The sequence below is a fragment of the Methanocaldococcus jannaschii DSM 2661 genome (assembly GCF_000091665.1).
In the GTDB taxonomy this organism is placed as follows: domain Archaea; phylum AGJL01; class Methanococci; order Methanococcales; family Methanocaldococcaceae; genus Methanocaldococcus; species Methanocaldococcus jannaschii.
This window is the reverse complement of sequence record NC_000909.1, coordinates 673,139-730,579: the sequence shown is the minus strand read 5'-3', so window position 1 is coordinate 730,579 and position 57,441 is coordinate 673,139. Positions and strand designations below refer to the sequence as shown.

The 57,441-nt window shown below is 30.4% G+C and carries 66 protein-coding genes and 4 pseudogenes (2 of these 70 only partly in view); 35 read left to right on the top strand and 35 right to left on the bottom strand.

The window, feature by feature from the left end; translation table 11 throughout:
• Positions 1–432, bottom strand: partial view of a chorismate--pyruvate lyase family protein gene (locus MJ_RS04315; RefSeq protein WP_064496632.1) — the 5' portion only. 93 nt of this gene lie to the left of the window's left edge; 432 of the gene's 525 nt are visible here — the first part of the coding sequence; it begins with the start codon at positions 430–432; its stop codon lies beyond the left edge, outside the window.
• Between the two features lie 135 nt (positions 433–567).
• Between MJ_RS04315 and MJ_RS04310 the strand changes: the two genes are divergently transcribed.
• Positions 568–1,587 (top strand): M24 family metallopeptidase, encoded by a 1,020-nt coding sequence (locus MJ_RS04310; protein ID WP_064496631.1) that lies wholly within the window; start codon positions 568–570, stop codon positions 1,585–1,587.
• On the opposite strand, the gene MJ_RS04305 is transcribed toward MJ_RS04310, so the two are convergent.
• The 17 genes from MJ_RS04305 to MJ_RS04225 form a co-directional block, all read right to left on the bottom strand.
• Positions 1,584–2,186, bottom strand: a complete 603-nt coding sequence (locus MJ_RS04305; RefSeq protein WP_064496630.1) for a DUF366 family protein — start codon at positions 2,184–2,186, stop codon at positions 1,584–1,586. The two genes, MJ_RS04310 and MJ_RS04305, sit on opposite strands and share 4 nt — an antisense overlap.
• 4 nt (positions 2,187–2,190) lie before the next feature.
• Positions 2,191–3,051 carry a radical SAM protein gene (locus tag MJ_RS04300; protein ID WP_010870314.1) on the bottom strand — a complete coding sequence of 287 codons (861 nt, stop codon included), beginning with the start codon at positions 3,049–3,051 and terminating at the stop codon, positions 2,191–2,193.
• A 27-nt stretch (positions 3,052–3,078) separates the two neighbouring features.
• The gene (locus MJ_RS04295) at positions 3,079–3,597 is read right to left on the bottom strand and encodes a DUF5673 domain-containing protein (RefSeq protein WP_010870313.1); all 519 of its coding nucleotides are present in this window, start codon (positions 3,595–3,597) and stop codon (positions 3,079–3,081) included.
• A gap of 19 nt (positions 3,598–3,616) precedes the next feature.
• Positions 3,617–4,183, bottom strand: a complete 567-nt coding sequence (locus MJ_RS04290; RefSeq protein WP_010870312.1) for a methanogenesis marker 17 protein — start codon at positions 4,181–4,183, stop codon at positions 3,617–3,619.
• A 221-nt stretch (positions 4,184–4,404) separates the two neighbouring features.
• Complete coding sequence (locus MJ_RS04285; RefSeq protein WP_010870311.1) at positions 4,405–5,544, bottom strand: ATP-binding protein; 1,140 nt, start codon at positions 5,542–5,544, stop codon at positions 4,405–4,407.
• A 24-nt stretch (positions 5,545–5,568) separates the two neighbouring features.
• Positions 5,569–6,807: a methanogenesis marker 15 protein gene (locus tag MJ_RS04280; RefSeq protein WP_064496629.1), complete on the bottom strand. Its 1,239-nt coding sequence runs from the start codon at positions 6,805–6,807 to the stop codon at positions 5,569–5,571.
• Between the two features lie 103 nt (positions 6,808–6,910).
• Positions 6,911–7,795, bottom strand: coding sequence for an AIR synthase related protein (locus MJ_RS04275; RefSeq protein WP_064496628.1), 885 nt, complete (start codon positions 7,793–7,795; stop codon positions 6,911–6,913).
• 2 nt (positions 7,796–7,797) lie between these two features.
• Positions 7,798–8,790 (bottom strand): tetratricopeptide repeat protein, encoded by a 993-nt coding sequence (locus tag MJ_RS04270; protein WP_244409510.1) that lies wholly within the window; start codon positions 8,788–8,790, stop codon positions 7,798–7,800.
• A gap of 28 nt (positions 8,791–8,818) precedes the next feature.
• On the bottom strand, positions 8,819–9,922 hold the full coding sequence (locus MJ_RS04265) for an ABC transporter permease (RefSeq protein ID WP_010870307.1): 1,104 nt from the start codon (positions 9,920–9,922) through the stop codon (positions 8,819–8,821).
• Positions 9,923–9,934: 12 nt separating this feature from the next.
• On the bottom strand, positions 9,935–10,345 hold the full coding sequence (locus MJ_RS04260; protein WP_064496627.1) for a hypothetical protein: 411 nt from the start codon (positions 10,343–10,345) through the stop codon (positions 9,935–9,937).
• A complete protein-coding gene (locus MJ_RS04255) occupies positions 10,335–11,042 on the bottom strand; it encodes an ABC transporter ATP-binding protein (protein WP_010870305.1) in 708 nt (235 codons plus the stop codon). Before MJ_RS04255 ends, MJ_RS04260 begins: the two co-directional genes overlap by 11 nt.
• Positions 11,043–11,061: 19 nt before the next feature.
• On the bottom strand, positions 11,062–11,574 hold the full coding sequence (locus tag MJ_RS04250; RefSeq protein ID WP_010870304.1) for a hypothetical protein: 513 nt from the start codon (positions 11,572–11,574) through the stop codon (positions 11,062–11,064).
• 4 nt (positions 11,575–11,578) lie between these two features.
• A complete protein-coding gene (locus tag MJ_RS04245; RefSeq protein ID WP_010870303.1) occupies positions 11,579–13,093 on the bottom strand; it encodes a COG1361 S-layer family protein in 1,515 nt (504 codons plus the stop codon).
• 79 nt (positions 13,094–13,172) lie between these two features.
• Positions 13,173–13,589, bottom strand: a complete 417-nt coding sequence (locus MJ_RS04240; protein ID WP_244409509.1) for a Yip1 family protein — start codon at positions 13,587–13,589, stop codon at positions 13,173–13,175.
• Positions 13,590–13,646: 57 nt separating this feature from the next.
• Positions 13,647–14,183 carry a stage II sporulation protein M gene (locus MJ_RS04235; RefSeq protein WP_010870301.1) on the bottom strand — a complete coding sequence of 179 codons (537 nt, stop codon included), beginning with the start codon at positions 14,181–14,183 and terminating at the stop codon, positions 13,647–13,649.
• A gap of 60 nt (positions 14,184–14,243) precedes the next feature.
• On the bottom strand, positions 14,244–14,732 hold the full coding sequence (locus MJ_RS04230) for a hypothetical protein (protein WP_010870300.1): 489 nt from the start codon (positions 14,730–14,732) through the stop codon (positions 14,244–14,246).
• 68 nt (positions 14,733–14,800) lie between these two features.
• Positions 14,801–15,070 (bottom strand): hypothetical protein, encoded by a 270-nt coding sequence (locus MJ_RS04225; RefSeq protein WP_010870299.1) that lies wholly within the window; start codon positions 15,068–15,070, stop codon positions 14,801–14,803.
• A 335-nt stretch (positions 15,071–15,405) separates the two neighbouring features.
• On the opposite strand from MJ_RS04225, the gene argH reads away from it, so the two are divergent.
• Positions 15,406–16,860: an argininosuccinate lyase gene (argH, locus tag MJ_RS04220; RefSeq protein WP_010870298.1), complete on the top strand. Its 1,455-nt coding sequence runs from the start codon at positions 15,406–15,408 to the stop codon at positions 16,858–16,860.
• Positions 16,861–16,881: 21 nt separating this feature from the next.
• Here the strand turns inward: argH and MJ_RS04215 are convergent, their stop codons facing one another.
• From MJ_RS04215 to MJ_RS04175, 9 genes are all read right to left on the bottom strand, one after another.
• Complete coding sequence (locus MJ_RS04215; RefSeq protein WP_010870297.1) at positions 16,882–17,571, bottom strand: metal-dependent hydrolase; 690 nt, start codon at positions 17,569–17,571, stop codon at positions 16,882–16,884.
• A gap of 34 nt (positions 17,572–17,605) precedes the next feature.
• Complete coding sequence (locus MJ_RS04210) at positions 17,606–17,956, bottom strand: DUF2283 domain-containing protein (protein WP_010870296.1); 351 nt, start codon at positions 17,954–17,956, stop codon at positions 17,606–17,608.
• Positions 17,957–18,038: 82 nt separating this feature from the next.
• A complete protein-coding gene (locus tag MJ_RS04205) occupies positions 18,039–18,266 on the bottom strand; it encodes a hypothetical protein (RefSeq protein WP_244409508.1) in 228 nt (75 codons plus the stop codon).
• A gap of 27 nt (positions 18,267–18,293) precedes the next feature.
• Complete coding sequence (gene hmdC, locus MJ_RS04200; protein ID WP_010870294.1) at positions 18,294–19,808, bottom strand: 5,10-methenyltetrahydromethanopterin hydrogenase cofactor biosynthesis protein HmdC; 1,515 nt, start codon at positions 19,806–19,808, stop codon at positions 18,294–18,296.
• Between the two features lie 149 nt (positions 19,809–19,957).
• Positions 19,958–20,503 carry a hypothetical protein gene (locus tag MJ_RS04195; RefSeq protein ID WP_064496626.1) on the bottom strand — a complete coding sequence of 182 codons (546 nt, stop codon included), beginning with the start codon at positions 20,501–20,503 and terminating at the stop codon, positions 19,958–19,960.
• 77 nt (positions 20,504–20,580) lie between these two features.
• Positions 20,581–21,126, bottom strand: coding sequence for a hypothetical protein (locus tag MJ_RS04190; protein ID WP_244409507.1), 546 nt, complete (start codon positions 21,124–21,126; stop codon positions 20,581–20,583).
• Between the two features lie 13 nt (positions 21,127–21,139).
• Positions 21,140–22,219, bottom strand: coding sequence for a 5,10-methenyltetrahydromethanopterin hydrogenase cofactor biosynthesis protein HmdB (gene hmdB / locus MJ_RS04185; RefSeq protein ID WP_064496625.1), 1,080 nt, complete (start codon positions 22,217–22,219; stop codon positions 21,140–21,142).
• Positions 22,220–22,488: 269 nt separating this feature from the next.
• A complete protein-coding gene (gene hmd / locus MJ_RS04180; protein ID WP_010870290.1) occupies positions 22,489–23,565 on the bottom strand; it encodes a 5,10-methenyltetrahydromethanopterin hydrogenase in 1,077 nt (358 codons plus the stop codon).
• 275 nt (positions 23,566–23,840) lie between these two features.
• A complete protein-coding gene (locus MJ_RS04175; RefSeq protein WP_010870289.1) occupies positions 23,841–24,401 on the bottom strand; it encodes a cyclase family protein in 561 nt (186 codons plus the stop codon).
• A gap of 140 nt (positions 24,402–24,541) precedes the next feature.
• Here MJ_RS04175 and MJ_RS04170 point away from each other — a divergent pair, with 140 nt between their 5' ends.
• From MJ_RS04170 to MJ_RS04150, 7 genes and pseudogenes are all read left to right on the top strand, one after another.
• Entirely contained in the window at positions 24,542–24,787 is a 246-nt protein-coding gene (locus MJ_RS04170) for a Gar1/Naf1 family protein (RefSeq protein ID WP_010870288.1), read from the top strand.
• Between the two features lie 18 nt (positions 24,788–24,805).
• Positions 24,806–25,096: pseudogene (locus tag MJ_RS09725) on the top strand (TFIIB-type zinc ribbon-containing protein); the annotation flags it as partial.
• Positions 25,082–26,089 (top strand): annotated as a pseudogene (locus MJ_RS09720) (transcription initiation factor IIB); the annotation flags it as partial. The pseudogenes MJ_RS09725 and MJ_RS09720, both read left to right, overlap by 15 nt.
• Positions 26,090–26,095: 6 nt before the next feature.
• A pseudogene (locus tag MJ_RS09715) lies at positions 26,096–26,815 on the top strand (transcription initiation factor IIB); the annotation flags it as partial.
• A gap of 106 nt (positions 26,816–26,921) precedes the next feature.
• Complete coding sequence (locus MJ_RS04160) at positions 26,922–29,021, top strand: intein-containing protein (protein WP_064496624.1); 2,100 nt, start codon at positions 26,922–26,924, stop codon at positions 29,019–29,021.
• 22 nt (positions 29,022–29,043) lie between these two features.
• Positions 29,044–30,051 carry a type II secretion system F family protein gene (locus tag MJ_RS04155; RefSeq protein WP_010870285.1) on the top strand — a complete coding sequence of 336 codons (1,008 nt, stop codon included), beginning with the start codon at positions 29,044–29,046 and terminating at the stop codon, positions 30,049–30,051.
• A 20-nt stretch (positions 30,052–30,071) separates the two neighbouring features.
• Positions 30,072–30,971, top strand: a complete 900-nt coding sequence (locus MJ_RS04150) for a type II secretion system F family protein (RefSeq protein ID WP_010870284.1) — start codon at positions 30,072–30,074, stop codon at positions 30,969–30,971.
• Between the two features lie 3 nt (positions 30,972–30,974).
• Here MJ_RS04150 and MJ_RS04145 read toward each other — a convergent pair whose 3' ends face one another.
• The 5 genes from MJ_RS04145 to MJ_RS04125 are packed head-to-tail and all read right to left on the bottom strand — an operon-like array spanning position 30,975 to position 35,353.
• Positions 30,975–31,484 (bottom strand): TIGR00295 family protein, encoded by a 510-nt coding sequence (locus tag MJ_RS04145; protein ID WP_010870283.1) that lies wholly within the window; start codon positions 31,482–31,484, stop codon positions 30,975–30,977.
• A gap of 47 nt (positions 31,485–31,531) precedes the next feature.
• Positions 31,532–32,089: a transcription factor E gene (gene tfe, locus MJ_RS04140; RefSeq protein ID WP_064496623.1), complete on the bottom strand. Its 558-nt coding sequence runs from the start codon at positions 32,087–32,089 to the stop codon at positions 31,532–31,534.
• Positions 32,055–33,152, bottom strand: coding sequence for an ATP-grasp domain-containing protein (locus MJ_RS04135; protein WP_244409505.1), 1,098 nt, complete (start codon positions 33,150–33,152; stop codon positions 32,055–32,057). The genes tfe and MJ_RS04135 overlap by 35 nt, the downstream gene beginning before the upstream one ends.
• 46 nt (positions 33,153–33,198) lie before the next feature.
• Positions 33,199–34,140 carry a GTP cyclohydrolase MptA gene (gene mptA, locus MJ_RS04130; RefSeq protein ID WP_064496622.1) on the bottom strand — a complete coding sequence of 314 codons (942 nt, stop codon included), beginning with the start codon at positions 34,138–34,140 and terminating at the stop codon, positions 33,199–33,201.
• Positions 34,124–35,353 (bottom strand): ArsR family transcriptional regulator, encoded by a 1,230-nt coding sequence (locus tag MJ_RS04125; protein ID WP_010870279.1) that lies wholly within the window; start codon positions 35,351–35,353, stop codon positions 34,124–34,126. The genes mptA and MJ_RS04125 overlap by 17 nt, the downstream gene beginning before the upstream one ends.
• A gap of 687 nt (positions 35,354–36,040) precedes the next feature.
• Between MJ_RS04125 and MJ_RS04120 the strand changes: the two genes are divergently transcribed.
• Positions 36,041–36,568, top strand: coding sequence for a hypothetical protein (locus tag MJ_RS04120; protein ID WP_010870278.1), 528 nt, complete (start codon positions 36,041–36,043; stop codon positions 36,566–36,568).
• 522 nt (positions 36,569–37,090) lie between these two features.
• Here the strand turns inward: MJ_RS04120 and MJ_RS04115 are convergent.
• Together MJ_RS04115 and cobI are read right to left on the bottom strand one after the other, a co-directional pair.
• Positions 37,091–38,152: a Fic family protein gene (locus MJ_RS04115; RefSeq protein WP_010870277.1), complete on the bottom strand. Its 1,062-nt coding sequence runs from the start codon at positions 38,150–38,152 to the stop codon at positions 37,091–37,093.
• Positions 38,149–38,841 carry a precorrin-2 C(20)-methyltransferase gene (gene cobI, locus MJ_RS04110; RefSeq protein ID WP_010870276.1) on the bottom strand — a complete coding sequence of 231 codons (693 nt, stop codon included), beginning with the start codon at positions 38,839–38,841 and terminating at the stop codon, positions 38,149–38,151. Before cobI ends, MJ_RS04115 begins: the two co-directional genes overlap by 4 nt.
• 91 nt (positions 38,842–38,932) lie before the next feature.
• Here cobI and MJ_RS04105 point away from each other — a divergent pair, with 91 nt between their 5' ends.
• Both MJ_RS04105 and MJ_RS04100 read left to right on the top strand, forming a co-directional pair.
• A complete protein-coding gene (locus MJ_RS04105) occupies positions 38,933–39,601 on the top strand; it encodes a tyrosine-type recombinase/integrase (RefSeq protein ID WP_244409499.1) in 669 nt (222 codons plus the stop codon).
• Positions 39,594–40,103: a helix-turn-helix domain-containing protein gene (locus MJ_RS04100; protein WP_010870274.1), complete on the top strand. Its 510-nt coding sequence runs from the start codon at positions 39,594–39,596 to the stop codon at positions 40,101–40,103. The genes MJ_RS04105 and MJ_RS04100 overlap by 8 nt, the downstream gene beginning before the upstream one ends.
• A gap of 139 nt (positions 40,104–40,242) precedes the next feature.
• Here the strand turns inward: MJ_RS04100 and MJ_RS04095 are convergent, their stop codons facing one another.
• Positions 40,243–40,992 (bottom strand): coenzyme F420-0:L-glutamate ligase, encoded by a 750-nt coding sequence (locus MJ_RS04095; RefSeq protein WP_010870273.1) that lies wholly within the window; start codon positions 40,990–40,992, stop codon positions 40,243–40,245.
• Between the two features lie 84 nt (positions 40,993–41,076).
• Between MJ_RS04095 and MJ_RS04090 the strand changes: the two genes are divergently transcribed.
• From MJ_RS04090 to MJ_RS03980, 23 genes and pseudogenes are all read left to right on the top strand, one after another.
• On the top strand, positions 41,077–41,484 hold the full coding sequence (locus MJ_RS04090) for a CopG family ribbon-helix-helix protein (protein WP_010870272.1): 408 nt from the start codon (positions 41,077–41,079) through the stop codon (positions 41,482–41,484).
• Between the two features lie 49 nt (positions 41,485–41,533).
• On the top strand, positions 41,534–41,641 hold the full coding sequence (locus MJ_RS09710) for a CGGC domain-containing protein (protein WP_244409495.1): 108 nt from the start codon (positions 41,534–41,536) through the stop codon (positions 41,639–41,641).
• Between the two features lie 13 nt (positions 41,642–41,654).
• Complete coding sequence (locus tag MJ_RS09705) at positions 41,655–41,855, top strand: CGGC domain-containing protein (RefSeq protein WP_010870271.1); 201 nt, start codon at positions 41,655–41,657, stop codon at positions 41,853–41,855.
• Between the two features lie 270 nt (positions 41,856–42,125).
• Positions 42,126–43,772, top strand: a complete 1,647-nt coding sequence (gene hcp / locus MJ_RS04080; protein ID WP_010870270.1) for a hydroxylamine reductase — start codon at positions 42,126–42,128, stop codon at positions 43,770–43,772.
• 197 nt (positions 43,773–43,969) lie between these two features.
• Positions 43,970–44,320, top strand: a complete 351-nt coding sequence (locus MJ_RS04075; RefSeq protein WP_010870269.1) for a cupin domain-containing protein — start codon at positions 43,970–43,972, stop codon at positions 44,318–44,320.
• A gap of 9 nt (positions 44,321–44,329) precedes the next feature.
• Positions 44,330–44,695, top strand: coding sequence for a hypothetical protein (locus MJ_RS04070; RefSeq protein ID WP_010870268.1), 366 nt, complete (start codon positions 44,330–44,332; stop codon positions 44,693–44,695).
• Between the two features lie 23 nt (positions 44,696–44,718).
• Positions 44,719–45,747: a TDT family transporter gene (gene tdt, locus MJ_RS04065; RefSeq protein WP_010870267.1), complete on the top strand. Its 1,029-nt coding sequence runs from the start codon at positions 44,719–44,721 to the stop codon at positions 45,745–45,747.
• Positions 45,748–45,756: 9 nt separating this feature from the next.
• Complete coding sequence (locus MJ_RS04060; protein ID WP_010870266.1) at positions 45,757–46,512, top strand: TatD family hydrolase; 756 nt, start codon at positions 45,757–45,759, stop codon at positions 46,510–46,512.
• Between the two features lie 206 nt (positions 46,513–46,718).
• Positions 46,719–47,537: a DsrE family protein gene (locus MJ_RS04055; RefSeq protein WP_064496620.1), complete on the top strand. Its 819-nt coding sequence runs from the start codon at positions 46,719–46,721 to the stop codon at positions 47,535–47,537.
• Between the two features lie 14 nt (positions 47,538–47,551).
• On the top strand, positions 47,552–47,884 hold the full coding sequence (locus MJ_RS04050; RefSeq protein ID WP_064496619.1) for a DUF5400 domain-containing protein: 333 nt from the start codon (positions 47,552–47,554) through the stop codon (positions 47,882–47,884).
• Positions 47,885–47,927: 43 nt separating this feature from the next.
• Positions 47,928–48,371 carry a hypothetical protein gene (locus MJ_RS04045; protein WP_064496618.1) on the top strand — a complete coding sequence of 148 codons (444 nt, stop codon included), beginning with the start codon at positions 47,928–47,930 and terminating at the stop codon, positions 48,369–48,371.
• A 54-nt stretch (positions 48,372–48,425) separates the two neighbouring features.
• On the top strand, positions 48,426–49,160 hold the full coding sequence (locus tag MJ_RS04040) for a DUF166 domain-containing protein (protein ID WP_064496617.1): 735 nt from the start codon (positions 48,426–48,428) through the stop codon (positions 49,158–49,160).
• Positions 49,161–49,284: 124 nt separating this feature from the next.
• Positions 49,285–49,695 carry a hypothetical protein gene (locus MJ_RS04035; RefSeq protein WP_010870261.1) on the top strand — a complete coding sequence of 137 codons (411 nt, stop codon included), beginning with the start codon at positions 49,285–49,287 and terminating at the stop codon, positions 49,693–49,695.
• A gap of 241 nt (positions 49,696–49,936) precedes the next feature.
• Complete coding sequence (locus MJ_RS04025; RefSeq protein WP_010870260.1) at positions 49,937–50,965, top strand: cell wall-binding repeat-containing protein; 1,029 nt, start codon at positions 49,937–49,939, stop codon at positions 50,963–50,965.
• 77 nt (positions 50,966–51,042) lie between these two features.
• On the top strand, positions 51,043–51,240 hold the full coding sequence (locus MJ_RS04020) for a hypothetical protein (protein ID WP_064496615.1): 198 nt from the start codon (positions 51,043–51,045) through the stop codon (positions 51,238–51,240).
• 11 nt (positions 51,241–51,251) lie between these two features.
• Positions 51,252–51,809, top strand: a complete 558-nt coding sequence (locus tag MJ_RS04015; RefSeq protein WP_010870259.1) for a DUF2202 domain-containing protein — start codon at positions 51,252–51,254, stop codon at positions 51,807–51,809.
• Between the two features lie 5 nt (positions 51,810–51,814).
• Entirely contained in the window at positions 51,815–52,438 is a 624-nt protein-coding gene (locus MJ_RS04010; RefSeq protein ID WP_064496614.1) for a hypothetical protein, read from the top strand.
• Positions 52,439–52,641: 203 nt separating this feature from the next.
• Entirely contained in the window at positions 52,642–52,869 is a 228-nt protein-coding gene (locus tag MJ_RS04005; RefSeq protein WP_162484750.1) for a hypothetical protein, read from the top strand.
• Positions 52,860–53,789 carry an RNA-guided endonuclease InsQ/TnpB family protein gene (locus MJ_RS04000; RefSeq protein ID WP_244409536.1) on the top strand — a complete coding sequence of 310 codons (930 nt, stop codon included), beginning with the start codon at positions 52,860–52,862 and terminating at the stop codon, positions 53,787–53,789. Before MJ_RS04005 ends, MJ_RS04000 begins: the two co-directional genes overlap by 10 nt.
• Before the next feature lie 81 nt (positions 53,790–53,870).
• A complete protein-coding gene (locus tag MJ_RS03995) occupies positions 53,871–54,587 on the top strand; it encodes a 4Fe-4S binding protein (protein ID WP_010870255.1) in 717 nt (238 codons plus the stop codon).
• 162 nt (positions 54,588–54,749) lie between these two features.
• Positions 54,750–55,433, top strand: coding sequence for a 4Fe-4S binding protein (locus tag MJ_RS03990; RefSeq protein WP_064496612.1), 684 nt, complete (start codon positions 54,750–54,752; stop codon positions 55,431–55,433).
• 222 nt (positions 55,434–55,655) lie between these two features.
• Positions 55,656–56,896, top strand: a pseudogene (locus MJ_RS03985) (FprA family A-type flavoprotein).
• 283 nt (positions 56,897–57,179) lie between these two features.
• Positions 57,180–57,441: the 5' portion of a hemerythrin family protein gene (locus tag MJ_RS03980; RefSeq protein ID WP_064496610.1), read on the top strand. The gene runs 182 nt beyond the window's last position; 262 of the gene's 444 nt are visible here — the first part of the coding sequence; it begins with the start codon at positions 57,180–57,182; the stop codon falls past the right edge of the window.

The following is a 57,441-nucleotide window of genomic DNA, read 5'->3' as shown; positions in this document are numbered from 1 at the left end:
ATATGTTCTTTTTGGTAATCTACTATAATTTGTTTTTAAAAGTGATTTTAAATAATCATCAATTTCAGCAATTCCTATATATTTAATCTCTCTCCTTGTTTCTAAGTTGTGTTTTCTTATAATTTTACCTATGGGAATATCTGCAGATAGTAAATCTCTCTTTATCTCCTCTCTAAGGTTCTCTTCCTCAATATTTTTAAATGGTGTTTTTGATACTGCATAAACTAAAGGTATATTATTGACTTTGAGAATAACCTCTCTATAGTTTGTGTTAGCAACAATTTTTTGGTTAATTGTCTCTACTCTACACTCCCCTTCAAATAAAATTTCTAAGATGTTTGTTACACTTCCGTCAGTTCCTAAGAGTATCTTTTCCTCATTCAATAAAGGAAATGTTTTATTTAGCTTAGCTATTTCTTTATAAATAATCATAAATATCAACCTTAATTTAGTTTTTTGCAAAAGTTATTAAAATTCATAATGAAAAATTGAACGCCTTCCCAAAGGAAGGCGTTCATAAGTTCCTTATGTACTTCAAATGTTTTGCAAAAAACTATTGGTGATATTATGAACAATAGGATAGAGAGGTTTTTAAAGTATATGGAAAGTGAAGGTATAAAAAAGGCTGTGATTTTAAAGAAAGAGAATATAAACTACTTCTTAGGTAAATACTTTATGAGCTTTTCTGTTTTAGTTTTTGAAGAACAGCCATATTTATACGTTGGAAAGCTTGACAAAGATTATGCTGAAGAGCATTTTAATTTTTTAGAGATTAGAGAGTTTAAAAGCTGGGAAGAGATATTTAAAGGATGCGATGGAGTTGAAAAAGAATTATCAATTGGTTATTTAAAATACATTGATAAAGAGTATAAGATAATCTCTGACAAAATCAAAGAGATGAGGATGATTAAAGATAAAGAGGAGATAAAACTAATTAAAAAAGCTGCTGAGATTAGTGATAAAGCTATAAATTGGGTTTTAAATAATTTAGATGAAGTTAAAAATCTAACAGAGTATGAGTTGGTTGCTGAGATTGAATATATTATGAAAAAACATGGTTCAATAAAGCCGGCATTTGATTCTATCGTTGTTTCTGGTAAAAAAACTTCATTCCCTCACGCTTTACCTACAAAAGATAAGATTGCAGATATTTTATTAGTTGATATTGGAGCAGTTTATGAGGGCTACTGTTCAGACATAACAAGGACGTTTTTATTAAAAGACGATGAAGAGATGAAAAAAATTTATAACTTAGTCTATGAAGCAAAAAAAGTTGCTGAAGAGCATTTAAAGGAAGGAATTTCAGCTAAACAAATTGATAACATAGTTAGAGAGTTCTTCAATGATTATAAAGAGCTATTTATTCACTCTTTGGGGCATGGCGTTGGATTGGAGGTTCATGAAGAGCCAAGGCTATCAAACAAATTGAAAGATGATGAGGATATTATTTTAAAAGAGGGCATGGTTGTAACCATTGAGCCGGGCTTATATTTAAAAGACAAGTTTGGTGTGAGAATAGAAGATTTATATTTAGTTAAAAAGAATGGATTTGAAAAGTTAAGTAAAGCAGAGATTTCAGAATATTAAATTAACGGCAATGTCTTTCTCAAATCTCTCTCAATCTTGTCTATCTCCTTGGCATAATTAATAGCTATTTCTCTCATAACTTTATCTATATCTTTTATTCCTAAATCTTCCAATCCAATAATTTTAACATGCTCAGCCCCTTTTGATTTGACATTTATCCCCAAATGAATTTTTGCGGAAACAGTTCCTTTACATGCAATACAAACAGATAATTTTTTGTCCTCAAAGTATAAATCATCCCCATCTCTTTTTAGCTTTATATTATAGCTCTCAATCACTTCCTTAGCTATAAAAACCAGTAATCTCTGCCTTAAATATATTGTCTTTAAATCAATGACATCAAAATGCTCTACAACAAAATTTATGGCATCCTCTGATTTTATTGGGGTTTTAATATCTTTCTCTCTCTTAATATCTTTTAAATCCTTCATATTCTCTGTAGTAACTTCCATTCTACCTCTAAAAACAACTATGCTATCTTTTTGAATGTCAAAGGTTTTAAATGCCCATAATGGTTCTATCTCTTTTCCAGTGTAGTCTAATCTATCCTTAACAAAGATTATAGACATATATTCAGTATCATAAACTTCAAAATCCATAAAATCACCATGGTAAAGGCCTATGTTCTCTTTTAATATCTGGAACTTCCGAGAATACATCATAGGTTATATTGTTTAATATAAAACCATCCATTTCCTTTAATTGAACCAATAGGCATCCTTTAATGGTAACATTAATTTTAGGAGCGTTTTTTTGCATCTCATCAACTATTAGCAGTAAATCTCTAATTCTTCCCAAGTTATTCAAATCTATTCCAGCATTTTTTAAGAGATTTTCATTCTCTTTGTATGAGATGAGTTGATGAACCATAATCTCATCAGCGTAGTTGTTGAGTTCTTTAGCTAAATTTAAAAGCTCATTATCATTAAATCCTGGAATATAAATAGACCTAACAATTGTGTGTAAATACTTTGAGGCAATTTTTATATTATTTAAAACTCTATTAAAATAATCTTTTCCAGTTAATAGTTTATACTTCTCTCTACTAAAAGAGCTCAAACTAATCATTATTAAGTCTAATCCCAAATCTTTAAGCTCTTTAATAATCTCTTCATTTAACAAAGTTCCATTTGTCTGTAAATCAACTCTAAGCCCCAAATCTTTACAAAACTCTATAGCTTTTTTAACACCTTCTAAATCCAACAACGGCTCTCCATATTGGGATATAGTAACTGTCTCAGCCTCTTCTAAGTTTCCATAAATTCCTCTTTTTACAGTTTTTAGCCTTGAGTAGCAATATATACAGTTCAAATTGCATTTTTGTGTTAATTCTATTGAGGGATGATGTTGAGGATTTTCTATCTCTAAGTTTATGCCTTCACAGCCAATGCAATGTCTAACAAATTTTAAAATCTTAGCTATATTTTCCAATTTATCGCAAATCTCATTTCTTAAAACTATCATGCAAATCCCATTTTAGTTTTTATCAATCTAAATCTTTTTTAAATAGTTCTTTATTATATCCTCAAGTTCTTTGCTATATTTTAAATGCACTGGATAAGTAACTCCTTTCTTCCCAATGAGTATGATTTTGTTATTTTCTATCTTATAACCTTCAAAACCTTTCCATGTTATAAATCTAAATCCTACATATATCCCATTCTTGCAAACACGGATTTTGTATTTTACAAACAACAAACCAAAGATAAACAAAACGAAAAATGTTATGGCAAATGTTAAAGAAAATCTAAAACCTTCTGGCAGTTTTTCCCAGAATAAATACAGAAAACTTCCAATAAAAAATATAGGAAACCCAAAAGCTAAAAAAATCATTAAAGCATATTTTTTCCCAAATACGTTAAAGTTGTTATCCTTATAGACAAATAAAGCATCTTTTATTAAATTCTTTTCTGATTTTATTGCTAAATAAATCCCATAACACAAAATCCCAGCTAATGCAAGCTTGATTAACCCAACGTACGATATAAGAATTACTCCATAGGAGTTCATAAACTCCCCTTATCAGTGCTTAATAATAACCAGCAGTATTCATCTTCTCTAACTTATCCTTTAATTTTAATGCCTCTTCTATCTCCTCATCCTTCAATGGTCTTTCTGAAGCAATACAAACAATGGCTTTGTCTATATAGGTATTTTTAATCCTCATACCCTCTGGAAACACCCTACCCATAAAATCCATAACCTTATCTATGAAATCCTTACCTGCATCATAAACTTCCATATCTAAATCAATATCTGAATCTGTAACAACCTCAAACCTTGATGGCTGGTCTATGACGTGTATCTTTTTTAACAGATGTGGGAGATATGTCTCATCAGTGATTTTTAGCTTGTATATTATTTTACCACCTTCTTTTTTTTGCTCTACAATTTCAGCAAAATCTCTCAACTTAATAGCTCTTCTTGTATGTTTTGGTAAAACCCCTAATATAAAATAAGGTTCTTTCTCTTTAGCAATAAATTCAACCCTAATTATTGATTTTCCTAAAAGCAAATCTTCCAACGCTGTTTGTATGACCTTTGTATAAATCTCCTTCCCGGCTTTATCTTCACAATGGACAACTATTTCAGCCATGTTATCACCAATTATAACACTCTCTTTATAGCATTCGCAACCATAGGAGGAAACCTCCTATTGGTATACCTCCCGTCCATTAACCAATTATCAAAGCTAAATCATCTATTAAGGAACATTTAGAAGCCCAAAGGGTTCTATAAGTGCCATATTAATTTAAAAACTTTGATAATTGGTTATAAGTTGGGGGCTTTCAGCCCCAATTAATGTCCAATTTTTAATCATAATAACCTTTTTATAGCATTCCAAACTAAATAACTTTGAGGTTTTAAAATCCCTTCAATGGGATTTAAAAATAAGATATTCCTTTTAATCAGATAAGTATAAACTGGCACCGGGATATGTTTTTTACTAACCTCATACTCATCCTTAAATAACTTTAAAGCTTCAATAACATTATCTTTTTTAATCTCTATAACTTCATCACCAACATCTACCTTTGGTTTTGAATAATTCAGCATGTCCAAAAACATGTCCAATTTTTGAACTGCATCTTTTAGCATAAACTCTAAAATCTCTCTTAAATCCTTAAATTTGCTTTCTTCAACAACGTATTTTATGTCTTTTGGCTTTCCACCAACATAGCTATAGATAAGCTCTTTATCTTCGTTAGTTAGGTTAATATTATTCTCCACTGCTAAGAAATCCATAAACTTTAAGGCAGTTTCCTTGTCAAAATCATCCACTAATAGATATTTTGCCCTTCCCTCTAACTCTCCAGTGCTATAAACGTATTCAATAAATAAGCTATCTGAACTTAGACAAAAAACATGGCATAGATGTTGTTCTTTAGTTAGAGAGACTAAAAACTGAAACAACTCTTTTAATAAATACTTCTGCCCATTTCCGAAGCGAAGCGAAGGAAACGCTGAAAATCTTTGATTTTCAGTGTTCAATACAACATCTTTAATCATCTGAAGTTCATCAAAAATTAATATTGGCTTTTTCCCACTCTTTTTAACCTCTAACAATAAGCTGTTTAAGTATTGGAAGGCATCGTTTATCTTCTCCTCAAATAGTTTATCAAACTCTACCTCTGGTATTGGAATTCCAGTTAAAATCCTAACACCCTTGGTTATTAGATTCAAAACCTCATCCTTATCCTTAATCTTCTCAAAGAAATCATCTTTTTTAGTGGTAAAGATAGCTTCAATAAATTCCCTCTTTTCTGAAATTAAATAAGTCCTAAAATTAATATAAAAAACCTTATAATCATCACTTAGTTTGTTTTCAATGATGTGTTTTATTAAGGCAGTTTTACCACTATTTAAAGGGCCATAGATAAAATAAATATCATCTGGCTCTCTATTTAAAATATGGAGAATTTCATTAATCTCCCTCTCTCTATCAAAAAATTTCATAATTCCACCAAAAATTTAAAAAAATTATGCCTTCATCTTCTTGTATCTATATCCAGATGATAATAAAGCTGCTCCAACAGCTCCAATTAACTGGGAGTATCTTGGGACAATAATCTTTCTTCCTAAAACTTCTTCCATAGCTATAACTAAACCTTTCAACAAACTACTTCCTCCAACCAATATAACTGGGTCTCTAACATCAACCTCTTGTAATTGTTGCTCAAACACTTGTTCAGCTACTGAGTGAGCTGCTGCTGCAGCAACATCTTCAGCCTTAGCTCCTTCAGCTAATGCAGTAACTAAATCCTGAATACCAAAGACTATACAGTAGCTGTTCATCTTTATCTTTCTCCAATCTCCCTTAGCTGCCAATTCTCCAAGCTCTTGTAAAGAAACCCCCAATCTCCTTGCAGTAATCTCAAAGAACCTACCACTTGCCCCAGCACAGATTCCTCCCATTGTAAATCCATCTGGAATGGCATCGTATAGAGATATAGCTTTGTTGTCCATCCCCCCAATATCTATAACTGTTGCTTCTCCTTCTTGCTTATCAGCTAAATATGCTGCTCCTTTTGAATTGACTGTTAGCTCCTCTTGGATTAAATCAGCTTTAAAGTATTCTCCAACTGTATATCTACCATACCCAGTAGTTCCAATGGTTTCAACTTGGTCTAATGATATGCCAGCTTCTTTTAAAGCATTATTAACTGCTTCTTTAGCAGATTCAATAACATCCTTTGTATATATCCATCCAGTTCCAGCAACTTCATCATCTATCATAACAACTGCCTTTGTTGTTGTAGAACCGCTGTCAATACCTAAGCTTATTCCCTCCTGCTTTTTTCTTGCCAATAAAGATTTTCTTTCAACAATTGTGGTTAATGCCTCCATTCTTGTTAATAACTCAGATGCTTTTGTTCTCTCTGTGAATGAATACATAACTACTGGCAGATTTGTGTTTTGTTGTATAAGCTTTCTAACTTCATTTCTTACCAAAGCTCCTTCAGCACATCTAAAACATGTAGCTATAAACACTGCCTCAGCGTCTGTATTTCCTTCAATAATTGACATTGCCCTTGCAAACATCAATTTTAAGTTTGCTGAGCCAACTTTAAACCCTAATCTATCCTCAACTTCATCAATATATGATAAATCAACCTCTGGAAAAATGAGTTCTCCACCAACTTTTTGTGCCGCTTTTTCAATTTCGTGATAAACTCCGCTCCATTCAGCACCACATGTTAATAATGCAATCTTTACCATTAACTTCACCCAATTTAATATTTATATAGTAATGAAACTTTTCTTAGTTTCATCAAAATATATTGTTATCTGATTCTTGGTTTATTTATAAATATCTTCAACTCTAATATTTATATGGAAATTTTTTTATTAATTCTAACATTTTATTTTCAGATATATATTCCTTTGTGCCTATAATCAGCTTTGGTTTTTCTAATATTCTACCAAACAATACTACAGGGCATTTATTTTTTAAAGCAATATCTACTACTTTTTCATATTCTTCCTCTGGAACTGCTATTATATAAGTCCCTAAATATCTTGTAGCCCTTGGATATGGAAGGGACTTTATCTCAGCTCCTTTTTTTGCCTTAATTAACATTTCCAATAAATTCCCTAACCATCCTCCCCTTGATGCATCCTTACATGCGTTTATTTTTATCCCATTCTCTAAGATTTCTAAGTATGTGTCAAATTTTTTCTTTGCTTTATAAATTCTCTCTCCAACATCTCCCTCTACTGGGTCTCCAAGCATAATTAGTAAATCTCCATCTTTAGCTCCTCCATCTTTTATTATCAAATTTTCATCAATCAACTCCCCAAAAACAGCTACTGAAATACAGGATTTCAATTCTTCAACCGTTTGTGTATTTCCCCCAATTATTGGAATATTTAGTCCTATACTTTGTTTTCTTAAACCATCAACAGCCAACTTTATCTCATCTTCATTTTTTGCTTGAATGGCATTTAATGCAAATTTTGGCTCTGCCCCCATTGCTACAACATCACAGGCAGTGTGAATTAAAGCTGTTTTAGCCCCTAATTTTAAAGGATAGGGCCCTTCCATATTAATAACCATGTTTTTTATAACTACTGCATCATCTCCAGCTTTAATTCCACTTTTTAAATCATCAATTAAATCATCAAAGTGCCAAAATGCCTTTCTTGGATAGTTTGTTTCTAATATATGCTCTATAGCCATTTTTAGCTCGTATTCAAAATTTTCCATTTTCACACCAACTTTTTATAAAATTCTTTAGCTTTTTCAATATTTCCAACCTCTTCATAAGTTAAAGCAATAATTTCATATATTTCATAATGATAAAGGTTTATTTCCTTTAATTTTTCAAAACATTCTATTGCTTTCTCATCTTCTCCTAAATAAATGTATATTCTTCCCATAGATTCATAAATCTGTTCTAATTCAAACACATTTGGATTTAATTTTAAAGCTTTCTCAAAATATTTTAGTGCATGTTTATATTTCTTCAATTTGAAGTATGTAAAGGCAACTTTTAAAATTAAATCAATATCATCTGGTTTTAATTCTAAAGCTTTTTTAAAGTAGTTTATCGCTTTTTCACAATCTTCTTCATAATATAACTCTCCCAAATATTCCAATGCTTCTACATCATTTGGATTTAATTCTAAAACTTTTTCAAAGTATTTTATTGAATTTTTATTATCACTCATTAAATAATAGCTCTTTCCCAATCCAAAAAGTGCTTTATAGTTATTTCTATCTTTTTCCGATGCCTTTTCAAAATATTTTATTGCTAAATCTCTTTTATATAGTTTTAATAAAGCATAGCCCTTTTTACATAGAAGTTCTGTATTTTGATTTAACTCTAATGCTTTGTTGTAACAAAATAATGCTTCATAATAAGCTTTCCATAGATATGCTTTATCTCCAAGGTTTTTCCAAAGTTTCCAGTTTTTAATATCTTTATTGCTTAAACTTAAAATACACTCTATTTCACCCAATAATTTATCAATATCTTCATAAAGAGTTGATAACTTATTATATATCAACCTTAAATCATACAAACTCGAATTATTTGGACTATTTTTTGATATTTCTTCTGAAATTTCATTAGCAGTTTCTATTAGCTTATCAATCTCATCAATAAGCATTTCTGTAAGTTCTTTCCCAATCTTTAACCTATTTTTTAAAACATTATTTTTCAATAAGTTTAAAATTTCTAATGTGAAGTTTTTGTCCATTTTAATCGCCATAATTTATTATTATTTATTATTCATTTCTCAATGACTTTATTGGGTCTAATTTTGATGCTTTATATGCTGGATATAATGCTGAAATCAGAGATGTTAAAATTCCAAATATTATGCCAATTATCATATAGAAGATTGCATAATAAGACAGTGAAGTTTTTAACAGATAATGAACAATCAAATACCCAAAGAATAAACTCAAAAATGCCCCAATTAAAGAGCCAATAACTCCCAATATCAACGCTTCATAAAGGAATAAAATTATAATGTCCTTTTTTGATGCTCCAATGCTTCTCATAACTCCAATTTCCGTTGTTCTTTCAACAACACTCATCAACATAACATTTCCAATTCCAATACCAGCAACTAACAATGAAATAGCTCCAATACCCATTAAAAAGTAAGAAACCTTAGTTATAACTCCGTTAATCGCCTCCAATATAGAGTTTAAAGATATTATTATGCATTTTTTCTCTTTTCTGTTTAAAATTTTATCTGTTTCATTTTTTATTTTATCAATATCATTTATATTTTTAACATAGAGGATTATTCTTGAATAATTGTAATTATTTTCTCCATAAAACCTTCTGTATGTTTTTGCCGTTAAAATTAAAGAATTATCTGGGAATAAAAATGTGCTGTTATAAATCCCACATATCCTCAATGAGATATTTTTAATCTCCAATTGATTTCCAACATTAACATCATTAACATTAGAAAAGAACGTATCAACAGCAACAGAAGTGTCAGAAACCTTCACTTTCAAATTTAAGTATTTTATGTCATTTTTATCAATGCCGAAGATGTTTGCGTATGCTTTTCTATTCTTTCCTTTTATATAAACAAAATCAGAAGTAGCATAAACTGGAATAACTTTGCAATTTAAAACTCTCAGTTTTTCAATATCTCTTTTATCAAAAGAAGTATAACCATTTTGATAATTTGGAAAAACAATTATATAGTTAGATATGCTCCCCAAATTTTCCATAATTCCTTGTTTTAATCCTCCTCCTAATATTCCCAAAGAAGATATTGCCGCAACCCCTATTATAATCCCCAATAAAGCTAAAATACTTCTTAACAAATTTCTTTTTAAATTTCTCTTTGCTAATTCAAAATACATACTCTCACTTATTTAATTTGTTATTTTATCCAACTTCTTAAAAAGATTTAAAAGAAAGAAGAATAACATTAATGTCGTATAACCTCTCATGCTTGGGATGTGATTTTCAAAAAATGTTAAGCCCAAAAATAACGTGATTCCTAAAATAAAGGTAATTCCAAAGAATATAGTGAAAAATTTTGCAAAATCCTTAATAATATCTTTTGACGAAAAATATGTCGAAATTGATAAAGATAAGAGAAAACCAATAATATGGATAAAATCATAAAACTCTATAATATGATATTCATCACTCGGATAAGTTATATATTTTCCAATTAAAGAAGAAATGCTTCCATCTACAACCAAAATTATAAAAATATACAACAATATCGCTACTACAACTGCTCTAACTTTATCGAAGTTTGAGATGTTATCTATCATCAAATCCCCTCAATTTTTCTTCCCTCTCAACCTCTCCATCTTTTAAATAAATTATTCTCTCTCCAAATCTCGCAACATTTATATCATGGGTAACAACAACAACGGTTTTTCCATCCTCTTCATTTAATTTTTTTAATAATTGCATTATCTTTTCTCCTGTTTTGCTATCTAATGCTCCAGTTGGCTCATCCGCCAATATAATTGGTGGGTTGTTTGCCAAAGCCCTCGCTATAGCAACTCTCTGTTGTTGCCCTCCACTCAACTGATTTGGTTTGTGATTGGCAAATCTCTCCTCCAACTCTGCCATCTTTAAGCATTCTAAAGCTCTCTTCCTCCTCTCTTCTCCGCTCATTGCTCCCCTATATTTAAAAATCAGTGGAAGTTCAACATTTTCTAAGGCAGTTAATAAAGGAATTAAGTTGAATTGCTGAAAGACAAAACCAATTTTATCTCTTCTAATTTTTGTTAATTCATCATCATCTAAGTCATTGGTCTTTATATTATCAATATAAACCTCTCCCTCTGTTGGTTTGTCTAAACAGCCAATAATATTTAACATTGTTGATTTTCCACTGCCAGAAGGACCCATAATCGAAACAAACTCTCCCTCTTTTATATTCAGATTTACATTTTTTAGAGCATAAATAATTTCTTCTCCCATTTTGTATGTTTTTGTTACATTTTTGAGTTTAATCATAAATTCCCCCTAAGAATTTTTAAATTATTTCGTTAATTACTATTTTCTTAGGAATGCCTTTAATTTTTAATATTGTTTGATTTTTGTCCTTATTAGTTGTTTTTTCAATCTCTTCCCAGCTATAAAATGCAATACCCTCAATCAATATCCCTTTTTCGTAGATTCTTATCCTATAGGTTTTATAAAACTCAGAAATTGTAAATGCCACTATAAATATAAAAAATAAAACTGCACTGTTATAAAAAGTCCCAGAGAAGTATATAAATCCAGCATATCCTAAAACTAACATTAATCTTAAAATTTTATAAACTCTATTTCCAAATATTCTCTTAACTTCTTTTTTAAGCCGTCCTTTATCTATCTTTAATATTTTTCTTGAGATATAGATTAAAATTAAAGTAATTCCTACTAAACTTCCAAAAGCCAGCAGTATAAATAGCAGTATTGATTTAGTAATTAAAAGTATGGATACGATTGACGCGAGTATTAAAGCCATTCCAATATAAAAATAAAATGGATTTATTCCTTTCATAATATCACTTTTTCTTTACGAATCCCCTATAAATTAAATAAACTACTCCAACACAGAACAATATAGCTATTCCAACAACTAAATAATTAATTCCTCCATTATTATTAGTCTTTAAGGAAACCACTTCTTTACTGATTTTTACTGTTTTATATATGGTTATTAGGTTGTTATCTTCATCTCTATAGCTTATTTTAAGTGGAATTTCATTTACATTTCCATTAATTTGGCAGTGCAGTTCAAAACTACCATAATCATCTGGATTTAATGTTCCAACGAAGTAGTTTTCATACGGCTTTTTTGGAATGATGTTTTTTGTTTTTTCTATTGAGATTAAGACGCTCTTTGCCTTTCCAGTTCCAATGTTGTCAATATCTCCAGTTATCTTTATTTCGTTAAATGAACTTTCTATATCAATCCCACTTAAAACCAAATCTGCCTTTCCTACAACATTTATTGTTAGATTTTTCTCAATCTGATTGTTATCGAAATATATAACTATAGGAATTGAAGTAACTCCCTCTTTATCTACTTTTATTTGGAAAGTTAGATTTTTTGTCTCTCCTTTTTTGATGAATATAGATTTTTGGTTATTTCCAATAAAGTATTTACTTATTTGAACAACAAATAAAGAATCTTTATAATTATTTTTTATTGAAATTGTTAGATTTTCTATCTTTCCAACTGTAATAGTTGGGTTTTTTATATTTATTGAAATTAACTCATTTGGGAATACATTGAAGGTTAAAATTCCAGTTTCTTCAACTATGTTTTTATTTTGATACGTTAAGGTCTCTGTTTTTGAGTCCCCTTCTATTGTCTCTGATTTTTGGGTTAATTCCAACAAATTATAAGGGTTCTTGTAAGATATTTTGTAATTTATAGAATAAACTCCTTCTTTTTTGGCAAAGATAGTTAGTGGAATGTATGTAGATGTCTTTGAACCCAAGGCAGATATTGTGAAAGTATTATCTCCTAAAACCATTAAATTATTCGAGTTTTGAAATTCTATTTTTATATTTTCAGCAGTTCCTGTTCCTTTATTTGTCAATAGTAAGAGAATTTGATTATTACCAACTTTTAGTATATTATTAGTGGTTTCTATAACTAAGTTTGCCTTTCCTCTCACTGGAAGGGTAAAAATTCTATTTTCAGAATATTGCTGATTACCTTTTGTATAGTTGCAATAACCTGTTATCTTATAATCATAATTTGGTGCATTAGGATTTATTTTTATTATTAAGTGAGCTACACCATACTCATAAGGAAAAAGATGTCCAATCCATTGCTTTCCTCTAATAATCTCTATGTTTTCTTTGGATATTTGATTTGTTGGTTCTATATATACAACTGTATTATTGATTTCTTTGTCTGATTCTATTGTTATATATAAATCATAGGTTTTAGATGGCTCCAAGTATTGAGCGTTATAATCAATATTTTTGAAGGTTATATAGGCAGAAACCTGAGATAAAAGAAATAGGAAGATAAAGATGATAAATAAGTTTTTTAATCTCTTCATCTTTTTCCCTCATTTTATAGTAACTTTAATACACTGTATAGTTGATACAAACCAAATATAACTGTTGGAATTAGTGCAGTTATAAACGCATTTCTTGTTGTGAGATTTCTCGCATATAATAGGCAATAGGTATTGTTATTAAAGCTCCAACTATATTTGGAAGGAATCCATAGCCAGTAAAGGATAATGTTTTCTTAAAGCTTCCTTCTCCTTTGAATATCATTGAAATGAGATGCATAAATCCAGCTATAATTAACCATGCAACAATTCCACCAATAAATGTGGATATTAACGCAATAATCTTGGTAAATGCCAATACTTGCTGATACTGTGGAGGAAAGATTTTGTATATAATTGAAGTTGATATGTAGGCAGAAATTGCTATCAATATGGAAAAGATTAAAACAATTAAAAATGGTTCTTTTAGAGAGATTTCTTTTTGAGAGAGTTTTTTGAAGAAAGTGTCTGGATTTGTTAAAGCTTCTATTAAATTCATTAGTATCACCTATTAGATTTTTCAATGATTGTATTTGTTACTTCAACTATTTAAATCTTACGTTAGTAGATAAGTGGCTATCTTTGGAGTGATATAAACTTCAATAAAAGCGGCTATAACGATTAGAATTATTGAAATTAGAGATAATTTTAAAAAGTCCTTAATATCTTCTTCTGTAAGTGGTTTTTCTTTTTTATCTAATAAGTAGAGAGTTACTTTGTAAGGAATTTTAAAACCTGCTACTGCTGATATTAACATTGCTGAGATTTCGAATATTCCGTGTGGAAGAATTAAAGCGGTTATTAATTTTAACGGTTCGTTAGTTAGGGAAATAGAACCAATTAAGACACCAACATTAAAACCGTTGAATATTAGATTTATAAAAGTAGATAATCCAAAAGTTATAGAACCAGCCAACATTAGGAAGATAACTTTTAAGTTGTTTGTTAATATTGAAGGAAAGTTAAACTGTATATTGGGTATATAGTTGGATAAATCCTTATCGTTAATTTTTGATAAGTTGTTTATTGAGATAAATCCAAAAATAAAACCCAATGAGAAGAGCATTAGAGTTAAGATTATTGGTATTTTCATGGTTTCACAATTGTTAAAGTTATTATTTATTTTATCATCATTATTGTATAGTATAGTGTTCTAAGTAGTACCTCTTATTTTATGTAATAATATTGTCCTACATACTAATGAACCAAAGATAAATAAAGGTACAAAAATTGCACAGAATGTAAAGAAAATCTGAAATATAGCAGTAAAACCATAATATAATAATTGCTTATTTAATAATATAATCAGTAATAATAACGAATAGAATATCGAAACCATCACTTCGTATTGTGCAATTTTAAATATAGTTTTTAATCCATTATTCTCTAATATATCTCTTTTTAATTCTTCAGTAGATATCCTACATATTTTATTATAAAGAGCAAATGATGTAATAAACCCAGCAAATATAGATAAAACAATCAATTCTACTATCTGGCGATATACAAAATTCAAATTAAATTTATTAAATGTAAATGTAGTATCAAGTACAAGTATAAGCATGAAAGGCATAACCAAACATAAGACCAACGCTAAATAAGTGAAAGACAATATACCATTTAATTTCTTTTCAAAGTTCATGTATTATCACCCATTATATCACCTAAAAAATATCAAAAAATTATTAAAATTAAAAAAGAAAAACATTTTTAAGCTAATACCGTAGTACTAAACACAACAGTAAATACTCCAGAAGCCAATCCTGCAGGACCTAATGCAGCAGAAATAGCCGCTCCAGTAATAGCTGAATCCGCAGCTACAAGATAACACTGCTGAGCTGTATCAATATCTCCTACATAGTATTGATAATACAATCCAGCATCTCCCAAAGCTATTGGCTCAGCCACTAAAGCCCCTATCATACTTACTAAAATCACTGCCCCAAAAATCTTATATACTCCCTTCTCTAAAAATTTCATATTGCCACCTCTTAAGGTGGTTGTGTAGGCACTGGCTCAGCTCCATATAGGGAGCGTCATCGCCAACTATTCTTTAATTTTTTGTATGGTGCCCCTATTATTTTCCACATTTTTCACAAATGTAATAATACAAAACCTCTATATATATTATGATTTAAAGTTAAATAGTAAATTATATATGTTAAAATTTTTAACTTATTAGAATTTTTAATAATAAAACAATTATAACTTTAAAAAAGTAAATTATTTTTAACTATTTTATAATTTTATATCAAAAAATGAAATATAACATAATCAATATTATTTAAACACGATTAAAATGCATTGGTGAAATAATGAACATCTTAAGGAGAGGAAGATTAGGAAATTCAATAAAAGAAGATGTAGCAAAATACACAACAAGCTTAAGCTTTGATAAGGAGATTTTTGAAGCGGATATCTTATGCGACATAGCTCACGTAATAATGCTCTATGAACAAGGTATAATAAAAAAGGAAGACGCAAAAAAGATTATTGAAGGGTTAAAAGAGATTTATAAAAAAGGAATGGAAAATCTCAACTTAGACCCTTCCTTGGATGATATACACATGGTCATTGAAAGTGAGCTAATTAAAAAACTTGGTGAAGATGTAGCAGGAAGAATGCACACTGGAAGAAGTAGAAATGATGAAGTAGCAACAGATTTAAGAATTGCATTAAGAGAGAAGGTCTTAATAATAGCTAAATCTTTAATTAAGATGTTAAAAGATATTTTAGAATTAGCTGAGAAACATAAAGAGACATTAATCGTTGGATATACACATTTACAGCATGCTCAGCCAGTAACTTTTGCTCATCATTTGCTTAGCTACGTTTCAGCAATTGAAAGAGATATTTTAAGATTGTTAGATGCTTACAAAAGAATAAATATTTCTCCATTAGGTTGTGGAGCAATGGCAACAACTGGATTTAAGATAAACAGGGAGAGAACTAAAGAATTATTGGGCTTTGATGCTTTGATAGAGAATTCAATGGATGGTGTTTCAGCAAGGGACTTTATATTAGAGACAATGGCTGACTTAGCAATATTAGGAACAAACTTATCAAAAATCTGTGAAGAATTGATTTTATTCTCAACCTATGAATTTGGAACTATTGAGATTGCTAATGAGTTCTGCTCAACATCTTCAATAATGCCTCAAAAGAAAAACCCTGATGTGGCGGAGATAGCGAGAGCTAAGCTATCCAAATTAAATGGAAATTTGGTTACTGCATTAACAATATTAAAAGCTCTACCAAATACTTATAATAGAGATTTACAGGAAATAAGCCCACATTTATGGGATAGCGTTTATACAACAATAGACACAATAAAAATGGTTCATGGAATGCTAAAAACAATAAAAATTAATAAAGAGAGAATGGAAGAATTAGCTAAAGCAAACTACTCAACTGCAACAGAATTGGCAGATACTTTGGTTAGAGAGACAGGAATTCCATTTAGAACAGCACATGGCATTGTTGGAGAAGTTGTTAGAAGAAGTATAGAAGAAAAAAAGGATATGATTGAAGTTATCTATGAAGTTTTAGAAAAATACAATTTGAAAGTTGATGAGGAGAAGATAAAAAAGGCATTAGACCCTTATGAGAATGTTAAGATGAGAGATGTTATAGGGGGCCCTGCTCCAGAAGAAGTTGAAAAAAGGATAAAGGTATTTAGGGAGAGATTAGACAGATATGAAAAAGAGGTTGATGAGAAATTGCAGAAGATAAATAAAGTTAAGGAGATACTTTTATCCTATGAAATTTAATTTATTTTTATTTGCATTTTATCAAAGTAATGATAAAATCATATATTTCCAAACATAAACTGCCATTAAAGCCCATATTGCCACTAAAATATACCCTTCTTTTTTTCTTAATTTATAGTTAGATAGTGGATAAAAAGCCCTAACCCCAGCTGGTGTCATTGTATCTCCAACTAAATGAGATAAATATCCAAAAACAACTGGTAGTATATAGTATAAAGCTCCATTAACATTTATATTTGGATTTAAAATATCCAAAACAGCCCATGCAAACACAGCAAAAATCATAACTCTACCAAGTAAAACCTCATTGGTAACCATTAATAGAGATATCAGTCCAGCAAAAACTGATGAGATAAATGAGAGTTTGTAAGCTAAATATCCCAAAATAGAGGATACAAATAACAGAGACCAAAATGTATGTGTTAAACCTCTATGATCTGAAAAATATGGAATTAAGTATATTAGAAGAATTAAAACCCCCAAAATAAATAAATCAACATTAAATAGATGTTTATCAAAAAAATACAGTAAAATATTTATAAAAACAATCCCTCCAGATATTAAAAGCCCTCTTTTAACAATATCCTCCTTAACATCATGGTCTAAATCTGGATACAAGGCTCCAGCTAAAGCTAAAAATATCTGTTCTGGTGAGGAGATAAAAGGCAATCCAAAGATAATTCCTAAGATTGTATGTCCCTTCCAATTCATAAAAACCCCTTATATTTTTATTTTTTTATTTTATTTACCCAATTACAACCTCTCCCTCTTTTAATCCAATAGTATTTAGTCCTTTAACAACTGATTCTTTAATAATTTCTTTTTTCCTTCTTAATAGATATAGTTTTATGTTTAAAGTTATCAAATCCTTAGTAATTTTACCAACTGCCTCAAATTTAATAAGATTTTTAAGTAAATCATACTTATCAACGTTAAATAGTTTTGAAGCATTAAGAATTTCAATTCCTACAACATCACCATTTTCATCAAAATCGATTAAAATATCATCTAAATCCAAAGTTTTTTTAGATTTTGCCCCCTCTTTATAAACTAACAAATTATCATTTTCATAATCGTAATCTATTTTAACTTTCATTATTTTTCCCTCCTTTTTCTATCTTGTGGAAATATTGTAATTAAATTTATTTGCAATGGTTCAATTGACTTTATGCTCATAACTACAACAACATCATGTTTTTCATCAAACTCATAATATACCTTAAAAATTTATCATCCTTCTGCTTTAATATCCCAACTGGTTTATTTTTAGTTAAAATTTCAAATAGCTCTTCTTCATTTGGTATATTATCTTCTCTAAGTTCAATTCTAATTTCAAAGTGTTTGGTTTTCTTAAAATTTTCCTTTGTAGCATTAGATAGATAATTAAGAAATTCATCAATATCCATTAACTTCACCATCTCAAAATCAAAATTTTAAATCAAAAGCTCAACCTTACTATCTCTAAGCTTATTTAATATCTTCAAGGCAATATTTGGGATAAAGGTTGTTATATATGCTTTATCTGCCTCTAATACCTTCTTATCATCTCCATTGCATGGATAAGCATTGATTCCTGCCTCATTTAAAATTTTGATAGTGGCTTTCTCCACCCAACTATCAGTATCTGAAATATAAACCTCCTCTGCTTTTTCAGCAATTGCCCAACTTATATATCTCCCCCCAATCAATCCAACCTTTTCAGCTGAAATATCATCAATAGTTTTATTTATCTTCAATTTTTTGCATAAATTACTCTCCTTTATAGCCGCCCAGTGTGCATCTCCTAAATAAAACCCTCCAATGCTGTAAGGGTAAATATTCCCTTTCAAAAACCTATTTCCTAAGGCAATTGCTTTAACCATATCTTTATCAATAAATGTTGCATTGACATTTCCTGCTCTTATTTCCTCTTTAATTATTCTCATAACTCTTCTCAATCCAAAATTCCCTCTCTTTGCAGTTTTTGGGCTATAGCCGCACATATACCCATGATGATTTAATGGAAAGCCAGTTAATATTGTATTTAGCCCACTCCTTAAACCAACTCTGCATTCATCCTCATAAGCTCCATTTGTTGCCACAACTCCTCCTTTAACCAAAATCCTTGAGACAGCTATAGCCTTAGCAAAAGCCTTCAACCTATTCTTAGCCCTATTAAATGGAGCACCTTCAACAACAAACACATCAACATCTAAATCAATGCATGCTTTAATTCCAGTTATTAAATCATCATATCCATCTCCAATGTGGAAAATGCCTTCTAATCCCTTACCATACTTTTTAGCTGTCTCTGCAACAATCTTCATCTCTTCTAACGGAGCTGCATGCTCCTCTCCACCCTGCTCCTCAACAACATTTATACAGAGGGTTGATGCTAACTTTATCCAATCTTCAAATTCATCTGCATGCTCTTTCTCCTTCTCTATCAATCTCTTATGAATTCTATTTCTTGGACAACCTTTAAATGGTGGTCCTTTAAAGTAACAATCCCCATAACAGTGAGTTATCTCCTTTGGAAACCTCATAGGTCCATACATTCCAAAGTGGTCTATATCTATTGGCACATCAACATTTTCTAAAACCATTTTTAAAACTTCTATTGGCTTTAAACCCTCTTTTTCAGCAATATCTGCTACCGCATAACTGCATATATGAATTGGAAATCCCATATAATCGGTTAATATACAATTTTCAATAAACTGAATTAATGTTAATGATGATGAACACGGCCCCACAGCAATCTCAACCAAATCACACCCCATTGGGAATGTTCTTAAATTACTACCCAATTTTTGAATCTCTTCCAAGGATAAATCATCAACTGCATCAACAATCTCAATTATGTCGCTTTCTTTTAATTTTTTCTCATTTAGTTTTTTTATAATCAGTTTTCTTAGCTCTAATGCTGAATCTAAGCTATTAACTGCCTCTTTAATGAGTTCTCTCATAAAAATCCCTCAATTTATTTATAACAACCTTTTAAGAAAGGTTGATCAAAATGGATGCATTGCCTCGCTTTGCTCGGCAATCAGATGAAATTCCCTTGGAATTTCATTACTCATCTCGTTTCACTCGATGATGCCTCTTCCATTAGCATTTATTTATTGAGGTATTTCTGAATCGATTGTATAATTTGCAGATATCTATCTTCAATCCTCTCAACTAACCCTAAATCATAGTTGTGTGTTTTTAAGATTATAATGTTTTCTATATTTTTCCCATCAAACAAATAATCTGGAATTATTAAAATACCATTATCAGAGATTTCTAAGCCTAAATCTTCAACAACCTTTCTAATAAACTCTGTTTTTGGATTAACTTTTACATTCAAATCTTTAACCAATTTTTTTATTTCTTTTTCTTTATTTTTTAGGAATTCTATTGATTTATCTATTTTTCCTTCCTTTCCTATGCCTAATTTTTTTAATTCTTCTAAACTCTTAATTAAATCCATAAAAGTTGCTGATTTAACTTCAAAAATCTCCGATTCTGGATTTAGCTTTTTAACTCTCTCCTTATATCCCTTAGATATAATTAAAAAATCACAATCAACTTTGGTATTGTAGGGATTAACTATCTCATACTCTTCCAAACCTATCAAATCAGCAATCTCTTTATACATCTTTGTTATTCCAATTTTCATAGTTCCACGTATCAACTGTTTTATTCAAAACTATCTCTTTTTGATTTCTTTCAGCTATAAACCCCCAAAAAATTTATTTACCTCTTGCATTCTATCACCAACTTATCAATCTTTAAAATCAGCCTATCATTTAAATCCTCTTTACCAACCTCCCCCCATTTATAAAAGCCCAATGGATTAATAAAAACCCCATTTTCATAAAATTCTACAATAACATCTCCAACAACTATTGAAATAATTATAAAAAACGCAGAAATCGAATATAAAACAAATTTAGTATATGGATTTATGTTTAATGATACTAAGTTTCCAAAAAGATAAAAATTAATCCCAACAATAAACAATAAAACTTTCAAAATTTTATATTTTTTATTTAAAATCTTTAATTTTGTGTATTTTTTAATTAATTTTCCTTTATTTTTTCCAGCAATTGATTTAATAAATAATCTAATTAAAATAATGGAAATCGGCAATAAACATATCAAAATGACTCCCGAAGTTATGATTATTGTTTTTAGACCTAATCCGAATGTTAGATACACTAAGCCAAAAATAAAAAATTCAACAAATATTACACTACCTAAGATAAATGGATAGGCTAAATAAACACTTTCTCCCCTCATAGTTCCACACTTATTATTTTCCATAAATCTTCAAATAATTCTCATACCTTCTCCAATCCAACTTTGGCTTTAATCCCAAATCCATAATCATCTTAACAACTTCCTCCAAATTCCCAGTTTTTGGATTTCCAACTCCCTTTACGTTCATTGGATGATTTTTAGGAATAACCGTTGCTACATTACTCGCCCCTCCAAATAATGCAAACTGCACCAACTCAGCCCCTATAGTTGGTGTTGGTGATGTAATCCTTATATTTGGAAATATCAGCCTTGTTATAGCTATCGTCTTTGCCTGCTCCAAAGCAGAACATTTTGGATGATTCTCCATAGGAGTTCCTTTGTAAGGGTTGAAACCCATTATTGGAATTTCCCCAACATTTAACTCATTTTTTAAATAAAATAAATGCTCTACTCTATCCTCATAACTCTCCCCAATACCAATCAATAAGCCAGTAGATAACTCAATATCATATTTATTAACTAATTTACAAACCCTTATTCTATCTTCCAACTCCTCTCCCGGCTTAACCTTTTTAAAAAGATTCTCATTTATTGTTTCTAAATTACAACATATTGTATCAATTCCATATTTTTTAAGTTCTTTAATAGATTCCTCTGTTAAATCAGCCCCTGCATTAACTAAAACTTCCAAGTTTGTGTATTTTTTAACTATCTTTAAAGCTCTTATTACTTCTTTTCCTTGATAACCATGTGCAGAAGAGCAACTAACTCTTTTTATCCCACTCTCTTCAATGGCTATTGCTGATTTTTTTATCTCCTCATCTGTTAATCTAAACGGCTCATAATAGCCCTCTTTTGAAGTTCCGGCAGCAAAACCGCAATATAAGCATTTAGGATTCACATGGCAGATGTTGGTTATGTGAATTGTTGATGTGATCTCAATCTTCTTCTTAAAATAATCCCTAACCCTTGAGGCAATGTCAAATAGCTTTAAATAATCTCTCCAATTGTCTATTTTAAATAATTTTAATGCCTCATCTTCATCTATAAGCCCATTTTTTATAAATTCGTTATATTTTCTTCTACTTTCTAAAAATTCTTTAAACTCTTCTTCAATTTTTCCAAATACCATTAAATCACCAGATATTTTTACTTTACTTATTTTATAAGTATATTTCACACTTTTATATTTTATTTTGCATTAATATTAATAATAATTTTTAATATTTTCTGACTTTAATATTTTTAATGTATTTTTTTGCAAAAAAAGAAACAATTTTCCTGTAAATTTTTTAATGAATTTTTATAGAAAAAATGAAAAATTATCTTATAAAAAATAAAAAATTAGAAATTAAGTTAAATTACAATTTATTTTGATTTAAATTTTACCTATCCCTTTATTTATTCCTTTTGAGACATTATTTCACATTTTGTTTTTCCTTCTTCTTCAACTACTTTGTGTTTTTCTAAGACCTTTAAAGCAGTTGGTAAGATCTCTGCCAATGGACCAAAGCACATACTATCAGCGGTTCCCAATAAAGCAGCTGGGTCTAACGCCTCCTCCATGTTTGCTATTCCCTTCTCCTTCATTAAGTTGTGAATTTGTGTTAAAGCTTCATCAGCCATCATCTGAGCGAAGTCAGCTGGAGCTCCTAAGATCTTTGTAACTGCATCTCTGTATGCTAATAAACCAGCATAAACTGTTGCTGTAACTGCTGAACACATATCACAGACAGGACCAATCAAGTTAGCTGGCATTTTAAATGCTTTTCCTCTTGCAATTTTACCTATTTCATATAATTTATTAACTGCCTCTTCACTTGCATAACCTTCTGCGATATAAACTTGTCCCTTCATCTCTGGAACACATCCGGGGTGGTATGAGGTGATGTTTAAATCCTCTCTTCCCAAGTCTTTAAAGATTTTAGCAAACTTTGTTGTTGGGATTGTACATGCGTGGGTTACAATAGCTCCTTCTGGAATTGCATCTGCAAATTTCTTAATAATGTCTGGCTGTTTGTTTCCTTTTGGTAACCATGTAATTACAATATCTGCTCCCTCAACTGCCTCTCTATCATCTGATGTTACTTTTAAACCAACATCCTCTGGATGGACTAAGTGGATACATGCCTTTGGTGGTTTTGGCAACTCTTTTGCCTTTGCCTTAACAACTTCTCTAATCTTTGGCATTATGCTCTCTGGGTTTCCAGATAAGTGAGCTTCCATGACTTCTTTTGGGTCAAATTCATCAATAACAACTAATCCTGGTTCTTCAGCAAAGCATGGGTCTGAAACAATAACTTCTTTAACATCAGGAACTAAGTGTAAAAGCTCAGCTCCATAGGTTATAGAAGAGTGTGTTAAAGCAATTTCTGGTTTTCCTACTTCTTTAGCAACTTCACAAGCTCTCATAAAATTGGTTATTCCTGCTGCTGCGTGGGTTCTGTAACATCCAGCTCCTAAGATTGCTATTTTCATCCTCTCACCTTTTTGTTAATATTGTGAGTGACTTTGGTAATATTATTGTTATGTTTGGTAATATATAAAATTATCTATTTGGTTCTAAGTAGTAAATAGCCATAAATAAGTATTATCAATGATATTATATTTTTTAATAGCCAATATCAAAAATTAAATATAGGCTAAAAGAAATCCATAGTCATTTTAAAAAGTTCTGTATTAAAAGGCATTTATAAAAACCAAGGGGCTTTTATATCCATTCCTTAATAAATTGTGAATAGTTTTGAAAATGACTATAAAATAGCGATACATCTGATAGGTGAGGCATCAATGTCAAATATCTTCAAAGGTAGTCCTAAAAAATAAAAACTCTTACCAACTAAATTCTTCAGATTTTCATTTAGATTTTCAATAATTAAAATATTATTGGATAAGAGCCTTTTATGCTCCTCAAATCCACCAATTGTGCAAGCATCTATACCAACACATTTTATGTTGCTTTTAATAATATCATCTAAAAATGGTATTTCTGGAATTTTCTCAAAATATTCATCTCTACCCCAATATTTTGAAAATCCGGTATAGATTAACAAAATGTCACATGCGGGTAATTTATTTCTTTCAAAATCATCTAAAGATATGCAATACCCTTTTCCCTTAATAATTCCATCTTTAAATGGAATCCTATTTTCCAATCCAACATGTTTTGGATAATCTATGTGTGTGCAGAGATGAGAACCCATGATTATTTCTGATACTATAAACCCATCTATCTTTTTCTCAATAATTCTCAGTTCTGGGTCTCCAGGATACGGAAAATTGATTAGAGTTTGAGTTAAATCTAAGATTTCCATATTTTCACTTCAGTTTTATATATTTAAATGTATTTTCATTAAGTATATATACCTCTTCAATCCACATATATATAAAGTTTTCGAAAACTATATATAGTAGTTATGAATAAAGATAAATCAGCATATATAGRGGGAGCAATTTGAAAGTAGAGATACTTCACAAAACGCCAAAGGGTTTCTTAATAGCCAGAGGAAAGAGAGAGATAAAGATTGGTTCAGTAGTTATTTTTAAGAACAAAAAGATTGGTAAGGTAGTTGATATTTTTGGCCCAGTTGCTAAGCCCTATATAAAAATACTCCCTATTAACAAAGATATAGAAGTTTCTGGAACTGCATATATAAAAAACGATAAATCTAAATATAAAAATACTGAGAAGAAAAATTAAATTTAAATGGTGTGGCTTATGGAGGCTCTCAAAACCAAAGAAAATGAAACAACAAAAGAAAAAAAACTCACAACAAAAGTTGAAAAATCTGAAAAAAAAGAAGAAAATGTTAGAGAGGAAGAGATTGTTTGTCCAATTTGTGGTAGTAAAGAAGTTGTTAAAGATTATGAAAGGGCTGAAATAGTCTGTGCTAAATGTGGATGTGTTATCAAAGAAAAATTATTTGATATTGGACCAGAATGGAGGGCATTTGACCATGAGCAAAAGATTAAAAGATGTAGAGTTGGAGCTCCTATGACTTATAGTGTTGATTACAACGAACCAATAATCATTAAAGAGAATGGAGAAATAAAAGTTGTTAAAATTGGAGAACTTATAGATAAAATTATTGAAAACTCAGAGAATATTAGAAGAGAGGGCATCTTAGAGATAGCAAAATGTAAAGGTATTGAAGTTATTGCCTTTAACAGCAATTACAAATTTAAATTCATGCCTGTTTCGGAGGTTTCAAGGCATCCAGTTAGTGAGATGTTTGAAATAGTTGTTGAAGGGAATAAAAAGGTTAGAGTTACCAGAAGCCATAGTGTCTTTACCATAAGAGATAATGAGGTAGTTCCAATAAGAGTTGATGAGCTAAAAGTTGGAGATATATTAGTTTTAGCAAAAGAATTGCCGAATATTGAAGAAGATATTGAAATAGATAAAAAATTTAGTAAAATATTGGGTTACATAATTGCGGAAGGTTATTATGATGACAAAAAAATTGTATTATCTTATGATTACAATGAAAAAGAGTTTATAAATGAAACAATTGATTATTTCAAATCTTTGAATTCGGATATAACCATCTATAGTAAAGATTTAAATATTCAAATTGAAGTAAAGAATAAAAAAATTATCAATTTACTAAAAAAATTGAGAGTTAAGAATAAAAGAATTCCCTCTATAATCTTTAAATCTCCTTATGAAATAAAAAAATCATTCATAGATGGGATATTTAATGGTAAAGATGCAAAAGTATTTGTCTCAAAGGAGTTGGCTGAAGATGTTATATTCTTACTTTTACAAATAAAAGAAAACGCCACCATTAATAAAAAGAGTATAAATGATATTGAAGTTTATGAGGTAAGGAGAATAACAAATATATATACCAATAGAAAACTCGAAAAACTTATAAACTCTGATTTCATATTCTTAAAAATTAAAGAGATTAATAAGGTAGAGCCAACCAGTGGATATGCCTATGATTTAACTGTTCCAAATGCAGAAAACTTCGTTGCTGGATTTGGAGGATTTGTATTACACAACACCATCCACGATAAAGGTTTATCAACAGTTATTGATTGGAGAAACAAAGATAGTTATGGAAAGGATTTATCTGCAAATAAGAGAGCCCAACTCTACAGATTAAGAAAATGGCAGAGGAGAATTAGAGTCAGTGATGCTGCAGAGAGAAACTTAGCATTTGCCCTGTCAGAATTAGATAGAATTACATCAAAGCTCGGACTACCAAGACATGTAAGAGAGAATGCCGCTATAATTTATAGAGGGGCTGTTGAGAAAGGATTAATAAGAGGAAGAAGTATTGAAGGAGTTGTTGCAGCCGCTATATACGCTGCTTGCAGAAGATGTAGAGTTCCAAGAACTTTAGATGAAATTGCCGAAGCATCAAGGGTGGATAGGAAAGAAATTGGAAGAACTTACAGATTTTTAGCGAGAGAATTAAATATAAAATTAACCCCAACAAATCCAATTGATTATGTGCCAAGATTTGCATCTGAACTTGGATTGCCTGGGGAAGTTGAGTCCAAAGCTATACAGATATTGCAACAAGCGGCTGAAAAAGGATTAACAAGCGGTAGAGGCCCTACTGGTGTTGCTGCTGCAGCAATATATATAGCAAGCGTTCTTCTTGGCTGTAGAAGAACTCAGAGGGAAGTTGCTGAAGTTGCTGGAGTGACAGAAGTAACAATAAGAAATAGATACAAGGAACTAACCGAGCATTTGGATATTGATGTAACTCTGTAGATATTATAAATAGTTAGCTAACTTTTTGTGTAGTTAAACCTTGATAATTAAAAATCAGTTAATTTTTGTTAATTTTTACGTAATATTAATAATCTGGTGGTTTGTAATGGGGATATTAGACAAAATACAGAAAAAATCTGAAAAAATTGAAAAAGAAAAAAAATCTGAAACAGTGATTCCAAGTGATACTAAACTCAAACCTATAGAGCCCCATCCAACTATTAATAAAAAGGCAACAGTTGGAAATGATGAAACCATATTAGATACTTACAGTATAAAAATTGATGAAATAGAAATGGAAGTAGTAATTAAAAGAGAGGAGGGTTATATTTATTATTTAGTCCCTGAAATTGACAAAATTAATATGTCTCTCTCAAAACTTACAAAAGACCACTTAAATCATATAAAATCTCAAATCAGTGATTTGGGTCTAATAGAATATGACCAAATAAGAGAGTATTTAACAAATTTCTCCATGAGATATAATTTGGCTATTCCGTATATCGACTCATTAGCAAAATTCTTTTATTTAGTAATTGGAAGGCTTGGTTTATTAGAAGTTCCACTAAATGATGATAGATTAGAAGAGGTTATGGTTAATGGTTACAATGTTCCAGTTTTTGTATTTCATAGAAAACATCAGATGTGTGAAACAAATATCGTGTTAGATAGAAATGAAGTTGATAGGATTATTGAAAGTATTGCAAATTTAGTTAATAGACCAATAGATTCAAGAGTTCCAATGCTTGATGCTTTCCTACCAGATGGAAGTAGAGTGAATGCTACCACAGCAGATATAACTATGAACGGAGCTACATTAACAATAAGAAAATTCTCAAAAAATCCATTAACTGTCATCGATTTAATAAACTTTGGAACTTTGGATATCGACACTGCCGCTTTTTTATGGCAAGCTGTTGAGGGTTACTTTGGAGCAAAACCTGCAAACACTTTAATAGCTGGGGGAACTGGTTCTGGAAAAACAACTTTATTGAATGTCTTATCCCTATTCTCAATGTACAATGAAAGAATCATAACTATTGAAGACACCCCAGAGTTGCAGATTCCTCATAAGCATGTTATAAAGATGGTTACAAGACCTGCAAGACCTGGAATGCCAGAATATGAAGTTACAATGGATGATTTAATTAAGAACGCTCTAAGAATGAGACCTGATAGGATTTTTGTTGGAGAGGTTAGAGGAAAAGAAGCTCATTCATTGTTAGTTGCTATGAACACTGGACACGATGGGGCTTTAGCTTATGATGAACCTATTTATTTATCCGATGGGAATATAATAAACATTGGAGAGTTTGTGGATAAATTCTTTAAAAAATACAAAAACAGTATAAAAAAAGAAGATAATGGATTTGGGTGGATAGATATTGGAAACGAAAACATATATATCAAAAGTTTCAATAAATTATCATTAATTATTGAGGATAAAAGAATATTGAGAGTTTGGCGAAAAAAATATTCTGGAAAATTGATTAAAATAACTACCAAAAACAGGAGAGAGATTACACTAACCCACGACCATCCTGTTTATATATCAAAGACAGGAGAAGTTCTTGAAATAAATGCTGAAATGGTAAAGGTCGGAGATTATATTTACATTCCAAAAAATAACACTATAAATTTAGATGAAGTAATTAAAGTAGAAACCGTTGATTATAATGGACACATATATGACCTAACAGTTGAAGATAATCACACATATATCGCTGGAAAAAACGAAGGTTTTGCTGTCTCAAACTGTTCTGGAACATTACATGCTAATAGTGCAGATGAAGCCATTTTAAGATTAACAAGCCCACCAATGAATGTTCCAAAGATTATGTTAACAGCATTAAATTTTATTATAAATCAGCAAAGGATTAGAAGAGCTGGAAAAACGATTAGGAGGATTCTTGGAATTGTAGAGATTGTAAAAGGTGGTGGTGAAGGTCATGAATTTGCTAAAACTACCCTTTACGAATACAATGGTTTAAAAGATAGTTTAGAAAGAAGAGGAATTTGTATGTGGGAAGAAGAAGTTTGTGAAATAGCGGGGATTACTAAAGAGGAATTATTAAGAGACAGAGAAAATAGGAAAAAGGTTTTAAGTTACTTGTACAAAAATAATATTAGAAAACTTGAAAATGTCTCTGATTACATAATGAGGTACCAGGTAGATCCAGAAAAACTTCTGAGATCGATAAGATGATATTACCTACTTGGTGAATTAAATGAAAGGAATTTTTGAAAAACTAAAGAGAAGAATCGATATACTATTATATAAGTTGGGTATAAGACCACTTAGTATAGAAACTTTAAAAGAGTTGAAGGAATCAAGAAAAGAAAGAGAAGTTCTTGAATTCTATGATGTTTATATGGAACCAGAAGAGTTTGTTGATATAGAAAAATATGAATTTATACTATATGAAGGAGATATCGTTGGTAAAACAGCAGAATCATTGTCAAAAATATTTAAAGGTAATTTATTTCCATCAAGAAACGAACTTAGATATATGGGAGTTAAGGATGAAGTAGCCTACTTTAAAAAGGTAGTAATCTATATGATTATAACCTTTTTGGCATTACTTTTTATGGGACTTTTGGACAATAACCTACTTCAAGGATTTGTTAATGGACTGATAGGTGCTGGGATTATATTAGTACTATCGCTATTTTATCCAAAAATTAGATTAATATTATTTAAGGGAGAGATAAAGCTTCAAATCTTATTTACATTAATATATATGATATCAATACTTAGAGCAGGAGCGTCTCTACCAGAAGTTTTAGAATCTATTTCAAAAAGTAGAGAGTACGGAGTTGTAGCATTTGAAGCAAAGTCTATAATTAGGGATGTCAATATAGGAGGTTACAACTTAGTAGAGGCTCTTGAAAGAGCTAAAATGAGAACAAGAATTCCCATATTAAAAAAATTATACGACCAGATGATTGTAGGTTATAACAAAGGTAATCTACCATTACTTTTAGGAAAATTATATGAAGACATAGTTAGAGAGTCTATGGTTAAATTAGATTCATCAAAATTTATGATACAGAACTTAGGAAACTTAGCATTTGGTGTTGGATTGATACTTCCTTTTACTGGAATGATACTATCAACTATGATAGGTAATCAAGGATTTTCAGGAATACTGAGCACTATCAACCTACTACTGTTGAAAATTGGTCCATTATTAACACTAATATTTGGAATTTTTGTTAAACTAAAAATAGAATAAAAATGATTTAATGTGATAGCATGCCCAAATACCTGACAACTCTATATAAAAGAACAATAAAAAGGAATATTATACTCTTTAAAAAACTTGGTAAGGATTTTGACGAAAAAAAGTTTATATTATTGTTAATAATTATAGCTGCGATACCTCTCCTAATATCATATTATTTACACTTAACCCTAAAAAGTATGATTATATTTGTAGTTATATACGTGGGAGCTGCATTGTTCATTCCATCTATTTTATATGAAAATAAAATAGAAACTCTTGAGAATAACATTCCACAAGCTCTTTATATTATGATATTAGCCCTCGAATCTGGAAGGTCCATAAACGAAGCATTACTTGAAGTTGTTAAAAGTAATATAAAGGAAGTTAGCGATATATTTAGAAAAGTTTTATACTTAATGGAAAACCAAAAATTAAGTTTTGAAGAGTCTATGACAATTGTATCCAATTTATATGATTCTAAAGTATTAAGGATGTTAGCAAGAATTATGATTGAAAACAGGAAATACGGAGGAGATTTGTCAGATTCTCTAAAAATATTAGCTAAAACTCTTGAAGACTTTAAAATGTATAAGAGACAGTTATTGAGTGTTACAGCAAGTGGTTTAGCTATTGGTTTTATTATATTATGTGGAGTTATTCCAGCTGTTGCCGCATTATTGGGAGCTTATTTAATAGCAGTATCAGGCATGTTAAGTGGAGTAGCTCCAATACCCCCAGTTAAACCAGAAGATATATCAAAAGGATTTGAAATTGTGCAAATGGGAACGGCAATTATAGGAGCTTTATTTGCAATTCCAATATTTGGTTTAAAAATAGGGAGAATGTTCCTAATTTCTGCAGTAACTATGACAATCGGTGTTTTAGCATATTATACAATCTTAAAATTCGCTCCAGGAATATTCTCATAAATATTATTTTAAAAGATTGTTTATCTCATCATTTAGCAGAATAATTCTCTTAATTGAAGGATGATTTTTGCCCAATCTTTTTTCAAATTTTTTTATTACATCATCTATCTCAACCCTCTTAGTTCCAAATATCAAGTTATCAGCATGAGCTACAATTTTTTCCTCCAATGTTATTGGTAGATAATCCTTTGGAGGTAATCCAAGTTCTATTGCCTCCTCCTTTGTTATTCCTGCCCCAATATGCCTCTCAGCTATTAATGCAAGTTTTTCATCAAAACCCAACTCTCTCAAAATTTCAGCCCCTACAACACCATGTTCTATGCCATGAGTTCTACTCCTACCAATATCATGTAACAAACCTCCTAATCTAACAAGTTCAACATCAACCTCATAACCTTTATTTTTTATAGCCAAAGCTAATTCATAAGCATACTCTGAAACTGCTAAACAATGTTCCACCACATTCTCAGAGCATAAGTTTTTTAAAATAGAAAGGGCTTTTTCAAATTCCATAATCCCACTCCGCAGACGGGAATTTTTATATAATCACCATAAAAACATTATTTCAAAAAAGGATTGTTCTTTAATTCTTCCTTTAAAAATTTTATTTGCTCCTCTAAATCTTTAATTAATTCACTATTGTCAAATTCCTGCAACATGTTTCCACAACCTGGACACGAAAAGCCATAATCCATTGCCTCTTCAAATGTAAATCTCACATTACAATTTGGACAGAAGAAAAACATGTTGTTTTTCTCAAACTCCAACTTCTTCTCAAGGTCTTTAATTAACTCATTTATTTTCTTTTTTACAACATAAGGAAGTTTTTCAAGTGTTGGTAACCATGTGTAGGAATACCAATTGGTATCTTCATCTTTCCATCTCTTATAATCAACTAATCTTGCATCATACAACTTATAAAGCAGTTTTCTAACTACATTAAGTTTTACTCCAAGTTCTTTAGCAATCTCTTCTTCTGTTGTCTCGCCCTTCTCTAAAAGAACATCAATAACTTCAAATCCTTTCTCATCTCCTTCAAATATATTAAAAAGAACTTCCTGAACCAAAGGGTCGTTTAGCATCTCATATATTCTCTCTATCTTCTTTTCTTTTCTCATACTCTGCACACTCCTCATAAACACTGTTTATTATTGATTTAATGTTTTCTTTTGCAATTACTGTAGCTATAGGCTCTCCTTTCTCTATAACTGCATTTTTCTTTGGAATATCATGTATAAAGTCCCTTTTTGATATATTAGCGATAATTTTCTCTTTAGCAAACAATATTCTTTTTATATATACTTTTCTTGGTTTAATCTCCTTGGCATACTTATTATTTAGCAAAACCATTGCCAAATTTTGAGATGCACTCATCTCTATGGTCTCATAAGTTCCTAAAATGCGAGGATTTATATCAACAATATAAGGACCATTATCTTTAATCAAAAAATCAATGCCACTCATTCCTTTTAATTCAAAAGATTCTATAACCTCACCAAATATTTCAACAAACTTATTTGGTAAATTAATATATGGAGTTAAATTCCCAGCATACATTCCCTTAATTATAATTTGTTTGTTAAAGGTTATAAATGTATTGCCTATAAAGTTGGCACTAAAACTTTTCCCTCTAATATATTCCTGAGCAATAATTGGGAACTTAATTTCATTAATTATCTCATCATCAAAGTTATTTAATTCTATCTTTAAAATACTTCCTCCACTCCCGTAGATAGGCTTTAAAATGCAGGTTTTAAATTCTTCCAAAAATTTATATAATTGAGTCTTATTGTTTATTTTCTTAGTTTCTGGTATATTAAAACCAAGATTTTTTAATTTCTTATATGTTTTATATTTGTTACTGATTTCATTTATCTTTTTTGGCCCATTACCTATAACATTATCCCATCCTGGAATTTTCGAATTTTCGAATTCAAAAACACCTGAAGTTATAAAGATACAATCAACTTCATCAGCTAATTTATTAGCTATTTCAATTAATTTGTTTTCATCATAGTTTTCTTTTAATCTTCCATGAACTAAAGGATTTATCAAATAATATTTCTCATCAGCATTTAAATCTTCTGGGGCGTAGTAAGAGACTGAATATACATAAAATCCTAATTTTTTAAGAGAATTAACTACAGGCCTTGTGTTGATACCTAAAACCAAAGCTTTCAAATTACCACCTATAAAATATAAACAGCTAAATAAAAAGAGCGTGAAATTATTCATAGCTTAAAAGCTCTCTTCTTAATTCCCCCAATGTAGCAACCTTTTCAGCAAATGCGTCATGTCTATGAATACTCTCCATATTTATCTGCCTAATTAAAACCTTCGTCTCATCTGGTAAGTGTTTAAATTTCTCCACTACCCTTTTAGCCATCTCCCTAACACAATCCTCAACAAACTTAGGGTTTTTATGGCTTTGTTCAACAACATAAGCTTCATCAGCTCTCTTTAATATTCCATGAATCTCAGCACTCATGGATTTTTTAATTATTTCTATGATATCCATAATCTCAATATCATATCCGGTAGGAACTTCCAATATAATTCTACCAATTCCTCTCTGATTATGAGTGGCAAATATAACAGAATCCAATATTTTATCAATATCTTCATCAGAAAAGCCTTTTTCCTTTAAGTTTTTAATACATATCTCCTTTATTAAATTTTGAGCACATGGACAAGCAGTGATACCAACAACCTCGGCCCCAACAATCTTTGTTAATTCAATTTCATCATCCTTCTTTATTCCCTTAGCTCCACCCATGATTTTGTGAATCTCCTGGGAATACTTCCCAGATATAGGGCTTTTCTCCTTAGTCATGAAATCACTAACCATAAAAACCTCTGCCTCTGTGGCATATTCATGCTTCTCAAACAACCTCTTAACTATCTCCTCACAAATTGTCTCCATCTCATAACTCTCCAACTCTAAAGCCTCATCTATTATTCCCTCTATAACTTCAGGATTTCTTGACATGTGTATTCCTTTCTGAGAACTCGGCAAATTAACAAAAACCTCAAACGTAGATAACAATATTATTGGTCTTTTATTTGTTCTCTTTAATCTAACAAGTTTTTTTAGATTTGTAACTCCAACTCTTGTTAATGATATTTTAACATCTGGCTCAAAATTTTGAACATCACATCTCCAATTCATCATCTTCACCTATTAAGACATCCCTAAGTTCTTTAGATAGTTTATAATATACGTTGTTTCCTTCCCTTTCTTTATAAATATATCCCATCTCATAGATGTCAGAGAGATGAGTTCCAATAGTACTTGGTGATTTTTTTAAATATTCAGCTAATTGTGTTACCGTTGCTGAACCTCCAAGCTCAGCCATTGCCCTAACAATCTCTGATTGGGCAGGAGTTAAGTGGTTTAGAATTTGATGTCCTACACTAATGCCAAGAGAATGCATAGCCTCTTTAACAACCTTCTCATCTATTTTAGTTAAACCCTTTCTTATAGCTATTGATATTGATTCAGAGCATGTCATTATTATCTTTCTTGGAATTCCGTCACACTCTTCAACAATTTTATGAATAGCCTCTTCAGTAAACGGCTCAAACTCCTCTGCTCCATCAATATGAGCATCTTCCAATCTTCTTCTAATTAAATCATAGGACTCATCTTTTGATAAAGGAGGCATATTTATTATTTTTGGAATTCTATCCTTTATTGGTGGAGATATCTTTGTTAAATCATCCATCAATGTTGGAGAACCAGCCATAAACGTTAAAATTCCCTCTTCATACAAAAACGAGTGGAAAAATTGTAATAAACTTAAACAGCTCTTTTTTGCAAATTGGTCAGCTTCATCAATTAAAATTATACATAACTTATCAGGACTTTTAACTTCATTTATTAGATATTCCAAATCCCTCTCAATCCTCTCCCTTGGATAGTGGATAGGAACTTTATCCCCATAGTTGTTTAACTTCCTATACATATCTAAAATTCTACTTGAATGTTCCATGTAATCAGATTTTATCGTTCCACTCATGGTTATGATGTTTTCAGTTAATATATTGTATAAGAGCTGTATCAAAAACTGCCTTGGTGTTACCTGAGAGGCAGTCATCTCAACAACCCAATGTCCCTGCTTTTTTGTTGCATAGTATATGATGTTTAGCATTGAACTCTTCCCTATCCCCTTAGTTCCAACTATTGCAGCGTTAGCAACACTACCATGCAATGCAGAACCTAAAATTTCTCCAATTTCCCTTAACTCGCTAACTCTACCTACAAAAAACTTTGTATTTCCCCTTATTGGCTTTTCAGAAAATGGATTGTATTTTAATTTTAATTTATGCATGGTGCTTGCTATAGAGCTTGCAGATTTTTGTATAAACTCTATTGGGTCCATGTTTCCACCGCAATAAAATATAAATTAATTTATTTAAATTAATTATCTACTAATTATCTACAATATTTTCCATTGATTTCGAACTTTTGTCTTAAGAACGTTATATAGATTTCGAAAAATCGAAAGATAGATTGAATCAATTATTCTTAAATTTAAATGTTTTATTATAAAGTTTATTAAAAATCTCATGAATCAAACAATAAAATTAAAAAATCTAATGAATCAAACAATATTTCATATAGAATAAGTGATTATTATTTTCAGAAATAAACTTGAATGAAATTAAATATAATATATATATTATTCTAATGAAATAAAGTTAATTTTAATTCTTCTCATAGGAATTGCTTCAAAATATTAAAAATAAGATATCGTGAATCAAATAATATAACCAATAAAAAACTATGAATCAAAGATTATATGTAAATTAACAGTATATTAAATCTAAGAATTATTAGTAAAAAATAGCATATAACAACAAAATAATAGAAAGAGATAAATATTGGTACAATATAGAAACATACTCAAAGAGACGTTCTTAAAATGTTAGTATTACTACACCCAACACATAGGGGTTAAAACAATCCCATGAATCAAAAGTTTTATAAACGAGTATGTCAAATATAATTGAGTATCAACAAAACAAAATCACAACAATAATAGTTATTAGGAATACTGGGTGTAAATATGGAAAGATTGCCTTATGAAATAGTATCAACTATATTTAGAAAGGCGATTTTACATTATGTGTTAATACGTGGCACAACCTATCCACAATCACTCGCAGAAAATTTAAATATATCGAAAGGTCTTGCAAGCTCTTTTTTGAGGCTATGTTCGGCTCTAAATATAATGAAGAGAGAAAGAGCGGGACATAAAGTTTTATATTCATTTACATCAAAAGGATTGGCGATATTAAAAAGATTGGCTCCAGAAATATTCGATTTGAGTTTTTCGAGTGTTTTCGAACAATTACCTAAAAAGAAAATTGCCACTAAGTATTACCCAGTGGATAAAATAGGGTTTGAAATCAGCTGGAAAGAGGATAAACTTGGAGGAATAGTATTTTCATTCTTTGATTCCAATGGAGAGCATTTAGGTGATGTTTTTAGAAGCAATAAAGGCTATTGGTGGTGTGTTATCTGTCAGAGTGATACATGCAAACACATTGATTATTTGAAACGGCTCTATAAAACATTGAAAAATCAAGATTAACGAATTTCGAATTTTCGAGTTGCATGTATGTATATGACCAACAGAATGGACAACTTTTTCTGAAAAACGAATTATCGCAAAATTAGAGTAAAGGATATTATACACTATTTTGTATTATAAACGTATAACGTTAGAGTTTTAGAGCTAATTATGGTTTTTTTATTTTTATTTTTTTAAAATAACATTTTTTAACAATATTTATTGGAAATATTTTACAATAATTAATATTAAAATATAAAATAAAAAATTTTTACTATTTTAACTTATATTGTGAAAAAAAGTACAATAGTATAATAGTTGTGCTTGCGATATTCACAACCATTTTTTAAGTTAGGCGAAGATTTTCTGCATATACATACATGTAACTCGAAAATTCGAAAACCTTTTAAGAAATTTATATTTAAATTAAGTTTCTTAAAATATTAATTATATGCCAAAAAAGAAAACAAAGTTTTGTCATAACTTTACACAATCAATAAATATTAATACTGTCATTAAGTTGAGTATGAATACTATTAATTATTATATACTTTTCGAAAATTCGAAAATCTGTATATCCCAAGGTATGCTATCTAACAAGAAAATAGAGAACCAATGCAAATAGTTATTTTTAGATTTTTTGAGGAGAGTTAATAAAATATTTCTGTTCAATCTTATTTTAAATCTTACTTTGCCTTTATGTTTTATTTTTGTCAGTATTCCTAACTCAACCAACTCATCTAAATATCTGTATATGGTTGATAATTTGTAATTAACTTTATAAGTAATATCTTCAACTTTGAACTTTCTTAGTTCAATTATAACTTCAACCAATTTTCGATATTTCGAATCTACTATATATGGTAAAATCCTAAGCCATGGAATTTTTAGCTCTCTAAGATTTTTTATCTCTCTTTTTGAGTGTCTTAATATCAAATATATTGTTTCTAAGTTTCCATTGGTTATTTTTAGGAGATATTCAGCCACTCTATCGCTTATATAATAACCATGAACCTTTGCAAAGTATCTTATGGTTGCTTTTGTATTTAAAATGCCTTCTGGAAAAATCTCCCTAATCTCTTCATGACAGTCAATTGGATATCTTATTACAACACTTATACTATTTTTCCTTAATTCTTTAACAAAGTTTATAAAACTCTTCCTATAATGCCATTTTCTTATATCATGAACATCAAAGACAACTATTGGATTCAAAACCTTTAATAGTGAGATTATCTTTCCAACAACTTTTTCAAATTCCCATTTTCTTATATTTCTAAATAAATCCCCTATTCCTCTATACCATGCCTTTTTGGCTCTATAATATTTATCGAACTCTATCTTATTGTTCATATATTCTAAGAGATTTTTCAGCCAGTTTGCTTTTTTATGATTTTTAAATAAGTAGTATTTATCTTTAATTTGATAGACAATCTTGGCTATAGCCTTTTTTAAATTTGGTGTTGCTAAAACCCTAATTATGGCTATATTATTAACTACCTCAAAATTTCCGTTTTCATCTAATTCCAATAAATTCCCTCTGTCAGTTGGAATTAAATACAATCCATTTAAAAACTCTTCTGGAACTGCTTTTATTATTTTCATCTCTTAAACCTCTTTATTATAGCTAAGGAGAGATAGTCATTAAATTCATCAAAGTTGATTTCGTCTAACTTACCAATTACTACTTTTTCATCTTCAAAAGTTGCCCTCTTTACCAACCCAATTATATAATCATCTCTATTTTTTATAACTGATAGCTTCTCATTTAAATTCTTTGTCTTCATAATAATTATAGTGTCGAATTCATCAATATATTTTTCCAAATCCTTTCCTTGAGGTAAAATGCAGAGTTTTTCATCTCCTTCAACTAATGGAATATTTAAAGCAGCTGCAGAGGCAAATATTGATGAAATGCCATTAACTATCTCTACCTCAACCCCTCTTTCTTTTAAAAGTTTCCAGACATAGGAGAATGTGCTATACAATGTAGGGTCTCCAATGGTTATTATAGCTACTTCTCCATCTTCTTTTAAAACCTTCTCTAAAGCATTTTCCCAGTATTTTTTTAGCCTCTCTTTATCTTTAATCATGGGGAATAAAAGTTCTTCAATATTCTTCCCATCAACATAATCCTTTATAATTTCATAGGCAATAGATTTCTTCCCCTTTTTAGATACTGGGACAAAGATTTTATCTACTTTTTTTAAAACCTCTAATGCCTTTAATGTTAATAGCTTTTTGTCTCCAACACCTACACCAACACCATAAACCTTCTTTACCAATTTATTCACCTTACGATTTTATAAAATTACAATTAAAAACTTTTTTAGATAACTTACTATATAAATTTAGCTAAATTGACAATAAATTTTTGGTGACATGATGATATGGGATTGGAATCTATCGAAACCTTCTGAAAGTATTAAAAAACATAGCGGCACATGGGATAAAGGCATTGATTACAAACAAACCTATAAAATGTTTAAAGAAGATTTGCAGAAATTGAAAAACAAGGAATTACTTTATGAAGATGATTACAAGAGAATAGCTTATCTTATAACTTTTTTATTCCAATTAAGGAATGGTTGTAGGATTTGGGAGGCTATAGCTGGGATGATAAACATAGCCATCAATATAGACAATCTTAATTGGAATGAGAGGATAACTGTTAAAGTTAGGACTCAGAAGAGGAAGGATTGGGAGTTTAGAGAGCTGATTATACCAAAATGCATTAAAAAAGAGGATATTGAAATGGTTAGGGATGTTTTTTTAGACATTAAAAAGGAGATTGATGAAAAGCTAACAATGGATGAAAAGTTAAAAGCAAAGAAAAAGATTGTTAAGAGATTTGGAGCTTGGCTTTATAAAAATTATGGAATTAATACTCACTCCCTGAGGTATGCCTATGTTACTTACTTGGGAGAACATGGCATCCCAGCACAAGTCTTAGCAAAAATAACCAAGCATAAGAACATAAACTACATTGAAACTTACACTCAAAGCAGACTGGCAAAAGAGATTCTAAAAAATATTGGGGATTTAGATGATTGAGATAAAAATATCTAAGATTCCAAGATGGGATGAGATTAATAAGATTGTAAAACTGAGAGAAAAAGATTTGGTTTTGCTAAAACTTCCAAAGTCTGTTTATGAACATCCAAAAATGGCTTATAAACTGGAATATTTAAAGAAAAAAGGCATTTTTATAGAGGTTGAGAATGCAAAGAGAGGGAGGAAGAGAAAAGTTGATGATGAAACTGTTAAAAAGATTCATGAATTAATTATTGAGGGCTATTCTGTTAGAGAAATTGGTAATATTTTAGGCATAGGAAAATCTACCGTTTGGGATTATGCTAAGGATTGTATTAAAGAGTTAAAACTTGAGAGATTTAAAAAATTAGTTTGGGAGTATAGGGAGTATTTGATTAATAAGGGTAAGTATTCTCCAAGTCTGCAAGTTCTATTTTTGGAGTTGGAGGCAACTGTTGATTATGATTTGGAGAAGGCGAAGAAGATTTTGGAAGATATTATAAAACATGTTAAAGAATTCTAATAATACTATATTTTTAATATATTTATATTCATATCTTTAAGATAATCGATTTTATGTATTTTTGTCCGAAAATTTTTAACCAATGTTAGACTTTTGCACAAAAGTCCAACATTAAACTTAAAAAATAAAAATATATAAATTAATTTCTAAAAACATCTTCCTCCTTAGGTCTAATTAAATCTCTTCCCTTCCCATTACCAAAAGGCACATTAGCCCCCCTAATTATTACAACTGGAATGCCCTCATCAGCCTCTCCCATAACCACATTTGCCATACTTGCCAACTCATCAGCAATGGCAACTTCAGTTGTTTTTAACTCCCTACCAAACAAATCCTTTTCCCCCTTCCTATCCCATAATGCTAAGATTCCACTAACTCCTATTGCTATTCCAACAGCTCCCTTCCTGAAAGGTCTTCCAACACTATCTGATATTATTACTCCAACTCTCTTTCCAGTTAATTTTTCAATCTCTTTCCTAATCTTTTCAGCACTTTCATCTGGATTTTTTGGTAGAATTTTTATGCCTTTGTATATGTTACTTTCATCAACTCCACTGTTAGCACAAACAAATCCATGTTTGGTTTCTGTTATAATGAAGTTCTTTCCAACCTTAACTATTTCTTTAGCCTCATCTAATATAACTTGCACAACCTTCGGGTCTTTTCCAGTTTTTTTGGCTAATTCAATTGCTTCTTTTGAAGGGATTATTTTATCCCTATCTATAACTCCACCCTCTAATTTTGAGATTAATGTTTCTGCTATTACAATAATATCTCCATCTTCAATTGGGTATTGAGCTATCAACTCAGATAAATTTATTTGTTCTCCACCTTTAAAAATTGGGAGTTCTAAGCCAATAACCTCTACCTTTCTTTTTTCTTTAATCATTCTATCACATCCCTTTTTAAGAAATTATATATAATTACAATAAATGTTTTAAGTTAGAATAAAAATAGTTTTTTATGTGATAGTATGGTTAATGTTGAGAGAATCAGTATATCATTTCCAAAATTCCTTTTAAAAGAGATTGATGAAGTTGTTAAAAAGAAAGGTTATTCGAGTAGAAGTGAGTTAATTAGGGATGCTGTAAGAAAGTATGTGTTGGAAAACAATCCATTAAATAAGAATGAAACTGTTAGTGGGATTATAATAGTTGTTTATAATCCTACAAAGGAAGCATTGGAAAAGATGAGTAAGTTGTATTTTGAACATAATAAAGTTATAAAATCTTTGAATCAGGCTTATGTAACAACATCTTGCGGGAAAAATGCTAAAGTAGAGATTTTTGTTGTTGAAGGAAACTCTAAAGATATTTCAAAGTTTTATGAAGAAATTGAGAAAATCAATGGAAAGATTTATGACAAGGTTATTATTTTTTAGTTTTTTATCATAAATTATAAATTATAATTAAAAATTTGTTGGTGATATTGTGACAAAGGTAGTTATTTTAAGATGTGATAGTGCGGCAAAAACGTGTCCAGGCGTTGGATGCATAGCAGTAGCATTAAACAAAAAAAGATACATTCAAAGACTATGAGAATGTTGAGTTATTGTCAGTAATAACATGTGGGGGTTGCCCAGGAAGGTTAGGATTGAATCAGATAAAGCAGTTAATAGGGAAGAATGGGGCAGAGGTTGTTCATTTTGCAACATGCATGACTGCATTTAAACCAAAATGTAGATATGCTGAAAAGATGAAGGAAGAGATTGAAAAGATGGGAGCAAAGGTTGTTATGAGTTCTCACTTCTAAATTAATTTTTATTTTTATTTTTGCACTATATACTTATACATCTGAATATAAACCTATAAAAGATAATAATATTGTAGGTAATACAAAATCAGGATTTATCATAATAATTATATCAACTATCTTCAAAGTGAGTGATATTAATTACCCCTATCTCCAAAAGAAGAAGGTCAAAAATATATTTATACAATGAAAAAGAAAAGATTTTAATGTAAAGCATCTGTCAAATACATTGTAAATGTTTGCAGATATTAAAAGTCTTAGGGTGAAATAATGAAATTTGAACCAAGACCTACAAAAATGTTCTGCTTCCAATGTCAAGAGGCAGCAAAAAATGAAGGATGTACAATAAAAGGAGTCTGTGGAAAAGATGATGTTGTGGCAAACCTCCAAGATTTATTGATTTATACTATAAAAGGTTTATGCTATGTCTGTGATAAAGGCAATTACTTGGATGATGAAGTTATGGATTACATTCCAAAAGCATTATTTGTAACAATAACTAACGTCAATTTTGATGATAAAGATGTAATAAATTGGATAAAGAAAGGAGTCGCTTTAAGAGAAAAAATTATAGAAAAAAATAATTTAAATAAAGAAGAACTTCCATACTGTGCTACTTGGGCTTACGAAACTGATGAAGATCTAATAAATTTAGCCAATACAAAAGAAGTTAGCGTCTTAGCAGAGGATAATGAAGACATAAGATCATTAAAAGAGCTTATAACTTATGGAATTAAAGGAATAGGAGCTTATCTAAGCCATGCCATGCATCTCGGCTACAACAATGAGGACATTCATAAGTTTATAATTAAAGCATTCACTAAAATCGTTGATAGCAAAGATGCTGATGAGTTATTTAATTTAGCAATGGAGACAGGAAAGTATGCAGTAGAAACGTTAGCATTATTAGATAAAGCGAACACTGAAACCTATGGGCATCCAGAAATAACAGAGGTTAATTTGGGAGTTAGAGACAGACCAGGAATATTGATTAGTGGTCACGACTTAAAAGATTTAGAGCAATTATTAGAGCAAAGTAAGGATGCAGGAGTTGATATCTACACCCACTGTGAGATGTTGCCAGCCCACTACTACCCATTCTTTAAGAAATATGAGCACTTCGTTGGAAATTATGGAGGTTCATGGCCGTTCCAAAGAGAGGAATTTGAGAAATTCAACGGTCCAATAGTGATGACGACAAACTGTTTAGTTCCACCAAAGGACTCATATAAAGATAGGGTTTATGTAACCAACGAAGTTGGCTATCCTGGCTTAAAGAGAATCCCAGTAAAAGAGGATGGAACTAAGGACTTTTCAGAGGTTATAGAGCACGCTAAAAAATGCAAACCACCAACACCACTCGAAAATGGTAAGATTGTTGGAGGATTCGCTCATAACCAAGTTTTAGCACTGGCAGATAAAGTAATTGAAGCAGTTAAAAGTGGAAAAATAAGGAAATTCGTTGTAATGGCCGGATGTGATGGAAGGCATAAAACAAGAGAGTATTATACTGAATTTGCTAAAAAACTGCCTAAAGATACTGTTATATTAACATGTGGATGTGCAAAATATAGATTTATTAAATTAGATTTGGGAGACATTGATGGAATTCCAAGAGTTTTAGATGCTGGACAGTGTAATGATAGCTATTCGTTAGTTAAAATTGCACTGGCTTTAAAAGATGCATTTGGCTTAAACGATGTAAATGAACTTCCAATCGCTTATAACATCTCATGGTATGAGCAAAAGGCAGTTACTGTATTATTAGCTTTGCTTTACTTGGGAGTTAAGAATATAGTATTAGGCCCTACACTACCAGCGTTCTTATCACCAAATGTGACAAAAGTTTTAGTTGAGAAGTTTGGAATCTCAACGATCTCAACAGTTGATGAAGATATTAAAAGATTAGTTGGGTAAATATAATATAAAATCCAAAATAACCTTTAATTTTTAATTTTATCTTTTATTTTTTCATTTTTTTTATTTTATATATTATAATTAATTATAAGATTGTAAATCAGCAAAATTGATTAATTGAATTAGCAAATTAGGTTAAAATTCAGTTGCATTTATAAAAAATATTCTTTAAATATGTGTTTTATATGGGTGATTAAATGATAGAAAAGGTCTATGAGTTTAAAAGAGACGCTAAAACAAAGGTTGTTGAAAAACTTGTCAATACTGAACATGTCCAGATCAACCATATTGTCTTACCAAGAGGAGAGCAGATGCCAAAGCATTATTCAAACTCTTACGTTCATTTAATAATAATTAAAGGAGAGATGACACTAACATTAGAAGATCAAGAACCACATAATTACAAAGAAGGAAATATTGTGTATGTTCCGTTTAATGTAAAAATGCTTATCCAAAACATAAATTCTGATATTTTGGAATTTTTTGTTGTAAAAGCACCACATCCAAAGAAATTGAATGCACCAGAAGACCCAATTAAATGTGAATAGGGTGAAATTATGGATGAAATAAAAGAATATTTGGCTAAAATATTAGAAAATAAGATAAAAATATCAATGATTGCAAAATTTAAATCCGTTGAAGAATATGAGGGTAGAATTTTTAAGGATTTATTTGATGTTGAGATGAAGAACTTGGAGATTTTGTATGAGAAGTATCTCATCTATTTCAATGAAAAGCCAAACATAAAGGCAGAGGTTGATACAAACGCAGATGTTATAGAGATTCTAAAAGAAACCATTGAGTTGGAGAAATTTTTAGCTAAAAAGTTAGGAGTTAATTTTGGAGTTAGGCAGGCAGTTATCCATGCGTTATCTGATGATGAAAGGTTTCTGTATTTCCTAACTAAAAAGCCCTATTTTTAAAATTATTTTTAATTGGTGAAAATATGCAAAGCTATATAAAAAATTTTGAGTCGTCATGGTTTGCCGCTGTAATGGGAACTGGTGTTTTGGCAGTAACGAGTCTGTTTTATTCTGAATACTTACCAATATTAAAAGATATATCATTTTTATTGTTTTATTTTAATATACTGCTGTTTTTTGTATTTTTAATGTTGTGGATTTTGAGATGGGTAAAGTATCCAAAAAATATGATTGCAGAGTTGAAGCATCCAGTTTTAAGTTCATTTAGTCCTACTGTGGCTGTGGCTATGCTTGTTTTGGGTATTGATTTCATATTAATAAAAAATAACCTCTTTTTAGGGAAAATCTTCTGGGTTTTTGGTGCTATTGGCATGTTTTTATTCAGTTTGATAGTTCCGTTTTATATGTTTAAGTCTGAGAGTATAAAGTTAGACCATGTTAATCCGGGTTGGTATATTCCACCGGTTGGTTTGATAGTTATTCCAATTGCCGGGAGTTTGATAATGCCTCATTTAACTGGAGTTTGGCATGAATTAACGGTTCTTATTAATTACTTTGGTTGGGGTGCCGGGTTCTTCTTATATTTAGCTTTATTAGCAGTTGTGATTTATAGGTTTATACTGCATCATCCTCTACCTTCAGCAATGGCTCCAACCGTATGGATTAACTTGGGGCCAATAGGGGCTGGAATTGTTGCCTTAATAAACATGGTGAATAATTCCCCATTCATAACTATAAAAGAACCATTCTATATCTTCTCCTTCATATTCTGGGGCTTTGGATTATGGTGGAGTTTGATGGCTATAATCATGACTCTCTATTACGTTAAAAAGCTAAAACTACCCTACGCAATGTCATGGTGGGCATTCATCTTCCCATTAGGGGTTTATATTGCTTCAACACACTTGGTTTATAAAATCTTTGGGTTTGAGATAGTTGATTACATAGGCTTTGGGTTATATTGGTTGTTGTTCTTCTTTTGGATAGTAACTTTAATAAAAACGATAAACAAAGTTTATAGTGGAGAGTTATTCAAAGACAAAATAAATTAAGGTGATAGGATGATAGATGCCCACACTCACTTAGATGTTAGGAGCTTTGAAGATTTGGAAAAAATGGCATTGAGTGGAATTGAGACAATTATAACCTGTGCTCACGACCCATATAAAATGAGTACTCCAGAGGTTTATTTAGACCACTGGGATAGGTTGATTAATTTAGAGGTTAAGAGGGGAGAGATGGCTGGTGTTGAAGTTAAAGTAGCAGTTGGAGTTCATCCTATGGGGTATCCAAAGAATTGGGAGGTTTTAATAAAAAAACTTCCAGAGTTTTTAGATAATGAGAACGTTGTTGCTATTGGAGAAACTGGTTTGCATTATCTAACAGAGGATGAGAAGAACCTTTTGAGAGAGCAGTTATATTTAGCTAAAGATTATAATATGCCAATAATTATCCATACACCAGAAAAGAACAAAAAAGAGGCATTAATTGAAATTTTAAAGATTTTAGATGAAGTTAAAATAAAAGATAGCTTAGTTATGATTGACCATATAAATAAGGAGACAGTTGATTTAATCGATAGGGATGTTTATGTTGGTTTAACTGTCCAACCGTCAATGAAGCTAACCCACGAAGAAGCCGCAGAGATAATTAAAAATTACAACAAAAAATTCATTTTAAGTAGTGATTTGGGTAGTTTGAAGGCGGATATTTATGCACTACCAAGAACTAAGTTGTATATGAAAAATATTGGTGTTGATGAGGAAAAGATAATTGCCTCAGTTTATAAGAATGCGAAGGGGTTTTATAGATTATAAATAATTATATATTTAAATTTTGAAAGTATGATAACTTTTGTTTTTATTGTTTTTAGTAAAACCTCAATAATTTTAAAAACTTTTAATCGAAAGGTTTATATATTATGAGTGTTAATACTTGTTCATAGATATAACACAACCGTGAATTATTAATTTATAATTTTTTTATACAATCCTTGTGCATAATATTGACATAGGTGATAAGAATGATAAGAAAGTTTAAGGTTAAAGGATTGAGAAGTCCTTCATTATTAATAGATATGATTTTAAATGACACAGAGGAGGGGATTTTAGTTGTTGAAACTGACGGGGAGGAGCAGATAAAAGACATTGAGAAGTTATTAAAAAAATACAACCTAAAGTATGAAGTTGATGGAAATGTTGTTAAAATCTACGTTGGAGAGATTAAGGCAGATAAAACCATCAATGTTGTTGGAGCTACATGTCCAGGACCTATAATGATGGTCTCTGACATGTTATCAAAAATGAAGAATGGGGAGATTTTAGAAATCATCTGTGGAAAAAATTCCTTAACTGATTTAACTGAAGGATTGAAGGGAATGGGCAATGAGATAATAAAAGTTGAAGATAAAGGAGACGGAACTTACAGAATATTGGTTAAAAAGGGAGAGAAGAAAGAAGAAAAAGCAGCGGTAACAAAGATTGATGAACTCTTCATTATAAACACAACAGGAACAGGAAATGCTGAAAAGGCTTATGCAACATTCATGATGGCAGATGTTGCCTTAAAAATGAACTTAAAGCCAACAATATTCTTAATGATGGATGGGGCAAGTTTGGCTTTAAAAGGAGAATGTGATAGAGTTAAGCATCCAGCATTTCCAAAATTAGGAGATTTAGTTAGGGATATTTTGAGTAAAGGGGTTAAGATTTATGTTTGTGAGTTGAGTGCAGAGTTTAGAGGAATTAATGAGAAAAACTTAGAGGAAGGTTTTGAGATTGCTGGAGCACCAACATTTCTAAACTATCTATCAAAACCAAATGTTAGACCAGTTTGGTTATAAAAAAGGGTGAGATAATGAACGAGATAATAAGTTTAGTTTCTCTATCTGTAATATTTGGAGCAATGCTTTCAGGATTTGCCACATTTAGATTGACAGGAATGAGGTTAATGCCACACTTTGCATCTTTAATGATAGCTTTTATATTAACATTGGCGTCATTATTTATAAGCAATAATATAATAGGTTATTTAGCAATAGCATTTCAAGTAATAACTCCTTTAACAGTTTGCCCAACTATATGCAATATATTAAAGACCCAGTTTCAAAATACTGGAATATATTCAGCTCATTTAGCTTTAATGGGAATGATGTTTATATTGGCTTTAGGGAATGTTATTTTGTTTTAAAATATAATTGGTATGTAGTAGAGGTATTTTTGGGATTGATATCATGAACAAAAAAGGAATTGATAGTTTATTTGTCTCTGCTCTTTATTACAGCATAAATAAGGCAATATATGATGTTATGGGGGATGGAGGAAAGGTTTTAGGAAGGAGAGCATCTTATGAGATGATAAAACTACTTAAAGATTTGGGTTTTATAAAGGAAAACATGAGTAATGAGGAGATTAAAAATTTATTTGTGAATACTTTTGGGCTATCTGAGGATTTGAATATTGTTGAAGAAGATAAAAAAGTAATATTTGAAGTTATAAATCCCACATTAGACCTCTTCCTCAAAAAATTAATGGAAGAAAACTTAAAGCCATATGTATGTCCATTTATGTATTTGCTTTCAGAAATTTATAGTGTGAGTAATAACTGCAGATTGATGCTATCAGATGTAGTTCCAGAAACTGAAGAAAAAGTGAAGTTAATATTTAAGAAAGTTTAAAAATTTTTGGTATTAAACATCAATTCTTTTTATAAAAATTGTAGGGGAGAGTTTATGAGGGCAGTTTTTATTTACCACAAAAATAATCAAAGAATGGAGAAATTCTATAAAAACCTTTTGAATGAACCAGATTTTTGTAGAATTTGTGATGATTGTTACAATTGCAGAGGAAACTGGACTTTTAAGAATAATGTGAAAAATATCGTTATTGAGGAAGTTTATGAGGAGTTTGTTGATAACCCTTACGATTACCTTCCAGAACTCCCAGAGGGGGATATTTGTATAGCTCAACTACATGAAGATTTGTTGTATGAACTTCCTCTACTGTTAAAAGAAAAGGGATATAAAGCTTTAATTGTTCCTTCTGAAACACCACATGATTTGTCTTTGGCATTGAGGAGAGATTTAAAGAGAGTTTGCAGCAACTATAATATTGAGTTCGAAAACCCAAAACCCTTCTGTTCATTGGAGAAGAAAGAGGGTAATGAATATATAAATAAATTTATTGACTACTTTAAGATAGGAAAGCCAGAATTGGAGATAGAAGTTGAAAATGGCCTTATTAAAGATGTTAAGGTTAAAATCTCTGCTCCCTGTGGGGAAACCTATTATATAGCCAAAAGATTGAAAGGAAAGGCTATAGATGATTTAAAGGAAGAGATTGCAAATGCCCACCACAACTATCCATGTTTAGCCAGTATGGAGATGGATAAAGAGTTAGGAGACACTATTTTACATAAGGCTGGTTATATTGCATTTGAGGTAGTGGAAAAAGCCCTAAAAAAATAAATTTTTTATTTTCATGGTTGTGCAATAATTTTCACAACTTAGTAAAATTTATATATTTGTTTTCTTACACTACTATATGTAGTTAAAAAGATACATATACTATAACTACCCTTCAGGTGAAAAAATGAAAAAACTATTAATGGTAATATTGGGAATTGCATTGATAGGCATGGCTTATGCCTTTCCACCATGGATGGCATATCAAACTCAGACAACTGAAAATACAGATATAAATCCAGTTGATATTTTAAAAACTGCAGAGGTTGTTCAGCACACAACACCGTTTGGTTATAACCTCTCTCACTTGGAGATAGATGGGAAAATAGTTGGAGTTTTATGGAAAGATGTTGATTTAAGTAAATTAGAGGTTGGAGAGCCATTCAATACACCATTTGGTGAGAAGTATCCTCTATACTATGACAGAGAATTGGTTGGATTCATCTTTACGAATCATCCTGCCTCTCATTACGGATATGGGATGAGAGGAGGATATGGATGTCATTGCCATTGTGGATGTTGTTGCTGGCAACAATAATAACAAAAAAATAAAATATTTATGGTGTGACATATGCCAATATGTTGTTATCATCATGCTTTCTTTTCACCATTTCCATTTGCTTTTATTTGGATTTTCTGGATGATATTTTGGATAATTCTTTTAATTGGAGGAATCATTATAGTCCTACTAACACTTAAATGGTTATTAAAAAGTAATAACAAAAATAACAGTAAAGCTTATATTCCTTTTAAACAAAAATAATATTTGAGGTGAGAAAATGTGGAAAAAACTGATGTTGCTACTGCTAATGGCGATTCCGTTAGTTTCAGCGGTAGCAATCCCATCAATTTCTGCAACAGATGTGGTTTTAGTAAGTGACAACTGTGCAGACCAATGCACTGCCTTAGAGGTTGCAGATGCTTTAAACGCTACTGTAATAACAACTGAATGGGGAATCTACAACGAAAGCTTAATTGATGAAATATTAGCACTAAATCCAGATAAAGTAATAATTATAGGAGGACCTTTGGCAGTAGTTGAAAATTACACAACTGCCTTAGAGAATGTTGGAATAACTGTTGAGAGAATTGGAGGAAGTAATAGATATGAAACAAACGCTAATGTAACCTTAAGATTCCAAAATCAATTTAGATATGCTTTTGGAAATAATACAACTGTCTGCGTTTGCCATGGATTTGATGATATTGCTTTAAATGAAACAATGGGATTAATAAAGAACGGAACCTGTTTAGTCTTATTAACTAATGGAGTAAATTTAAGTGTTGAACCACAAAAATTGCAATTAAGAATAAATAAAGTTGAAATTATTGAAAATCCAATTTGTCCATTCTGTAACTATTCAAAATTGATGTTGAAATTGCAAAAGAATGGGTTGAAAATTGAAATTAAACAAATCCCAAAAGTTAAAGTTAAGTTAATGCTACAAAATAGAATAAGAATAATGGAAAGAAGAATCCTCATGTTGAAGAGAATGGGTGTTAATGTCACTGACTTAGAGGAGAAGTTGAAAGAAGTTGAACAATTAATGGAACAGAATAGATATCAGGAAGCATATAGAATAATGGTTCAACTTCAGGAGGAGCAGATGGTTAGGGTTAAATTGCACTTACATCCAATGTGGAGTAAAATGAAAAGAGGTAAAATCCAAGAAAATAAAAATGCTTCACACATCTATCATCAAAATATAAATAATCTTACTAATGAATTAAATACTAGTAGAGGAGGTATTGGGGGAATTAATGCTCCACACATATATCATCAGAGAATAAACAGTACAATTCAATAAATATTTCATCTCATTTTTTTATTTTTTATTGTAAATGGTTATGTATGTGATTGTCTCAACCATTAAAGGTGATAAATATGAAAAAAATAGCGATGATATTGGTAGTATTTTTAGTAATATCTTCACTGGTCTTATTCTCTGGATGTGTAAATCAGAATACAGAAACAGCTCAAAATGTTCAAACTACTCAAAATAATCAGCAAAATACCCAAGTTGGAAATGGGCTTGGAAATGGAGCGGGAAAAGGAAGATTTGTTGATTCAAATGAGATATAAACGACTCACTAATGCTTGAATATATAAGCTCATTACCAAAACAACCAATAAGTGAAGAGGAAAAAGAGGGACTCATTGAGATGAGGGAAGAGGAGAAATTAGCGAGAGATGTTTATTTAACGCTATATAATAAATGGAAATTACAGATATTTAAGAACATTGCTGAAAGTGAGCAAACACACATGGATGCAGTTAAATATCTCTTAGAAAAATACAACATCCCAGACCCAGTTAAAAATGATAGTATTGGAGTATTTTCAAACCCAAAATTTGAGGAACTATATAAAAAGTTAGTTGAGAAAGGTGATAAATCAGAAGTTGATGCATTAAAAGTTGGAGCTACTATTGAAGATTTAGATATTGCTGATTTAGAAAAATGGATAAACAAGACAGACAATGAGGATATAAAATTTGTTTATGAAAATTTAATGAAAGGTTCAAGAAACCACATGAGGGCATTTGTTAGAATGCTTAATAATTATGGTTCTAATTATACTCCTCAATACATAAGTAAGGAAGAATATGAAGAAATAATAAGCAGTTCTACGGAGAGGGGAATGAATAGGTGAAGAATATGAAAATTATAAATAAAATAGTAGCAATTCTTCTGCTTTTTTCCATTTTATCCTTATCTTTTGCATGGAATGACTGCCCTTATGGAAGGGTAAATTGCACCTATCCGGGGGAGTGTGGAAGATACATTGATACAAACCACAATGGAATTTGCGACCATAGTGAGCCCCCTCCCACAACAACAATAAAAACAACAAACAACGAGGAAGAGATAAAGACCAGTAATGTGAGTAGTTTAGAATTAACAGAGGAATTGATTAATGAGTATGTTGGTATCTCAGGTAAAGAGTTAAAATCCTATACAATAAAACAGGTTTGTGACAAATATGGTATAAGTCCAAAATGTTTAAAGGAAAAGTTGAATATTAATGTTCCAGATGATACAACCTTTGGAGAGATTAAGGAAGTTTATGGAATCCCTCCAAGTGTTATTAAAAAAGCTATTGTTGAATGTATGATTGAAGAGGGAAAGATTAAACTAAATACAACCAATACAATTGATAATAATAGAGATTTAAATAACAACAACAGTGGAAATGAAAAAGTGGGAAATACAATATTGGATAAGATAGTATCCTTTTTATTCTCAACAATAAATTTAAGAGATTTGTTGTTCAAATTTTAGCTGTATATCAGTATAAGTTAAGTCTGCTCAATACAGGGGTCTGTCCAACATGACGTTATAGGCATAACTCCATGTTGGACTTGGGAATCATCAACCTTAACTCCCTCTGGGTTCATTGGGAGCAAACCATCTGTCTTTCGTATGGAATGAGAAGTCATAAGGTGAAAAAACTCAAAGAAACTATAAAAAGGAGTTGATGGATGATGGAAGTAATTAAAGCCATCGAATTTAAGTATTATTCAGATGTTGTTGAGTTAATATATGATTTTAAAGAAATGGTTAATTTTTGCATTGATAAGGCAATGGAGCTGGGAATTACTTCTTACGCAAAATTAAGAAAGGCAATATATAATGAATGGAAGGAAAAATGGTATCCAAAATATCATACTCATTACTGTCACTCTGCTTGTAGAGTAGCAACATCAATTTAAAAAATTTTAGAAAGAGGAAGAGGAAAGGTTTAACAAAAAAGGATAAGCCAGAAGTTAAGAAAGATTTTGTAAAACTTGAGGAAATGCTGTTTAAATTCGAGGGGGATAAAATAAAAATTATCACTGCACCAAGAAAATTTATCACTATAAATTTAGTTGTTAGTGATTATCAGAAAAAATTTATTGAAGAGTGGAAAAATGGAAACTTCAAAATTGGAGAAGTGATTATTAAGAAAGATTCTATTATAATCCCATTCAAAAAAGTTGTTAATCCTAAAAATTTTGAACATATCATGACAATTGACATCAATGAAAAGAATATTACATACTCAATTTTTGATAAAGATGGAAACGTCATTAAGACAACCCGTTTAGATGTGTATAAGTTAAAGAGAATTCATGAGAATTTCTCAAAAAAGAGGGAGAAAATACAAAAGAAGCTTTCCAATAAACCAATGAAGTTAAAAACTCTCATGGAAAAATATTCTGGAAGGGAAAAAAGAAAAGTTGAGGATTACTTACACAAAATTTCAAAGTTTCTGATTTCAGAGGCATTAAAATACAATGTAAAGATACTAATGGAGGATTTAACAAATATCAGGGAGGCAGTTAATAAAAAATCAAAAAATTTTAGGAGAAGATTAAACAGATGGAATTTTTCCAAACTCCAATTTTTTATTGAGTACAAGGCAAAGTGGGATGGTTTAGATGTTGAATATGTAAATCCCTCAAGAACGTCCAAACTCTGCCCAATATGTGGGTGTAAATTAGACCCGAATGGGCAGAGGTTGTTAAAATGCAATAATTGTAATTTAGTATTTGATAGGGATGTTGTTGCTACATTTAATTTATTTAAGAAAAGTCAGGATGTGGGGAGTTTCCGTTCCCCCGAACGCTCCCTGATGAAGTCCTCTTATTAAAAGAGGACAGAACGGGAGAACCAATACAAGAGATTACTTAAAATCTATAAACACCTACATAGTGGAGGACGGTGGTTGTAAATGGATAAAATCCAAATATTGAGGAAAATCTCTCAAACATTATTTTTTATTTATTTTGTATTTTTGACAAGTTTTTGTTTATGTTTTTTTGGGATAATTGAGAAGTTTATTTTAAAGGGAAGTGTTGGACAGTTGATAGCTAAGTTGGTTGTTATTGTTGTTTTAACTTTAATATTGGGAAGGGTTTTTTGCGGATGGATGTGCCCATTAGGATTTTTATTTGAGCTAATGTATAAATTAAGGATGAAGTTATTTATGAAAAAGAAATTACCAACAGTTAATGAGGAAGTTCATAACAAGCTGATATATTTAAGATATGTTGTTTTAATTCTGTCTTTAGTTTTAACTTACTATCTTTCAATCTATGCATTCTGTCAAGTCTGTCCAATTGGATTTTTAACGAATCTTTACGGAACAGTTATATCCCTTATAATATTGATTTTCTTTTTAAGCCTATCCTTCTTTGTTCCGATGGCATTTTGTAGATATTTCTGCCCTTTAGGAGCGTTTTTATCAATATTTTCAATAAAACCATTCTTTCAATTAAAAACCAATAACAACTGTGTTAAATGCAAACTTTGTGAGTTTAAATGTCCAATGCAAATAAAAATAACTGAAAAACTTGACCAAAAGGAATGTATAAGATGCTTTGAATGTAAAAGTAGCTGTAAAAAAGATGCCTTGTCCTTTTCTTATGCATTCAAAAAGAGAAGTTAATAAAAACTTCTATTTTTTATTAACAATTATACAAATTTTTTATTAGATTTATCTAATTTTTATCCTCCTATTTTTAAAATATCTGGCTAAAAATCTTTTTATATTTTGGATTCCAGAGTTTATATTATAAAGTTTGATAATTGGGGTTTTATGGTGAATCTTATGAATAAAATACAAATATTGAGGAAAATATCTCAAACATTATTTTTTGTGAGAGCTTTAATAGTTACTGGTTTTTATTTGAGTATTGTAGGATTTATTAAGAGATTTATTATAGGAGATAGGATATTAGCTACTATAATAACAAAAATCATCGCTATAGTATTGGCGTTTATTGCTGGAAGGGTTTTTTGTGGATGGATGTGTCCATTTGGATTTTTATTTAATTTAGTTTATGAGTTGAGGGTAAAACTCTTTAAATTAAAAAAACTACCAACAGTTGATGAGAAAATTCACAATAAATTAATTTATTTTAAGTATGTTGTGCTAATTTTAGTGGTTTTAGCATACCTATCTGGAGTTAAAATCTCTGGATATACATTGGCATATCTGCTGTTGGCTTTATTTTTAGTTTTAGGATTTATTTATCCAATGTTCTTCTGCAGATATGTTTGTCCAGTGGGGTCTTTGTTGAGTATATTTGCGAGATTCTCAATCTTTAAACTGAAACTTGATGAAAATAAATGTGTAGGTTGTAGATTGTGTGAAAGAAAATGTCCAATGCAGATAAAAATAACAGAAAAAATAGACCAGATGGAGTGTATAAGATGTTTTGAATGCATGAGTGTATGTAAAAAAGGAGCATTATCTTTTTCAGCTTTTACTAAAAATACTAAAAAAGAATAATTCCAATATACACATATTTGAAAAATAAAATTAAAACAATTTATATAAATCTTTAAGTAAATTTTATTTATATTGTGAAATAGTATTTTCAAATTTAGCAGAGGTATTTAAATAGATATGTTGAAATTCGAATAGTTAAGTTCTTATACTACTTACACAATAAAATAAATAACTGATAATAAAATAACTAATAACTACAAATATAATTAAAGGTGAAAAAATATGAAAGCAGACGCAGCAAAATAGCTGATGGTGTATATTGGGTGGGGGTTTTAGACTGGGACATAAGAATGTATCACGGCTACACATTAAAAGGAACAACATACAATGCCTATTTAGTCTTTGGAGATGAAAAAGTTGCTTTAATAGACAACACATACCCAGGAACCTCCGCTCAAATGTGGGGGAGGATAAAAGATGCATTTGAAAAAGAGGGGAGGGAATTTAAAATTGATGTAATCGTTCAAAACCACGTAGAAAAAGACCACAGTGGAGCTCTCCCTGAAATACACAAAAAATTCCCAGATGCACCAATATACTGTACTGAGGTAGCTGTTGAGGGACTTAAAAAGCACTATCCATCATTAAAAGACGCTCAATTTAAGGTTGTTCATACAGGAGATACAGTTGATTTAGGAGGAAAGACATTAACATTCTTAGAAGCTCCTCTATTACACTGGCCAGATAGTATGTTTACCTTCTACAACGAAGGGGGAATTTTATTCTCAAACGATGCATTTGGACAGCATCTCTGCTTCCCAGCACACAAGAGATTTGATAAAGATATTCCAGAGTATGTGTTAATGGATGCAAACCAGAAGTTTTATGCTAATTTAATTACTCCACTGTCAAAGCTTGTATTAAAGAAATTTGAGGAAGTTATTCAGTTGGGATTATTAGAAAAGATAAAAATGATTGCCCCATCACACGGGCAGATATGGACAGACCCAATGAAAGTTATTAAGGCATATCAAGACTTTGCTACTGGTAAAGCAGCTAAGGATAAGGCAGTTATCGTTTATGATACTATGCACTACTCAACACAAAAGATGGCTCATGCATTTGCAGAGGGTTTAATGAGTGAGGGAATTGATGTTGTAATGTATTTCTTACACTACGATGAGAGAAGTGAGATTGTTAAAGACATCTTAGATGCTAAGGCAGTTCTCTTTGGAATTCCAACAATCTATGATGAGCCATATCCATCAATTGGAGATATCATATACTACTTGAGAGGATTGAAATTTAACAGAACAGGATTTAAGAGATTGGCGGTTACTTTTGGTTCAATGGGGGGAGAAGGTGGAGCAGTTGCTAAGATTGCTGAAGACTTGGCGAAATGTGGATTTGAAGTTATTAATCAATATGAACTCTACTATGTCCCAACAGAGGATGAATTAACAAACTGCTACAATATGGGTAAAGAATTGGCTAAGAGAATTAAAGAGATGAAGATTGAATGAATTTAATCCTTTTTTTACTTTTTTATTTTTTTAAGAATATATTTGTATATGTAAATTAATAGTATTAGGATAAGTAATATATATATAAGAAAAATTAGAAGATATGAGTAATAAAATATCGATATTGGCAAAAATTTTAGTTATTAATTAAATATATGTCGAAATTCGTATAATTAATAATATATACCGTAATAGCATAAATTTATTTGAATGGTTTGTGAGCCTTATTAAAAATCTTAGTTCAAAATATTTACTTAAAATTTATTTTATGTGTGGTGAGATTATGAAAAAAGAGATAATCAAATGGAGTAAAGATTTTGAAACGGGAATTAAAGCATTTGATGATGAGCATAAAATTTTGGTTAAAACACTTAACGATATTTACAACCTACTAAACGAAGGAAAAAGAGACGAAGCAAAAGAACTTTTAAAGAGAAGGGTTGTTAATTATGCTGCAAAGCATTTTAAGCATGAAGAGGAAGTTATGGAGAAATATGGTTATCCAGACTTAGAAAGGCATAGAAAAACTCATGAGATTTTTGTTA

What these genes read in the sequence shown, in the direction of transcription:
- MJ_RS04310 (WP_064496631.1), top strand. Translation starts at nt 568, where the DNA reads ATGAACAATAGGATAGAGAGGTTTTTAAAGTATATGGAAAGTGAAGGT.
- MJ_RS04305 (WP_064496630.1), bottom strand. Translation starts at nt 2,186, where the DNA reads ATGGATTTTGAAGTTTATGATACTGAATATATGTCTATAATCTTTGTT.
- MJ_RS04300 (WP_010870314.1), bottom strand. Translation starts at nt 3,051, where the DNA reads ATGATAGTTTTAAGAAATGAGATTTGCGATAAATTGGAAAATATAGCT.
- MJ_RS04295 (WP_010870313.1), bottom strand. Translation starts at nt 3,597, where the DNA reads ATGAACTCCTATGGAGTAATTCTTATATCGTACGTTGGGTTAATCAAG.
- MJ_RS04290 (WP_010870312.1), bottom strand. Translation starts at nt 4,183, where the DNA reads ATGGCTGAAATAGTTGTCCATTGTGAAGATAAAGCCGGGAAGGAGATT.
- MJ_RS04285 (WP_010870311.1), bottom strand. Translation starts at nt 5,544, where the DNA reads ATGAAATTTTTTGATAGAGAGAGGGAGATTAATGAAATTCTCCATATT.
- MJ_RS04280 (WP_064496629.1), bottom strand. Translation starts at nt 6,807, where the DNA reads ATGGTAAAGATTGCATTATTAACATGTGGTGCTGAATGGAGCGGAGTT.
- MJ_RS04275 (WP_064496628.1), bottom strand. Translation starts at nt 7,795, where the DNA reads ATGGAAAATTTTGAATACGAGCTAAAAATGGCTATAGAGCATATATTA.
- MJ_RS04270 (WP_244409510.1), bottom strand. Translation starts at nt 8,790, where the DNA reads ATGGACAAAAACTTCACATTAGAAATTTTAAACTTATTGAAAAATAAT.
- MJ_RS04265 (WP_010870307.1), bottom strand. Translation starts at nt 9,922, where the DNA reads ATGTATTTTGAATTAGCAAAGAGAAATTTAAAAAGAAATTTGTTAAGA.
- MJ_RS04260 (WP_064496627.1), bottom strand. Translation starts at nt 10,345, where the DNA reads ATGATAGATAACATCTCAAACTTCGATAAAGTTAGAGCAGTTGTAGTA.
- MJ_RS04255 (WP_010870305.1), bottom strand. Translation starts at nt 11,042, where the DNA reads ATGATTAAACTCAAAAATGTAACAAAAACATACAAAATGGGAGAAGAA.
- MJ_RS04250 (WP_010870304.1), bottom strand. Translation starts at nt 11,574, where the DNA reads ATGAAAGGAATAAATCCATTTTATTTTTATATTGGAATGGCTTTAATA.
- MJ_RS04245 (WP_010870303.1), bottom strand. Translation starts at nt 13,093, where the DNA reads ATGAAGAGATTAAAAAACTTATTTATCATCTTTATCTTCCTATTTCTT.
- MJ_RS04240 (WP_244409509.1), bottom strand. Translation starts at nt 13,589, where the DNA reads ATGAATTTAATAGAAGCTTTAACAAATCCAGACACTTTCTTCAAAAAA.
- MJ_RS04235 (WP_010870301.1), bottom strand. Translation starts at nt 14,183, where the DNA reads ATGAAAATACCAATAATCTTAACTCTAATGCTCTTCTCATTGGGTTTT.
- MJ_RS04230 (WP_010870300.1), bottom strand. Translation starts at nt 14,732, where the DNA reads ATGAACTTTGAAAAGAAATTAAATGGTATATTGTCTTTCACTTATTTA.
- MJ_RS04225 (WP_010870299.1), bottom strand. Translation starts at nt 15,070, where the DNA reads ATGAAATTTTTAGAGAAGGGAGTATATAAGATTTTTGGGGCAGTGATT.
- argH (WP_010870298.1), top strand. Translation starts at nt 15,406, where the DNA reads ATGAACATCTTAAGGAGAGGAAGATTAGGAAATTCAATAAAAGAAGAT.
- MJ_RS04215 (WP_010870297.1), bottom strand. Translation starts at nt 17,571, where the DNA reads ATGAATTGGAAGGGACATACAATCTTAGGAATTATCTTTGGATTGCCT.
- MJ_RS04210 (WP_010870296.1), bottom strand. Translation starts at nt 17,956, where the DNA reads ATGAAAGTTAAAATAGATTACGATTATGAAAATGATAATTTGTTAGTT.
- MJ_RS04205 (WP_244409508.1), bottom strand. Translation starts at nt 18,266, where the DNA reads ATGGATATTGATGAATTTCTTAATTATCTATCTAATGCTACAAAGGAA.
- hmdC (WP_010870294.1), bottom strand. Translation starts at nt 19,808, where the DNA reads ATGAGAGAACTCATTAAAGAGGCAGTTAATAGCTTAGATTCAGCATTA.
- MJ_RS04195 (WP_064496626.1), bottom strand. Translation starts at nt 20,503, where the DNA reads ATGAAAATTGGAATAACAAAGATGTATAAAGAGATTGCTGATTTGATA.
- MJ_RS04190 (WP_244409507.1), bottom strand. Translation starts at nt 21,126, where the DNA reads ATGAGGGGAGAAAGTGTTTATTTAGCCTATCCATTTATCTTAGGTAGT.
- hmdB (WP_064496625.1), bottom strand. Translation starts at nt 22,219, where the DNA reads ATGGTATTTGGAAAAATTGAAGAAGAGTTTAAAGAATTTTTAGAAAGT.
- hmd (WP_010870290.1), bottom strand. Translation starts at nt 23,565, where the DNA reads ATGAAAATAGCAATCTTAGGAGCTGGATGTTACAGAACCCACGCAGCA.
- MJ_RS04175 (WP_010870289.1), bottom strand. Translation starts at nt 24,401, where the DNA reads ATGGAAATCTTAGATTTAACTCAAACTCTAATCAATTTTCCGTATCCT.
- MJ_RS04160 (WP_064496624.1), top strand. Translation starts at nt 26,922, where the DNA reads ATGGGGATATTAGACAAAATACAGAAAAAATCTGAAAAAATTGAAAAA.
- MJ_RS04155 (WP_010870285.1), top strand. Translation starts at nt 29,044, where the DNA reads ATGAAAGGAATTTTTGAAAAACTAAAGAGAAGAATCGATATACTATTA.
- MJ_RS04150 (WP_010870284.1), top strand. Translation starts at nt 30,072, where the DNA reads ATGCCCAAATACCTGACAACTCTATATAAAAGAACAATAAAAAGGAAT.
- MJ_RS04145 (WP_010870283.1), bottom strand. Translation starts at nt 31,484, where the DNA reads ATGGAATTTGAAAAAGCCCTTTCTATTTTAAAAAACTTATGCTCTGAG.
- tfe (WP_064496623.1), bottom strand. Translation starts at nt 32,089, where the DNA reads ATGAGAAAAGAAAAGAAGATAGAGAGAATATATGAGATGCTAAACGAC.
- mptA (WP_064496622.1), bottom strand. Translation starts at nt 34,140, where the DNA reads ATGAATTGGAGATGTGATGTTCAAAATTTTGAGCCAGATGTTAAAATA.
- MJ_RS04125 (WP_010870279.1), bottom strand. Translation starts at nt 35,353, where the DNA reads ATGGACCCAATAGAGTTTATACAAAAATCTGCAAGCTCTATAGCAAGC.
- MJ_RS04120 (WP_010870278.1), top strand. Translation starts at nt 36,041, where the DNA reads ATGGAAAGATTGCCTTATGAAATAGTATCAACTATATTTAGAAAGGCG.
- MJ_RS04115 (WP_010870277.1), bottom strand. Translation starts at nt 38,152, where the DNA reads ATGAAAATAATAAAAGCAGTTCCAGAAGAGTTTTTAAATGGATTGTAT.
- MJ_RS04105 (WP_244409499.1), top strand. Translation starts at nt 38,933, where the DNA reads ATGATATGGGATTGGAATCTATCGAAACCTTCTGAAAGTATTAAAAAA.
- MJ_RS04100 (WP_010870274.1), top strand. Translation starts at nt 39,594, where the DNA reads ATGATTGAGATAAAAATATCTAAGATTCCAAGATGGGATGAGATTAAT.
- MJ_RS04095 (WP_010870273.1), bottom strand. Translation starts at nt 40,992, where the DNA reads ATGATTAAAGAAAAAAGAAAGGTAGAGGTTATTGGCTTAGAACTCCCA.
- MJ_RS04090 (WP_010870272.1), top strand. Translation starts at nt 41,077, where the DNA reads ATGGTTAATGTTGAGAGAATCAGTATATCATTTCCAAAATTCCTTTTA.
- hcp (WP_010870270.1), top strand. Translation starts at nt 42,126, where the DNA reads ATGAAATTTGAACCAAGACCTACAAAAATGTTCTGCTTCCAATGTCAA.
- MJ_RS04075 (WP_010870269.1), top strand. Translation starts at nt 43,970, where the DNA reads ATGATAGAAAAGGTCTATGAGTTTAAAAGAGACGCTAAAACAAAGGTT.
- MJ_RS04070 (WP_010870268.1), top strand. Translation starts at nt 44,330, where the DNA reads ATGGATGAAATAAAAGAATATTTGGCTAAAATATTAGAAAATAAGATA.
- tdt (WP_010870267.1), top strand. Translation starts at nt 44,719, where the DNA reads ATGCAAAGCTATATAAAAAATTTTGAGTCGTCATGGTTTGCCGCTGTA.
- MJ_RS04060 (WP_010870266.1), top strand. Translation starts at nt 45,757, where the DNA reads ATGATAGATGCCCACACTCACTTAGATGTTAGGAGCTTTGAAGATTTG.
- MJ_RS04055 (WP_064496620.1), top strand. Translation starts at nt 46,719, where the DNA reads ATGATAAGAAAGTTTAAGGTTAAAGGATTGAGAAGTCCTTCATTATTA.
- MJ_RS04050 (WP_064496619.1), top strand. Translation starts at nt 47,552, where the DNA reads ATGAACGAGATAATAAGTTTAGTTTCTCTATCTGTAATATTTGGAGCA.
- MJ_RS04045 (WP_064496618.1), top strand. Translation starts at nt 47,928, where the DNA reads ATGAACAAAAAAGGAATTGATAGTTTATTTGTCTCTGCTCTTTATTAC.
- MJ_RS04040 (WP_064496617.1), top strand. Translation starts at nt 48,426, where the DNA reads ATGAGGGCAGTTTTTATTTACCACAAAAATAATCAAAGAATGGAGAAA.
- MJ_RS04035 (WP_010870261.1), top strand. Translation starts at nt 49,285, where the DNA reads ATGAAAAAACTATTAATGGTAATATTGGGAATTGCATTGATAGGCATG.
- MJ_RS04025 (WP_010870260.1), top strand. Translation starts at nt 49,937, where the DNA reads ATGTGGAAAAAACTGATGTTGCTACTGCTAATGGCGATTCCGTTAGTT.
- MJ_RS04020 (WP_064496615.1), top strand. Translation starts at nt 51,043, where the DNA reads ATGAAAAAAATAGCGATGATATTGGTAGTATTTTTAGTAATATCTTCA.
- MJ_RS04015 (WP_010870259.1), top strand. Translation starts at nt 51,252, where the DNA reads ATGCTTGAATATATAAGCTCATTACCAAAACAACCAATAAGTGAAGAG.
- MJ_RS04010 (WP_064496614.1), top strand. Translation starts at nt 51,815, where the DNA reads ATGAAAATTATAAATAAAATAGTAGCAATTCTTCTGCTTTTTTCCATT.
- MJ_RS04005 (WP_162484750.1), top strand. Translation starts at nt 52,642, where the DNA reads ATGGAAGTAATTAAAGCCATCGAATTTAAGTATTATTCAGATGTTGTT.
- MJ_RS03995 (WP_010870255.1), top strand. Translation starts at nt 53,871, where the DNA reads ATGGATAAAATCCAAATATTGAGGAAAATCTCTCAAACATTATTTTTT.
- MJ_RS03990 (WP_064496612.1), top strand. Translation starts at nt 54,750, where the DNA reads ATGAATAAAATACAAATATTGAGGAAAATATCTCAAACATTATTTTTT.